At 70.6% G+C, this 57,671-nt stretch carries 49 protein-coding genes and 4 pseudogenes (1 of these 53 running past the window's edge); 24 read left to right on the top strand and 29 right to left on the bottom strand.

The features are described 5' to 3' along the window. The 5 genes from AB0A95_RS15985 to AB0A95_RS15965 all read left to right on the top strand — a co-directional run. Positions 1-527 carry the 3' end of a BTAD domain-containing putative transcriptional regulator gene (locus AB0A95_RS15985; RefSeq protein ID WP_357556550.1) on the top strand. It extends 2,302 nt beyond the left edge of the window, so the window shows 527 of its 2,829 coding nt (coding positions 2,303-2,829); its start codon lies off the left edge, out of view; its stop codon occupies positions 525-527. 110 nt (positions 528-637) lie between these two features. Further along, positions 638-1,846, top strand: coding sequence for an alcohol dehydrogenase catalytic domain-containing protein (locus AB0A95_RS15980; protein ID WP_357556473.1), 1,209 nt, complete (start codon positions 638-640; stop codon positions 1,844-1,846). Positions 1,847-1,913: 67 nt separating this feature from the next. Beyond that, the gene (locus AB0A95_RS15975) at positions 1,914-2,297 is read left to right on the top strand and encodes a hypothetical protein (protein WP_357556472.1); all 384 of its coding nucleotides are present in this window, start codon (positions 1,914-1,916) and stop codon (positions 2,295-2,297) included. Positions 2,298-2,379: 82 nt separating this feature from the next. Further along, positions 2,380-5,259, top strand: a complete 2,880-nt coding sequence (locus AB0A95_RS15970) for a BTAD domain-containing putative transcriptional regulator (protein WP_357556471.1) — start codon at positions 2,380-2,382, stop codon at positions 5,257-5,259. Positions 5,260-5,379: 120 nt separating this feature from the next. Beyond that, positions 5,380-5,649 carry a hypothetical protein gene (locus tag AB0A95_RS15965; RefSeq protein WP_357556552.1) on the top strand — a complete coding sequence of 90 codons (270 nt, stop codon included), beginning with the start codon at positions 5,380-5,382 and terminating at the stop codon, positions 5,647-5,649. A 36-nt stretch (positions 5,650-5,685) separates the two neighbouring features. On the opposite strand, the pseudogene AB0A95_RS15960 reads toward AB0A95_RS15965, so the two are convergent. From AB0A95_RS15960 to AB0A95_RS15945, 4 genes and pseudogenes are all read right to left on the bottom strand, one after another. Continuing rightward, positions 5,686-5,730 (bottom strand): annotated as a pseudogene (locus tag AB0A95_RS15960) (hypothetical protein); the annotation flags it as partial. Between the two features lie 26 nt (positions 5,731-5,756). Beyond that, positions 5,757-6,629, bottom strand: coding sequence for a hypothetical protein (locus tag AB0A95_RS15955; protein ID WP_357556470.1), 873 nt, complete (start codon positions 6,627-6,629; stop codon positions 5,757-5,759). Between the two features lie 90 nt (positions 6,630-6,719). Further along, positions 6,720-6,941: a WXG100 family type VII secretion target gene (locus AB0A95_RS15950; RefSeq protein ID WP_357556469.1), complete on the bottom strand. Its 222-nt coding sequence runs from the start codon at positions 6,939-6,941 to the stop codon at positions 6,720-6,722. Between the two features lie 15 nt (positions 6,942-6,956). Continuing rightward, complete coding sequence (locus tag AB0A95_RS15945) at positions 6,957-8,237, bottom strand: MFS transporter (protein ID WP_357556468.1); 1,281 nt, start codon at positions 8,235-8,237, stop codon at positions 6,957-6,959. Between the two features lie 403 nt (positions 8,238-8,640). Between AB0A95_RS15945 and AB0A95_RS15940 the strand changes: the two genes are divergently transcribed. Next, on the top strand, positions 8,641-11,616 hold the full coding sequence (locus tag AB0A95_RS15940) for a BTAD domain-containing putative transcriptional regulator (protein WP_357556467.1): 2,976 nt from the start codon (positions 8,641-8,643) through the stop codon (positions 11,614-11,616). 53 nt (positions 11,617-11,669) lie between these two features. Here the strand turns inward: AB0A95_RS15940 and AB0A95_RS15935 are convergent, their stop codons facing one another. From AB0A95_RS15935 to AB0A95_RS15910, 6 genes are all read right to left on the bottom strand, one after another. Next, entirely contained in the window at positions 11,670-13,061 is a 1,392-nt protein-coding gene (locus AB0A95_RS15935; RefSeq protein WP_357556466.1) for a nitrate/nitrite transporter, read from the bottom strand. A gap of 52 nt (positions 13,062-13,113) precedes the next feature. Beyond that, positions 13,114-13,443 carry a Rieske (2Fe-2S) protein gene (locus tag AB0A95_RS15930; protein ID WP_357556465.1) on the bottom strand — a complete coding sequence of 110 codons (330 nt, stop codon included), beginning with the start codon at positions 13,441-13,443 and terminating at the stop codon, positions 13,114-13,116. After that, positions 13,443-16,016, bottom strand: coding sequence for a nitrite reductase large subunit NirB (gene nirB, locus AB0A95_RS15925; RefSeq protein WP_357556464.1), 2,574 nt, complete (start codon positions 16,014-16,016; stop codon positions 13,443-13,445). The genes AB0A95_RS15930 and nirB overlap by 1 nt, the downstream gene beginning before the upstream one ends. Further along, entirely contained in the window at positions 16,016-16,363 is a 348-nt protein-coding gene (locus AB0A95_RS15920; RefSeq protein ID WP_357556463.1) for a molybdopterin oxidoreductase, read from the bottom strand. The genes nirB and AB0A95_RS15920 overlap by 1 nt, the downstream gene beginning before the upstream one ends. A gap of 16 nt (positions 16,364-16,379) precedes the next feature. Then, positions 16,380-18,506, bottom strand: a complete 2,127-nt coding sequence (locus tag AB0A95_RS15915) for a molybdopterin oxidoreductase family protein (RefSeq protein ID WP_357556549.1) — start codon at positions 18,504-18,506, stop codon at positions 16,380-16,382. Positions 18,507-18,602: 96 nt separating this feature from the next. Next, positions 18,603-20,021: an NAD(P)-binding domain-containing protein gene (locus AB0A95_RS15910; RefSeq protein ID WP_357556462.1), complete on the bottom strand. Its 1,419-nt coding sequence runs from the start codon at positions 20,019-20,021 to the stop codon at positions 18,603-18,605. A gap of 146 nt (positions 20,022-20,167) precedes the next feature. On the opposite strand from AB0A95_RS15910, the gene AB0A95_RS15905 reads away from it, so the two are divergent. The 4 genes and pseudogenes from AB0A95_RS15905 to AB0A95_RS15890 form a co-directional block, all read left to right on the top strand. Then, positions 20,168-20,545: a metalloregulator ArsR/SmtB family transcription factor gene (locus AB0A95_RS15905; RefSeq protein ID WP_357556461.1), complete on the top strand. Its 378-nt coding sequence runs from the start codon at positions 20,168-20,170 to the stop codon at positions 20,543-20,545. A 106-nt stretch (positions 20,546-20,651) separates the two neighbouring features. Beyond that, positions 20,652-20,972 (top strand): annotated as a pseudogene (locus AB0A95_RS15900) (arsenical-resistance protein); the annotation flags it as partial. 17 nt (positions 20,973-20,989) lie between these two features. Then, complete coding sequence (locus AB0A95_RS15895) at positions 20,990-21,397, top strand: arsenate reductase ArsC (RefSeq protein WP_357556460.1); 408 nt, start codon at positions 20,990-20,992, stop codon at positions 21,395-21,397. A gap of 815 nt (positions 21,398-22,212) precedes the next feature. Beyond that, positions 22,213-22,413 (top strand): annotated as a pseudogene (locus tag AB0A95_RS15890) (glutathione-dependent formaldehyde dehydrogenase); the annotation flags it as partial. A 49-nt stretch (positions 22,414-22,462) separates the two neighbouring features. Here the strand turns inward: AB0A95_RS15890 and AB0A95_RS15885 are convergent. From AB0A95_RS15885 to AB0A95_RS15875, 3 genes are all read right to left on the bottom strand, one after another. Further along, the gene (locus tag AB0A95_RS15885) at positions 22,463-23,572 is read right to left on the bottom strand and encodes a hypothetical protein (protein WP_357556459.1); all 1,110 of its coding nucleotides are present in this window, start codon (positions 23,570-23,572) and stop codon (positions 22,463-22,465) included. 131 nt (positions 23,573-23,703) lie between these two features. Beyond that, entirely contained in the window at positions 23,704-24,291 is a 588-nt protein-coding gene (locus tag AB0A95_RS15880) for a VanZ family protein (protein ID WP_357556458.1), read from the bottom strand. A 54-nt stretch (positions 24,292-24,345) separates the two neighbouring features. Next, a complete protein-coding gene (locus tag AB0A95_RS15875) occupies positions 24,346-25,161 on the bottom strand; it encodes a serine hydrolase domain-containing protein (RefSeq protein WP_357556457.1) in 816 nt (271 codons plus the stop codon). A gap of 231 nt (positions 25,162-25,392) precedes the next feature. Between AB0A95_RS15875 and AB0A95_RS15870 the strand changes: the two genes are divergently transcribed. Further along, positions 25,393-26,049: a response regulator transcription factor gene (locus AB0A95_RS15870; protein ID WP_357556456.1), complete on the top strand. Its 657-nt coding sequence runs from the start codon at positions 25,393-25,395 to the stop codon at positions 26,047-26,049. After that, positions 26,046-27,155: a HAMP domain-containing sensor histidine kinase gene (locus tag AB0A95_RS15865; RefSeq protein ID WP_357556455.1), complete on the top strand. Its 1,110-nt coding sequence runs from the start codon at positions 26,046-26,048 to the stop codon at positions 27,153-27,155. The genes AB0A95_RS15870 and AB0A95_RS15865 overlap by 4 nt, the downstream gene beginning before the upstream one ends. A 349-nt stretch (positions 27,156-27,504) precedes the next feature. Here the strand turns inward: AB0A95_RS15865 and AB0A95_RS15860 are convergent, their stop codons facing one another. The 7 genes from AB0A95_RS15860 to AB0A95_RS15830 all read right to left on the bottom strand — a co-directional run bounded on the left by AB0A95_RS15860 (position 27,505) and on the right by AB0A95_RS15830 (position 35,823). Beyond that, a complete protein-coding gene (locus tag AB0A95_RS15860; protein ID WP_357556454.1) occupies positions 27,505-28,722 on the bottom strand; it encodes an iron-containing alcohol dehydrogenase in 1,218 nt (405 codons plus the stop codon). Positions 28,723-28,809: 87 nt separating this feature from the next. Continuing rightward, entirely contained in the window at positions 28,810-30,270 is a 1,461-nt protein-coding gene (locus tag AB0A95_RS15855) for an NAD-dependent succinate-semialdehyde dehydrogenase (RefSeq protein WP_357556453.1), read from the bottom strand. A 169-nt stretch (positions 30,271-30,439) separates the two neighbouring features. After that, positions 30,440-31,516, bottom strand: coding sequence for an ABC transporter ATP-binding protein (locus AB0A95_RS15850; RefSeq protein WP_357556452.1), 1,077 nt, complete (start codon positions 31,514-31,516; stop codon positions 30,440-30,442). After that, entirely contained in the window at positions 31,516-32,583 is a 1,068-nt protein-coding gene (locus AB0A95_RS15845; protein ID WP_357556451.1) for an ATP-binding cassette domain-containing protein, read from the bottom strand. The genes AB0A95_RS15850 and AB0A95_RS15845 overlap by 1 nt, the downstream gene beginning before the upstream one ends. Then, complete coding sequence (locus AB0A95_RS15840) at positions 32,583-33,494, bottom strand: carbohydrate ABC transporter permease (RefSeq protein WP_357556450.1); 912 nt, start codon at positions 33,492-33,494, stop codon at positions 32,583-32,585. Before AB0A95_RS15840 ends, AB0A95_RS15845 begins: the two co-directional genes overlap by 1 nt. Continuing rightward, positions 33,494-34,441 carry a sugar ABC transporter permease gene (locus tag AB0A95_RS15835; protein WP_357556449.1) on the bottom strand — a complete coding sequence of 316 codons (948 nt, stop codon included), beginning with the start codon at positions 34,439-34,441 and terminating at the stop codon, positions 33,494-33,496. The genes AB0A95_RS15840 and AB0A95_RS15835 overlap by 1 nt, the downstream gene beginning before the upstream one ends. Next, positions 34,438-35,823: an extracellular solute-binding protein gene (locus AB0A95_RS15830; protein ID WP_357556448.1), complete on the bottom strand. Its 1,386-nt coding sequence runs from the start codon at positions 35,821-35,823 to the stop codon at positions 34,438-34,440. The genes AB0A95_RS15835 and AB0A95_RS15830 overlap by 4 nt, the downstream gene beginning before the upstream one ends. Positions 35,824-36,131: 308 nt before the next feature. Between AB0A95_RS15830 and AB0A95_RS15825 the strand changes: the two genes are divergently transcribed. From AB0A95_RS15825 to AB0A95_RS15810, 4 genes are all read left to right on the top strand, one after another. Further along, the gene (locus AB0A95_RS15825; protein ID WP_357556447.1) at positions 36,132-36,875 is read left to right on the top strand and encodes a GntR family transcriptional regulator; all 744 of its coding nucleotides are present in this window, start codon (positions 36,132-36,134) and stop codon (positions 36,873-36,875) included. 91 nt (positions 36,876-36,966) lie between these two features. After that, positions 36,967-37,536 carry a DJ-1/PfpI family protein gene (locus tag AB0A95_RS15820; RefSeq protein ID WP_357556446.1) on the top strand — a complete coding sequence of 190 codons (570 nt, stop codon included), beginning with the start codon at positions 36,967-36,969 and terminating at the stop codon, positions 37,534-37,536. 19 nt (positions 37,537-37,555) lie between these two features. Then, positions 37,556-38,377 (top strand): alpha/beta hydrolase, encoded by an 822-nt coding sequence (locus AB0A95_RS15815; protein ID WP_357556445.1) that lies wholly within the window; start codon positions 37,556-37,558, stop codon positions 38,375-38,377. A 50-nt stretch (positions 38,378-38,427) separates the two neighbouring features. Next, entirely contained in the window at positions 38,428-38,712 is a 285-nt protein-coding gene (locus AB0A95_RS15810) for an SDR family oxidoreductase (protein WP_357556444.1), read from the top strand. Positions 38,713-39,096: 384 nt separating this feature from the next. On the opposite strand, the gene AB0A95_RS15805 is transcribed toward AB0A95_RS15810, so the two are convergent. Beyond that, on the bottom strand, positions 39,097-39,843 hold the full coding sequence (locus AB0A95_RS15805; RefSeq protein ID WP_357556443.1) for a hypothetical protein: 747 nt from the start codon (positions 39,841-39,843) through the stop codon (positions 39,097-39,099). A gap of 689 nt (positions 39,844-40,532) precedes the next feature. Here AB0A95_RS15805 and AB0A95_RS15800 point away from each other — a divergent pair. The 3 genes from AB0A95_RS15800 to AB0A95_RS15790 all read left to right on the top strand — a co-directional run bounded on the left by AB0A95_RS15800 (position 40,533) and on the right by AB0A95_RS15790 (position 42,192). Beyond that, positions 40,533-41,294: an ABC transporter permease gene (locus tag AB0A95_RS15800; RefSeq protein ID WP_357556442.1), complete on the top strand. Its 762-nt coding sequence runs from the start codon at positions 40,533-40,535 to the stop codon at positions 41,292-41,294. A 125-nt stretch (positions 41,295-41,419) separates the two neighbouring features. Further along, positions 41,420-41,962 (top strand): hypothetical protein, encoded by a 543-nt coding sequence (locus AB0A95_RS15795; RefSeq protein ID WP_357556441.1) that lies wholly within the window; start codon positions 41,420-41,422, stop codon positions 41,960-41,962. Continuing rightward, entirely contained in the window at positions 41,959-42,192 is a 234-nt protein-coding gene (locus tag AB0A95_RS15790) for a hypothetical protein (RefSeq protein WP_357556440.1), read from the top strand. Before AB0A95_RS15795 ends, AB0A95_RS15790 begins: the two co-directional genes overlap by 4 nt. Here the strand turns inward: AB0A95_RS15790 and AB0A95_RS15785 are convergent. From AB0A95_RS15785 to AB0A95_RS15770, 4 genes are all read right to left on the bottom strand, one after another. After that, positions 42,186-43,391 carry an esterase-like activity of phytase family protein gene (locus tag AB0A95_RS15785; protein ID WP_357556439.1) on the bottom strand — a complete coding sequence of 402 codons (1,206 nt, stop codon included), beginning with the start codon at positions 43,389-43,391 and terminating at the stop codon, positions 42,186-42,188. The genes AB0A95_RS15790 and AB0A95_RS15785 overlap by 7 nt on opposite strands. 190 nt (positions 43,392-43,581) lie before the next feature. Then, positions 43,582-44,925 (bottom strand): M1 family metallopeptidase, encoded by a 1,344-nt coding sequence (locus AB0A95_RS15780; RefSeq protein ID WP_357556438.1) that lies wholly within the window; start codon positions 44,923-44,925, stop codon positions 43,582-43,584. Next, positions 44,922-48,830, bottom strand: coding sequence for a Pls/PosA family non-ribosomal peptide synthetase (locus tag AB0A95_RS15775; RefSeq protein ID WP_357556548.1), 3,909 nt, complete (start codon positions 48,828-48,830; stop codon positions 44,922-44,924). The genes AB0A95_RS15780 and AB0A95_RS15775 overlap by 4 nt, the downstream gene beginning before the upstream one ends. A 211-nt stretch (positions 48,831-49,041) precedes the next feature. Continuing rightward, on the bottom strand, positions 49,042-49,857 hold the full coding sequence (locus AB0A95_RS15770; protein WP_357556437.1) for an alpha/beta fold hydrolase: 816 nt from the start codon (positions 49,855-49,857) through the stop codon (positions 49,042-49,044). A gap of 54 nt (positions 49,858-49,911) precedes the next feature. On the opposite strand from AB0A95_RS15770, the gene AB0A95_RS15765 reads away from it, so the two are divergent. Then, complete coding sequence (locus AB0A95_RS15765) at positions 49,912-50,316, top strand: helix-turn-helix domain-containing protein (protein ID WP_357556436.1); 405 nt, start codon at positions 49,912-49,914, stop codon at positions 50,314-50,316. A 14-nt stretch (positions 50,317-50,330) separates the two neighbouring features. Here AB0A95_RS15765 and AB0A95_RS15760 read toward each other — a convergent pair whose 3' ends face one another. Next, positions 50,331-51,041 (bottom strand): siderophore-interacting protein, encoded by a 711-nt coding sequence (locus AB0A95_RS15760; protein WP_357556435.1) that lies wholly within the window; start codon positions 51,039-51,041, stop codon positions 50,331-50,333. A gap of 510 nt (positions 51,042-51,551) precedes the next feature. Here AB0A95_RS15760 and AB0A95_RS15755 point away from each other — a divergent pair. Continuing rightward, the gene (locus AB0A95_RS15755; RefSeq protein ID WP_357556434.1) at positions 51,552-52,085 is read left to right on the top strand and encodes a hypothetical protein; all 534 of its coding nucleotides are present in this window, start codon (positions 51,552-51,554) and stop codon (positions 52,083-52,085) included. A gap of 164 nt (positions 52,086-52,249) precedes the next feature. Here AB0A95_RS15755 and AB0A95_RS15750 read toward each other — a convergent pair whose 3' ends face one another. Continuing rightward, positions 52,250-53,818 (bottom strand): mucoidy inhibitor MuiA family protein, encoded by a 1,569-nt coding sequence (locus AB0A95_RS15750; RefSeq protein ID WP_357556433.1) that lies wholly within the window; start codon positions 53,816-53,818, stop codon positions 52,250-52,252. A gap of 338 nt (positions 53,819-54,156) precedes the next feature. On the opposite strand from AB0A95_RS15750, the gene AB0A95_RS15745 reads away from it, so the two are divergent. Further along, positions 54,157-54,822 (top strand): GAD-like domain-containing protein, encoded by a 666-nt coding sequence (locus tag AB0A95_RS15745; RefSeq protein ID WP_357556432.1) that lies wholly within the window; start codon positions 54,157-54,159, stop codon positions 54,820-54,822. Positions 54,823-54,938: 116 nt separating this feature from the next. Then, on the top strand, positions 54,939-55,208 hold the full coding sequence (locus AB0A95_RS15740) for a hypothetical protein (protein ID WP_357556431.1): 270 nt from the start codon (positions 54,939-54,941) through the stop codon (positions 55,206-55,208). Between the two features lie 131 nt (positions 55,209-55,339). Here the strand turns inward: AB0A95_RS15740 and AB0A95_RS15735 are convergent, their stop codons facing one another. Further along, complete coding sequence (locus tag AB0A95_RS15735; RefSeq protein WP_357556430.1) at positions 55,340-56,251, bottom strand: GNAT family N-acetyltransferase; 912 nt, start codon at positions 56,249-56,251, stop codon at positions 55,340-55,342. 127 nt (positions 56,252-56,378) lie between these two features. Between AB0A95_RS15735 and AB0A95_RS15730 the strand changes: the two genes are divergently transcribed. Then, positions 56,379-57,215: a TIGR02452 family protein gene (locus AB0A95_RS15730; protein ID WP_357556429.1), complete on the top strand. Its 837-nt coding sequence runs from the start codon at positions 56,379-56,381 to the stop codon at positions 57,213-57,215. A gap of 333 nt (positions 57,216-57,548) precedes the next feature. Here AB0A95_RS15730 and AB0A95_RS15725 read toward each other — a convergent pair. Continuing rightward, positions 57,549-57,671 (bottom strand): annotated as a pseudogene (locus tag AB0A95_RS15725) (transcriptional regulator); the annotation flags it as partial.

Genomic DNA, 57,671 nt, shown 5'->3' with positions numbered 1-57,671 from the left:
TTGTGCACAACAACTTCCACCAGGTGTTCAGCGCGCTGAGCCGGCACGACCTCGCCCTCGACCACAGTACGAAGGCGCTGTCGCTGTCCCGACTCCTGGAGAATCGTCGGGCCGAGGTCGTCAGTCTCCTGTTCAGCGGCACGTCGTTCGCCGCCCTGGGTCGGGTCGAGGAATCAGCTCGGGCGTTGAACGAGGCCCTCGAACTCAACAAGCGGATCGGACGCGGCCGTGAGGAGAGCGAGATCCGGGCCGCCATCGCCCGCAACCTGGCCGCATCCGGACGTGTCGCGGAGGCGGTCGAGCAGTTGGAGCTCTCGGCGGAGACGGCGTACCGCGTCGGGGACCGACCGTCGCAGTTCGACGCCCTGCGGCAGATGGCCGACGTTCTGATCACGGCGCACGACGTCCCCGGAGCCGAGCGGGTGCTCGACCGGGCCCGCGCGGTTCTCGCGCAGTTGCAGGGCGGCGGCACCGACAGCATGCGTGCCGCTCTGATCCGTCTCGCCGAGCTGCTGCCCTCGACCTGACCATCTCGGGCGGGTTTGCGGTGCTGTGTCCCGGGTAGCCCGGAATTTCGTCAGCTGGTCGGCGCGTGCTGGCTCGAACGCCGGTTCACAGTGTGGGAGAGGAGCGCCCAATGAAGGCTGTCGTGTGGCACGGCATAGGCGATATCCGCGTCGACGAGGTGCCCGAGCCCCGCATCGAGGCGCCGACGGACGCCATCGTCCGGATCACGACGGCGGCGATCTGCGGCACGGACCTGCACTTCGTGCGGGGCACGATGCCCGGGATGAAGCCGGGCAAGATCCTCGGCCACGAGGGCGTCGGGGTCGTCGAGGAGGTGGGACCGCAGATCCGCAACCTCAAGCCCGGAGACCGGGTGGTGATCTCGGCGGTGCTGGGCTGTGGATCCTGCGCCTACTGCCGCCGAGGGCTCTTCGCGCAGTGCGACGACGTCAACCCGTACGGGCCGCGCTCCGGCACGGGCTCGCCCGGCTCACCCGAGATGCAGGGCCCGTTCAACGGCTTGCAGGCGGAGTACGCGCGGATCCCGTTCGCGCACACCAACCTGATCCGGCTGCCGGAGAACGTCACCGAGGCGCAGGCCATCACGCTGTCCGACATCTACCCCACCGGCTACTTCGGCGCGGTCCTGGCCGACGCCAGCGACGGCAACATCGTCACCGTCTGGGGTTGTGGCCCGGTGGGGCAGTTCGCCGTGCTCTCCGCCTACCAGCGCGGCGCGTCGCGGGTGATCGCGATCGACGGACACGCCGACCGGCTGGAACACGCCCGCCGGCGAGGGGCCGAGGTGATCAACTTCAACGAGACCGGCCCGGTCGAGGCGATCATGGAGTTGACGAACGGAATCGGGGCCGACTGCGCCATCGACGCGGTCGGAGTGGACGGCGAGAGCCCGAAGTCGGGGCCCGCCGCGGGCAAGGACGACGAGCGCAACCGCGAGGATCAGCGCAAGATCTCCCCGAACCTCGACAGTGGGGGAGTGGACGGGCACTGGAAGCCGGGAGACGCGCCCAGCCAGGCGCAGACCTGGGCGGTGGAGAGCCTCGCGAAGGTGGGCACCCTGGGGATCGTGGGGGTCTACCCGCCCGCCGACCGGTACTTCCCGATCGGCACGGCCATGGCTCGTAACCTCACCGTCCGGGCCGGCAACGGCAATCACCCCAGGTACATCCCGAAACTCGCGGCGATGGTCGCGTCCGGCCAGGTGCATCCCGAGGACGTGGTGACGGAACACGAGCCGCTCACCGACGCGGTCGGCGCGTACCGCGAGTTCGACGTGCGCAGCCCCGGCTGGCTGAAGGTCGCCCTGCGGCCCACGTGACCGCCGTTCGGCGCCGAATCAAGTGGTGGTCCATCGCGCGTGCAGTGGGTCGGTGGATGCTGATCGGGTGCGCAGACACGTCACTGTGACCCTGGCCGCCCTGAGTAACGCCGTTCTCGGGCTGCTCGCCGTCCCGCCGCTCGCGGTCCTCATGTCGTTGCTGGCGTACGCCGCGCACAGCCCCACCTCGTCGCTGACGAACCACACGTACGCGACGATCGCGGGACGGCCGCCGCCCATCGAGATCGACGGCGACGAGGCCGGCGTGGCGCTGGTCCTTCTGGTCGTCGCCGCGGCGCTGTTGGGCGGAGCCTTCGTCGCGACGAACACGTGGCTTCTGGGCCGCCTGCCGGGCGCCCGGCGTGCCGGCTGGGTCGCCGCGGCGATGCTCACGCTGCTGCCGTTCGCCTGCTTCGTGGGCTACTGGTGGCTCCGATCCGCACCGCGGTGACGGCCGGTCCAGTCGACGTCAACAAATGATCCACTGACTGTGACTACGTTTCGAGAGTCATTCGACCTCGAAGGAACAACGGTTGGCCCAATCGAACGCGCTACGCCTGCAGATCATGGGCCCGCTCCGGATCTGGCGGGATGACGTCGAACTCGACGCCGGCCCGCGGCAGCAACGCTGCCTGCTGGCCCTCCTGATCGCGCACCAGGGCCGCAGGATCGCCATGGCCGAGTTGATCGACCTGGTGTGGGGACCGAGTCCGCCGTCAAGCGCGGTGAACGTCATCCACAAGTACATCGGCGCCATCCGCCGGCTCCTCGAACCCGGCCTGTCGCCGCGGGCCGCTGGCTCGTATCTGACCAGGCACGACACGGGTTACCGCTTCGCCGCGGGCTCAGCGACGCTGGACCTCGTGGCGTTCCGCGGGCTCGTCGCGCAGGCGGCGGAGAGCGCGCGCGGTGACCGGCTGGAGGAGGCGCTGGCCCGCTACCTGGAGGCCCTGCGACTCTGCCACGGACCGGCCGGTGAGACCCTGGCCGACACCGTGGGGGCCACAGCGACCTTCTCCGGTGTGGACGGTGAGTTCTTCGACGCCGCCGTCGACGCCGCCGAGATCGCCACCCGTGTCGGCCAACCGGCGCGGGTCCTGCCGGCGCTGCGACTCGCCGCGCAGATGGGACGGCTGCACGAACCGGTGCACGCCAGCCTGGTGAGGACACTCGGGGCGGCCGGACACCAGGCCGAGGCGCTGGAGGCGTATCGGAGCATCCGCGTTCGGCTCGCCGACGAGTTGGGCATCGACCCGGGGCGGGACCTGCGCGACGCCCAGCACCGGGTGCTGACCCAGGCGGCCACACCGGACGTGGAGTCCGGCGCGGCGGTGCTCCCGGCGCCGCTGGTGCGTCCGGCGCAGCTGCCACCGGACCAGCCCATGTTCGTGGGACGGACGTCCGAGCTGACGGTGCTGCGCGACCTGGTCCTGGGCATGCGCGAGGGCCAGCGCACCAGCCCGATGGTCGTCGCGGTGGACGGAATGGGTGGCGTGGGCAAGTCGACGCTCGTCACCCACTTCGCGCACTCGGTGGCGGACGAGTTCACCGACGGCCAGCTCCACCTCGACCTGGGCGGCAACGCGGGGGAGGACGGCACCGTCTCGGCGGTGGACGCGTTGCGCTCGCTGCTGTACGCCCTCGGTGTGCGCGCGTCGGAGGTGCCCGACACGTTCGACGCGCTGGTGGGCACGTACCGGAGCCTGACCGTCGGCAAGCGGATACTCGTCCTGCTCGACGACGCCCGCGACGCCTCGCAGGTGCGTCCGCTGCTCCCGAACTCGGCCGAGAGCCTGGTCCTGGTCACCAGCCGGCGCCCGCTCGTCGGTCTCTCGGCCTCCGACGGCGCACGCCTCTACCGCGCGTACGTCCCCGACCTGCCCGACGCCCGGAAGATGCTGTCGACCCGGCTCTCCGTCCTGCCGAGCCGTGCGGCCGAGGGCATCGACGCCGACGTCCTCGACGAGATCATCGAACTGTGCGGCCGGCTGCCGCTCGCGCTGTCGATTCTGGCCGCCCGGCTGAGCGTACGGCCCCAGCTCTCGCTGGCCTCGGTGGCCGCCGAGTTGCGCGACGGCGCCCGACGGCTCGCCGCGTTCCCGGGCGGCGTGGGCGTCATTGATCCGCGCACCGCGTTCTCCTGGTCGTACCGGCAGCTGAGCCCCGGCGCGGCACGGCTCTTCCGGCTGCTGTCGGTGGCGCTGACCCCGGGCATCACCCTCGGCGCCTGCGTCAGCCTGTCCGGACGGGACCCGGAGCGGACCCGGGCCGAGCTGGAGGAACTGACCGAGGCGGCGCTGGTGTCGGAGCACGACAAGGGCTGCTACACCTCGCACGTGCTGGTCCGGGCGTACGCGGAGGAGTTGCTCCGCACCACCGATCCGATCGACGAGCAGCGAGCCGCCGTCACCCGGCTGCTCCAGTACTACCTGCACAGCAGCTTCAACGCGCAGGTCATGCTGCATCCGAACCGCCCACCGATTCCACCCGCCCCGCCCCAGCCGGGTGTGTGGGCGGAGCAGCCGACGTCGTACGAGGAAGCCACCAGGTGGTTCGCCGACCGGCGCGAGGTGCTCCGGGAAGCGGTCCGGGTCGCTGCCGAACTGGGCTACAGCACCGTCTCCTGGCAGTTGGCGATCACGATGCAGCAGTACCTCGAGTGGGCCGGCTACTTCCAGGACTGGGAGGACGTCATGCGGCTCGCCCTGCAAGCCGCGCGCGACCACCGGGACGTGGTCGGCGAGGCGCACGTGCTGCGCAGCCTGGCCGGCGCGCGGTGGTTTCTGGGAGCCGACCAGGAGGCTCTTGATCTGTTGTCGGCCGCGCTGACGGTGTTCGTGGCGAACGGGATGCTGCTGGAGCAGGCACTCACCCAGATCAACATGCACGCGGTCTGCACCAGCCTCGGCGAGCACGAGCGAGCCCTGGAGTACGCGGAGACGGCGGTGTCCCTCTGCCGTGCGGCAGGCAACGAGACGGCCGAGATGCGCGGCCTCTACTCCAGGGGCAGGTCGCTCACCCGCCTGGGCCAGTACGAGCACGCGGCCCAGGTGCTGCAGGAGGCGTTGGACCTCAACCGCCGGGTCGGGCACCCGCACGAGGAGGCGATGAACAAGGACTTCGTCGCGGACAACCTGGTCAAGCTCGGTCGCGCCGAGGACGCCGTCAAGGAGCTTGAGGCGGCCGTCGAGTCGACGCGCCTGTTCGGCGAGGGGCCGTACCATTTCCAGGCGTTCGTGAGCCTGTCCGAGCTACTGATCTCGATGGGTGACGTGGACGCGGCGCGCACGGCGTTGGCGGGCGCCCGGGAGGTGCTGGACTCGTTCCAGGGTGGCGGCCCCCTCCGCATGTGGGCCACGCTGCGTCATCTGGCGGCAGAGCTGGACCGTGTGGCTCACCCGCCACCGCACTGACAACAGCCGCGTGACGCCCGACGGCCGGTGCGGACCTGAACCGATCGCGGGCCTGCTCCGTGTGGATGTCGATCGGCTTCCGGACCTCCTGGAAGCCGCTTGACCGCCGGAGAATCCCAGATGACACGCAACCACCTGACCCCCATCCTCGCCGTGCTGGCCGTCGGCGCGGCGACGCTCACCGCGTGCGGCCCGTCCCAGGTGCCGCCCGGCCCGGCCCGGGCCGTCGACCTGGGCAGCAGCCAGCCGGCAGCCCCGAGCGGTGGGGCCGGCCCCGCGCTCCTGTCCGGCACCGCCAAGTCCAACAACTCGGCGGAGGGCACCGGTGACTGGGCGGTGCGCAACGGCGGGGTCGCGACCGGGAGCCCGGAGTGCGTAGTAGGTGCGTGACTTGACGGTGCCTGCCGGGATGCCGAGCACCTGGGCGGCTTCCGCGACTGTACTCCCGAGCAGATAGACCTGCTCAAGCACCTGCCGGTGCTCCCGGGAGAGGTGCCTCAGCTCTTCTTCTCGTACTCGGCGAGCCGGGAGCGGTACGTGGCCCGGCCCTGCCGACGGGCGCCGACCTGGCCGGCGATCAGCACCAGGGGTGACAGGATCGCGAAGAGCAGCGTGAGCGGGTTGCGGGTGATGAGGAACGCGGCGCCGGAGAGCACGACCGGCGCGAGCACGGTGATCAACGTGAGGGGCCGTCGTTCGGGCGGCGTGGGCGGCCCGGGGAGGGTGAACTGGGTGGTCCGCGCCGGGGGCAGCAGCCGCGGCGGGCGGTTGTAGTCCAGGCCGGTGCGATCCTCCGAGATCTGGAGCGCGGCTTCCTCTCCGACCGGTCGGCGCAGCTCCAGCAGGGACGATCCGGCGGCGAGTTGCGCGCCGGGAGCCCAGACCTGCTCGTCCTCGATCTCCACCCGATCGAGGAGCAACCCGGGCTCGGCCGGACGCAGCCAGCACTCACCGTCCTCGGTCACCCGGACCCGCGCGATCACGGGAGCGAGCGAGGCGTCGGTCAGGCGTACGTCATTGTCGTCGGCGGCGCCGATGGTGTGCTCACCGATGTCGAGCTGGTGCAGGCCGCCGGCGCCCAGGCCACTGACCACCCGGATCTCCAGCGGGCCCGGCGGACGTGGGGGCGACTCGGGCGCGGGGCGGTCCAGTTCGAGCACGCTGCCCTGCCACAGCGGCGCGTCGGCGAGGGTGAGCCCCGGGTCCAACGGCGCACCGGCGACGAAGACTGTCGGCGGTCGGGTGTCAGAGTCCGGACGGCGCTCCGCAAGCGCCTCGGCAAGCTCCGCGACTGTCGAGTCGAGGGCGGCCTCGACCTGGTAGTCGGTGGCAGAGGTGGTGTGGTCCGTGACGGTGAGCAACAGGCGCACGGGTATCTCCTGGTCGGATGATCCGTCGGGAATACGGCTGGGGCCGCGTGGTGAGTGCGCACCACGCGGCCCCGACCGGTCGTTCGTTCGTCAGCGGCTGAGGCTGGCAGCGGTCTGCGTGTCGGTCTCGGAGAAGGCGTCGCTGACCTGCGTGAGGTACTGGCTGATGCCTTCCATGCCGTGCAGGGTCTGGTCGACGCTGCCCTTGTACTCCTCGAAGTACGGACCGAACTGCTGCTGGGCGCCCGGGGTGTTGTAGCCACCCTGGATCAGAGTGTCGATCTTGCTCTTCGCCTGGGTCATCCCGTCCAACAGGGAGGTGCGGCATCACTCGGGCGTGACGGTTGCGCTCCTCCGGCCCAGAGTGGTGAGGAAGAGAATCAGACCTGCGGTGGTGAGGACGAATCCCGCCCACACCGTGGAGAGGGTTCCCCACCCGACGCTGAGGGTGACGGCGCCACCGATCGCGCCCAGCGAGTTGGCGAGATTGAGGGCGGCCAGATTGAGGGCGCCCATCAGGGTGGGTGCGTCCGGCGCGAATTCGGTCAGCCGTACCTGGATGGTGGGGATGGCGAACATCATCGTCGCTCCGACGCCGAACAGTGCCGGCACGAGGATCAGGATCTCACCGCCGAGGAGACCAATGGCCGCGAGCAGCACCAGCACATAGCCGAAGCCGTAGATCAGCGGTCGGTTGCCGTACCTGTCGGCGGCCCGGCCGCCGAAGTAGTTCCCGAATGCCATGCCGAGACCGAAGACGGCGAGGGCGACGGGGATGAGCGCCGGGCTCTCGCCCGCCGCGTCGGTCACGAACGGTCCGATGAATGTGTAGACGGCGAAGATGCTGGAGATGCCGAGCGCCGCGACCGTGACCATGAGCCAGACGTCGAGTCGCCGAAGGGCGCCGAGTTCGCGTGCCACGGAGCTGCCGTGCAGGTCGTCGGTGCGCGGCAGCCACGCCAGCAGCGCCGCGCCGGCCAGCAGACCCACGCCGATGACGGTCCAGTAGGTAGCGCGCCAACCGGCGTGCTGGCCGACGAGGGTGCCGAGCGGTGAGCCGAGGACGGTGGCCACGGTCAGACCGCCCATCACCGTCGCGAAAGCCCGTCCGCCCTTGCCCGGACCGTAGACGTACGCGGCGACGACCGCGCCGGCGCCGAAGTACGCGCCCTGGACGCTCCCCGTGACGAAGCGGAAGACGACGAGGGACGCGATGTTCGGGGCCAGTGCGGAGAGGACGTTGCCGACGAGGAAGAGCGCGATCAGGCCCAGCAGGAGGGTACGGCGGTTGGCCCGGGCCGCGAGAAGTGTGATCGCCGGCGAACCGATCATGACGCCGAACGCGTAGGCGCTGATCGCGTACGTCGCGACCGGGATGGACGCGTCCAGGTCGGAGGCGAAGAGTTGGATGATCCCGTTGCTGCCGAACTCGCCGGTGCCGATGGCGAAGGCGCCCAGGGCCAACGCGAACAGGGTCAGCCCCTTCCTGCGGCCCGGTTCCGCAGCGGTACTCCGCTTCGCCTCCGGGGAGCGCCGGGACTCGTACGGCTTGTTGAGTACAGCGGGTCGGTCCGGGTCGGTCCGAATGTTGCTTGCTGACGCGGTCATGGAGCCCTGTCCTTGCCGAGGAATACCTTCCGGCAGATGATGACGACAGGTAGTTGACAACTTCTGAGTGAGTTTCTGGAGCAGCGCGGGATGTCGCTGTCCACGGGCGAGCCGAGACGACCGGCGAACCGGCCAGATCCACACGGCAGGCCCGAACGCGACCACGCCCCCCGAACCACTCAATCCGGTCGGGAACCTCCGCCCGCGGGGGACAGGGCCCTCATCCGGGACGGACCGGATGGTGGGCGCTGGCACCGGCAGAGGTGATGATCCCGCTAGGTCGCCGTCGGGGATTTCAGCCCTGCCGCGTCGCCATCCCACGGGTGTCCGTTGAAGAGCTCGTTCGCCGGGCCGGACGTAGACTTGTCGGCACCGCGAGCAGCGGAAGTTCACGATCCGTCAAGTGGAACAGGAGATCGAATTGTCGAAATCGGCCGGTGCCCGTCACGCCGACGACGGACCACGGCCGGTCAGCGGCAGCCTGCGGTTCCAGATTCTGGGCCCCCTGCGGATCTGGCGCGACGACGTCGAGCTGAGCGCCGGGCCCCGACAGCAGGGGCACCTGCTGGCCCTGCTGCTGGCGCGAGCAGGGCGGCCGATCAGCGTGAGCAACCTGATCGAGCTTCTCTGGGGCGAGGACGCGCCAACCAGCGCCACGAACGTCATCCACAAGTACGTCGGCACCCTGCGACGCCTGATGGAACCCTCGCTGCCGCTACGCGCGACCGGGTCGTACCTGCGCCGGCATGGTGGTGGTTACCTGTTCGCGCCAGGTCCTGGCACCCTCGACCTGGTCCGCTTCCGCGAGCTGACCAGCGCGGCCCGGGCGAGTCTCGCGCTGCGGGACCGAGACAGGGCGCTCGACAGCTACGTCGAGGCACTGGAGCTGTGGCGCGGGCCGGCAGGCGACACGTACGCCTCCGGGTCGGCCGCGACGTCGATCTTCGCCGCGCTCGACCGTGAGTTCCTCGACGTCTGCGTATCCGCGACCGAACTCGCGGTGTCGCTGAACCGCTCGGGACGCGTGTTGCAACCCCTGCGCCTGGCCGCCTCGATGGCCGCACTGAACGAACCGGTGCAGGCGAGTCTCATCTCCGCGCTGGGCGCGGCCGGTCACCAGGCCGAGGCACTCAAGGTGTTCCGGACGGTGCGCTCTCGCCTTCGCGAAGATCTGGGTATCGATCCCGGGAAGACGCTTGAGGCGGCGCACCGGCACGTGCTCACCCAGGCGACGGCGGAGGCCGACGCCGGCCAGGGGCAGACAGTCGACCGCCTCCCGCCGGAGCCGCTGGTGCGACCGGCGCAGCTGCCACCCGACCTGCCCACGTTCGTCGGGCGTACCGAAGAGCTCGCGACGCTCAGCGCTCTGCGCAGCGGCCTGGGTGGCACCGGTCGGACCGGCCCCCTGATCGTCGCTCTGGACGGGATGGGCGGGGTCGGCAAGTCCACGCTGGCCGCGCATTTCGCACACCTGGTTTCCGGCGATTTCACCGACGGGCAGCTGTACCTGGACCTGCGCGGCGACCAGACCTCGGACGAGAGCGTGTCCGCCGGGGACGCGGTGGGGTCGCTGCTGTCATCGCAGGGTGTCCACGTGTCCAGCATTCCGGAGACGCTCGCTGCGCGGGTCGGCACGTTCCGCAGCCTCACGGCCAGCAAGAGCATCCTGGTGCTCCTCGACAACGCGAGCGACTGCGCGCAGGTGCGCTCGCTGCTGCCGAACTCGCCGGAGAGCCTGGTCCTCGTGACGAGCCGCAAGCCGCTCGTCGAGCTTGCCGCCATCGACGGAGCCCACCTGCTGCACCTTGACCCTCCGGACATGCGGACAGCCCGTGAGCTGGTTCGGCGCCGGCTCGTGAGCGCACCGAACCGCGCCATGGCGGGCTTCTCCTCGCCGGCCGACATCCTGGACGAGATCATCGAGCTGTGCGGCCGCCTGCCGCTGGCGCTGGCGATCCTGGCCGGGCGACTGAGTGCTCGGCCGCGACTCGCCCTCGCGGACGTGGCAGCGGAGCTGCGCGACGGCACGCAGCGGCTCGCCGCCTTCTCCAGCAGCCACAGCGTTCGGGATCCGCGGGCCGCCTTCGCCTGGTCGTACCGCCAGCTCAGCCCGGATGCCGCCCGCCTGTTCCGCCTGTCCTCCGCCGCCATGGCGCCCGGCCTGTCGGCAGCGGCCTCCGCCAGCCTGTCCGAGCAGTCGCCGGGGGTCGCGCGCGCGTCCCTGCGGGAGCTTGCCGACGCGGCGCTGCTGGACGAGGACGACAAGGGGCGATTCACGTCGCATGTGCTGGTCAAGGCATACGCGCAGGAGCTTTTTCTGACGCACGAGCCGGCCGCGGACAGGGCAGCGGCGACCACCCGGCTTCTGCAGCACTATCTGCACAGTGCTTATCGGGCGGCGATCGTGCTGGCACCGGAACGCCCGATTGTCGCGCCGTCTCCGGCGCCGGCCGGCGTCGCGCCGGAGCAGCCCACAGCCTACGACGAGGCGATGCGCTGGTTCGAGGAGCACCGCGAGGTGTTGCCGGAGGCGGTGCGGCGTGCCGCCGAGGGTGACTTCGGCATCGCCGGGTGGCAGCTGGCGCTCAGCATGCAGCAGTGGTTGCGGCGCAGCGGGCGGTTTCACGACTGGCAGGACGTCATGCACGTCGCGCTGGCGTCGGCCAGCGACAGGGGAGACCAGGTCGGCGCGGCGCACGTCATGTGCAGCCTGGCCGACTCCTCTTCCCACCTCGGGGCGCACGAGGAGGCCCTCGACCTGATCTCGAGCGCGCAACAGATCTTTGCCGAGCACGGCCTGCTGGCCGAGCAGGGCGTCGTGCACTCCACACTGCACCGGATCCACACCCAGCTCGGCCAGCACCGGCGTGCGCTGGAGGAGAACGAGAGAGCGCTGGCCCTAAACCGTGCCGCAGGCATCGAGCACTGTGAGATCTGGGCATCGGCCGCCCAGGGCCGCTCACTCGTCCGGCTCGGCGCTCTCGACGCGGCCATGTCGTGTCTGGAGGAGGCGCTCACTCGCAGCGAGAAGAGCGAATCGACGACGGACGAGGCCGACATCCGCATCTCGATGGCCGAGTGTCTCAGTGCGATGGGCGATCAGCACCGAGCCGTGGAGCACCTGGAACGGGCGGTCGACATGGCCGCCGAGGCGCAGGACCGGATCGGCGTGTTCGAGGCATCGATCCTGCTCTGCGAAGCACACCTGTGCCTCGACGAGGTGCCGGGCGCCTGCCGGGCGTGGCGGCAGGCGTGCGACGCGATGCACGCCATGCAGAACGGCGGGACCCGAAACATGCGGGACAAGGTCTGCGACATGGGCGACAAGCTGACCGAGGTCACCGAGTTCTGCCCACGATCTGAGGACACGCAGAGGTGAGACCCCGGTGCCAGCGGGGCCGGTGACGCCGACCCGGGCGCGGCTGCTGGTTGTCAGACGCCGTCGAGCCTCCCGGGCGACGGGCGCAGGTACACGAACCAGGTGATGACGAAGCAGATCGCGTAGAAGGCGATGAAGGCGATGTAGGCCGCATCCGCGGTCTTGTAGACCAGGAACGACTGCCGGAAGGCGAGGTTGACGAGGACTCCGCCGAACGCGCCGATGGCACCGGCGACGCCGATGAGCGCGCCGGAGAGGCGCCGGGCCTCGTGCTCCGCCGCCCGGTCGGGCGGGTCGACCGCGCCGTCGGCGGTCAACCGCACACCGCACTTCGCCCGGAAGATCGCCGGGATCATCTTGTACGTCGAGCCGTTGCCGATGCCGCTGAACACGAACAGCGCGATGAAGCCGACAAGGTACAACGGCAGCGAGCGTTGCTGGGAGGCGAGCAGGACGATCGACGCGCCGGCCGCCATCGCCACGAAGTTCACGAAGGTGACCCGGGCCCCGCCGAGCCGGTCGGCCAGGACACCGCCCACGGGGCGGATGAGCGAGCCGAGCAGTGGCCCGAGGAAGGTCAGGTACGCGGCCTTCACCGGAGTGTCGAAGGTGTCGGCGAACTGCACCTGAAGCACCTGGCCGAAGGCGAACCCGAAGCCGATGAACGACCCGAACGTGCCGATGTAGAGCAGGGACATGATCCAGGTGTGCGGTTCGCGGGTGACGTCGCGCATGGCCCGTTTCTCGTTGCGGGCATGGCTGAGGTTGTCCATGAACATCGCGGACGCGAGTGCGGCAAGCACGATCGCCGGCAGGTAGATGCCGGCGACGATGCCGGGACTGGCCGTCCCCAGGACCGCCAGCACGAACAGGCCGACGAGTTGGACCGCGGCGACGCCGAGGTTGCCGCCGCCGGCGTTGATGCCGAGCGCCCAGCCCTTGAGCCGGTCGGGATAGTACGCGTTGATGTTCGCCATCGAGGAGGCGAAGTTGCCGCCGCCGACGCCGGCCAGCGCGGCGATGAGCACCAGCGTCGCGTACGAGACGCCGGGGCGGATCAGGAGGGCGCCGAGCAGGCTCGGGACCAGCAGCAGCGACGCGCTGATGATCGTCCAGTTGCGGCCGCCGAACCGGGCCACGGCAAGGGTGTACGGGATCCGCAGCACCGACCCGACAAGTGCGGGCACGGCGGTGAGCAGGAATTTCCCGGCCGGATCGATGCCGTACCGCGGCCCGAGGAACAGCACCAGTACCGACCACATCGTCCAGATGGAGAAGCCGATGTGTTCGGAGTAGATGGAGAAGATCAGGTTGCGCCGGGCAATGCGGGCTCCCCGGCGTTCCCAGAAGATGGGGTCCTCGGGCCGCCAGTCGTCGATCCAGTGTCCGCGAAGGGTCAGGCTGCGCCTGTCCTGCTCGATGCTGCCGGGCACGGCCGTGGTCATGGTTCCTCCCAGGTGGTCCTCGGTCCGCTCGACACCGTGACTGGTTCGCTCCTCAGGCCGGCGGCAGACCCACCACCAGGCGTCCGTCGTCGTCGACACGGACCGGGTACACGGTGAGTGGGGGCTGTCCGGTGGTCGAACAGCCGGTCGCCAACTCGAAGGTGTTCTGGTGCAGGGGGCAGACGACGACAGTCATGTCCACCAGGCCGTCCGCGAGCGGCCCGCCGGCGTGCGGGCAGACCGCCGACACCGCGCGCAGGCCGCCGTCACGCAGCCGGAAGATGGCGATCATGTCGTCACCCACGGCGTAGGCACGCCCCTCCCCGACGGGGATCTCGTCGACCGGCCCGAGCCGGTGTTCCACGGCGACGAGCCTGGCCATCACGCCCGCCTCGCGGACGCCGGACCGGCACCGTTCCCGTTGCCGGCCGAGCCGCCCGTCACCGAGCCCGGACCCGGGACGGAGGCCGGTACGGCTTCGCGGACCGGCACCTGGGGCAGGACAGTCAACGGCAGTGAGGTGCGGAACTGCCCCGGCGTGACCGGGTCGCGCCGTTCCAGCCACGGGTCCCGGTACGCGGCCACGGAGGCAGCCATGGCCGCGTCCAGCCGCGCCGCGATGCCGTCGCTGTCGTCGACGACCACCGCCCGGATGTGGTCGATGCCGAGCCGGGGCACCCACGCGTACGTGCGTTCCAACCAGTTCGCGCTCTCCCGGTAGTACTGGAGGAACCGGCCGGTCAGCGTGATGACCTCGTCGGGCGAGTCGACGACGGCGAGGAGGTCCCCCTTGCGGACGTGGGCGCCGGCGGCCCCGCCGACGTAGATCTCCCACCTGCCGCCGTCGATGGCGACCACACCAAGATCCTTCACGTACGCCTCGGCGCAGTTGCGGGGGCAGCCGGTGACGGCGAGCTTCATCTTGCCGGGGCCCTCGATGGCCTTGAACCGGTCCTCGATCGCGATGCCGAGAGCTGTGGAGTCGCCGACGCCGAAGCGGCAGAAGTCGGAGCCGACGCAGGTCTTCACCGTACGGAAGCTCTTGCCGTACGCGTACCCGGACGGCATGTCGAGGTCCGCCCACACCTTCGGCAGGTCTTCCTTGCGGATGCCGAGCAGGTCGATGCGCTGGCCGCCGGTGATCTTCACCAGTGGCACTGAGTACTTCTCGGCCACCTCGGCGATCCGCTTGAGCTGCGCCGGTGTGGTCACGCCGCCCTTGATCTGGGGAACGACAGAGAAGGTGCCGTCGCGCTGGATGTTGGCGTGCACCCGGTCGTTGATGAAGCGGGCGTCGCGTTCGTCGACGTACTCGTCGCCCCACATCATCCGCAGCAGCGAGGCCAGGCCCATCTTGCTCCTCGCGTCCTCCTCGCCGCCGGGCACGAGGGTGGCGAACACCGCGGAGACGGATTTCAGGCCGCGTTCGCGGATCACCGCCATCAGCTCCGCCTTGGGCATCGGCACACCGGGGACGTACCAGCTCGCGGCCGGGTCGTCCTCGACCTTGCCGTCAGCGGCCCACTCGACGATCTGGGCGACCAGGCCCTTGCACGACCCGCAGCCCTTGCCGGCACGGGTGGCGTCCATGACACCGGTGAGCGTCTTCACGCCGCCCCGCACGGTGCCGACAAGCGCCCGCTTGGTGACGCCGTTGCAGTTGCACACCTGCACGTCGTCGCCGAGCTCCGCGGCACTCACGTCGGCCGACGGCGCGCCGAGGTCGAACAGCATCTCGACCCGCTCCTTCGGCAGGGCTAGCCCACGGTCGAAGGCCTGCATGAGGAACGCGACCTTCCGCACGTCGCCGAGGAGGGTCGCGCCGACAAGCCGGTCGTCGCGGATGACGAGGCTCTTGTAGACGCCCTTGCGCGGCTCGGCGAAGACGATCGTCTCGTCGTCGTCGCGTTCCGCCTCCTTCAGTCCCATCGAAGCGACGTCCACACCCGCCACCTTGAGCTTGGTGGCCAGCCGAGAGCCGTGGTACGCCGCGAACGGGTTCGTCCCGGTGATGTGGTCGGCGAGCACCCGCGCCTGCTCCCACAGCGGAGCCACCAGGCCGTACGTCTCGCCGCGGTGCTGGGCGCACTCGCCGACCGAGTAGATGTCGACCTCGTCCTGCACGCGCATCTGGTCGTCGACGACGATGCCCCGCTCCACCGGCAGCCCGCTCGTCGCGGCCATCTCGGCGTTCGCCCGGATGCCGGCGGCCACGACGACGACGTCGCAGGCCACGGTCCGACCGTCCTTGAGCTTGACCCCCGTCACGGCGTGCTTGCCGAGCACCTCGGTGGTGTGCGCGCCGAGGACGACCTCGATGCCGAGTCGTTCGATGCTGCGCCGCAGGATCGCGCCCGCCTGAGCGTCGAGCTGAGCGTTCATCAGATGGCCGGCGGCGTGCACGAGGGTCACGTGGGCCAGGTGGTTCTGGAGGCCGCGGGCGGCCTCCAGACCGAGCAGGCCGCCGCCGATCACCACGGCGCGCTCGTGCTCGCGGGCGTACCGGATCATGTTGCGGGTGTCGTCGATGGTGCGGAACGCGAACACGCCCTGGTGGTAGCCGCGCCCGGGGCGGTGCAGGCCGGGAATCGGCGGGACGAACGCCCGGCTGCCGGTGGCGATGATCAGCTTGTCGTACGGCGTCTCGGTGCCGTCGTCGGCGTAGATCCGTCGCGCGAAGCGGTCGATGCGGGTGACCCGGGTGCCGGCGTGCAGGGTGATGCCGTTGTCGGCGTACCACGACATGTCGTTGAGGAAGATGCCCGCCTCGTCGTCGACCCCGGAGAGCACGTTGGAGAGCAGGATGCGGTTGTAGTTGCCGTACGGCTCCTCGCCGAACATCGTGATGGCGAACTGGTCGCCCCCGCCGCGTTCGAGGATCTCCTCGACGGTGCGGGCGCCGGCCATCCCGTTGCCCACCACGACGAGGCGCCGGCGCTTGTCGGCGGCGTCCATCAGACCTCGACCAGCCCCAGGTCGACGATCACGGTGCCGGACACCCCGGCAGGCGCCGCCACGTGCACCTCGAGACCGGTGCCGGAGTCGAGGTCCTCGACCACCCGCAGCGGCACGTGGACGTCGGACTTGGCGCCGATCGGGAAGTACCGCATCGGCTGGCCGTCACGCACGAGCAGGACACAGATCAGCTCGTCACTGGCGTTGCCGCCCCGGAAGTAGACAGGCTGGGCGACGACGCCGCCCGGCACCACGTAGCTGAGCGTGCCGTCGACGAGGCCGGGCCGGTCGAGACCCTTGCCCTCGAAGCTGTAGACGCCTTGCAAGAAACGGGGAGTGGTGTGCACAGCGACGCTCCCTTGCTCAGTGAGATGTGGGATTGGGTGGTGGGTTGGTCAACAGGTCGGTGTCGTCCGGGCCGCCCGCGCGCGCGATCGACACCGCGCAGGCCTTGAAGGCCGGCATCCGCGAATGGCGGTCCAGCGCCGGGTCGGTCAGCGCGTTCACGGCGGAGCTGCCGGCCCAGTGAAACGGCGCGAAGATGGTGTCCCGGCGGATGCCGCTGGTGAGGCGCGCCCGGAAGAGCGCCCGCCCGCGTCGGCTGCGCAGTTCCACCACGTCGTTGTCGGCGATGCCGTGTCGGCGGGCGAGGTCCGGGTGCAACTCCGCCCGGGCGTCCGGCAGCGCCATCGTCAGGGCGCCGACCCGGCGGGTCTGGTTGCCGCTCTGGTACTGCTGCATGTTGCGGCCGGTGGTCAGCACGTACGGGTAGTCGGCGTCGGGCAGTTCCGCCGGATCGCGGTGCTCCACCCGGAAGAACCTCGCCCGCCCGTCGGCGGTCGGGAACCGGTCGATGAACAACCGCGGCGTACCGGGATGGTCCTCGCTCGGGCACGGCCAGAAGACCCCCTGCTCCGCCTCGATGCGCTCGTACGTGATTCCGGCGTAGTCGGCTGTCCCGCCGGCGCTGGCCCGGCGCAGCTCGTCGAAGACGCGGCGCGGATCGTCGTCGAAGTAGCGGCCGCGCCCGAGCCGGCCGGCCAGGTCGGCGAGCATCCGCAGGTCGGTGCGGACCTGCGGAGGCGGCGACAGGGCCCGTTTACGGCGGATGACACGCCCCTCCAGATTCGTCATCGTGCCCTCCTCCTCGGCCCACTGGGCCGTGGGCAGCACCACGTCGGCCACGGCTGCGGTCTCGGAGAGGAAGATGTCGGAGACGACAAGCAGGTCCAGCGCCCGCAGCCGGTCCATCACCCGGTTGGCGTGCGGGGCCGACACGGCGATGTTGCTGGCGAGCACGAGCAGCACGCGTACTCCGTCGTCGGTGCCGAGCCGGTCGAGCATCTCCCAGGCCGACCGGCCCGGCCGGGGCAGCTCGTCCGGGTCGATGCCCCAGACGGCCGCGACGTGCGCACGCGCCGCGGGGTCGTCCAGGCGTCGGTAGCCGGGCAGCTGATCGGCCTTCTGACCGTGCTCGCGGCCACCCTGCCCGTTGCCCTGCCCGGTGATCGTGCCGTAGCCGGAGAAGGGCCGTCCGGGCAGACCCAGGGCAAGGGCCAGATTGAGGTACGCCTGCGCGGTGTCGGTGCCGTTGCTGTGCTGCTCGGCGCCGCGAGCGGTGAGCACCATCGCCGATGTCGCGGTCGCCAGCAGCCGTACCGTCTCCCGCAGGTCCCGTTCCGGTACGCCGGTCATCCGCTCCACCCGGTCCGGCCAGTACGCCGCGACGGTGGCCCGGACCGCGTCGAAGCCGCTCGTGCGGTCGCGCACGTAGGTCTCGTCGACCAGACCCTCGCGGATCGCGACGTGCAGCAGCCCGTTCGCCAGGGCGAGGTCCGTGCCCGGCAGCGGTTGCAGGTGGAGGTGGGCGCCAGCCGCGGTGGTCGTCCGGCGGGGGTCCACGACGACGTGCCGCGCGCCGGCGGCCCGTCCGGCGTCGAAGTACTGCATGGACGGCGGTAGCGCGTCCGCCGGATTCGCGCCGACCAGCAGCACGGCCTGCGCCTGGGCGATGTCGGCCAGGGGGAACGGCAGGCCGCGGTCGATCCCGAGGGAGCGGTTCGAGGCGGTCGCCGCGGACGACATGCAGAACCGGCCGTTGTAGTCGATCGACGCCGACCGCAGCGCCACCCGGACGAACTTGCCCAGCGTGTACGCCTTCTCGTTGGTCAGCCCGCCGCCACCGAAGGCTCCGACGCTGTCCGGGCCGTACCGGTCCTGGCTGGCACGGATCGCGTCGACGACGCGGTCGAGGGCCTCGTCCCAGCTCGCTGGCCGCAACGGGCTGGTGCGGTCGGCGGGATCCTTGCGGACCAGCGGGCTCAGCAGCCGGTCACCGTGGTCGAGAAGGTCGGCAGCCGTCCAACCCTTGGCGCACAGGCCGCCCCTGTTGACCGGGAACTCGGTGGGCGCCAACCGGGGCGGCCCGTCGCCGACCGTCAGGGATATCCCGCACTGCATGGCGCAGTAGGGGCAGTGCGTATCGATCATGGACGATGCGCTCACCCGTCCGATGCTTGCCGGACACTGTTTCCGATCCATACCGAGGTCGTAACGCTCTGCGACCCTCGGGCTGGGTGGTGGGCATCAGCTGGCGCAGCAGTTGCCGGCCTGCGTGTCGGCGGGTGCGGCATCGAGGCTGACCAGGGTCAGCGGCGCGGCCCGCAATCCACCGGAGATGCCGGTGGCCAGTCCGCGTCCCGCCGGCTCGACCGATGGTGCGGGCCCGCAGCAGCTGTCGCCGGTCGCCGACTCGTCCGGGTTGCTGTTGCACACGCCGGTCTCGGGTAGGTCGAGTTGGACGTCGCGGGCGGCGCTCCAGTCGCCGGCCAGGGCGGCGACAACGGAGCGGACCTGCTCGTAGCCGGTGGCCATCAGGAAGGTCGGCGCCCGCCCGTAGGACTTCATGCCGACGGCGTAGTAACCCGTCTCAGGGTGGGTGAGCTGGGTGACCCCGTGTGGGGGCACGGTGCCGCAGGAGTGCTCGTTCGGGTCGATCAGCGGGGCCAGGGCGCGGGTGGCGCCCATGACCGGGTCAAGGTCGAGGCGTAGCTCGGCGGCGATCGAGTGGTCGGGGCGGAAGCCGGTCGCCGCGACGATCCGGTCCACAGTGGTCTGCTCTTCGCTGCCGTCGGCGTGGCGCACGACCACGCTGACCCGACCGTCGGTGGGGGTGAGGGCGTGCACGGCGAAACCGGTGAGCAGGCGGATCCGGCCGGCCTCGACGTGCGCGCGTAGCCGGGAGCCGAGCGCGCCGCGGGCGGGCAGCGCGTCGGCGTCGCCGCCGCCGAAGGTACGCGCCGGTGAGGTGGTGCGGATCGCCCAGGTCACTGTGGTGTCCGGGGCGGATTCGGCCAGTTCGGCGAGGGAGAGCAGGGTGTTGGCGGCGGAGTGGCCGGCGCCGACGACGAGGGTGTGCCGGCCGGCGAAGCGGTCCCGGTCGGCGCCGAGGACGTCGGGCAGCGCGTGGTCGAGGTGCGCCGCGACGTCGGCCTCGCCTCGGGCGGGCAGCCCGGAGGAGCCGAGGACGTTCGGGGTGCCCCAGGTGCCCGAGGCGTCGATGACAGCGCGGGCGTGGACCTCCTCGCCGTCGGCGAGGCGTACGAGGAATGGCGTGGTGTCGCGGCCGGTGGTGCGCAGGCGGTCCAGGCCGAGGCGGCTGATCGCCTCGACGCGGGCGCCGTAGCGCAGGTGCGGCTTGAGCTGCGGCACCTGCGCCAAGGGCTGGAGGTAGGCGTCGGCCAACTCGGCGCCGGTGGGCAGGTCTTCCAGGTCGGGGGCGATCCACCCGGCGTCGTCGAGCAGGCGGCGGGCGGCGGGGTCGATGTTGTAGCGCCAGGGGGAGAAGACCCGGACGTGCCCCCACTGCCGTACTGCGGCGGCGGGGGTGTCGCCGGCCTCCAGGACGAGGAACGGTAGGTCACGCTCGTGCAGGTGCGCGGCGGCGGCCAGGCCGACCGGGCCGGCGCCGATCACCACGACGGGCAGGTCATCCAGGGCGTTCATCAGGTGTCTCCTCTGTCTGGAGAGCTGTCGAATCAAAGTAGGGCGGCGGCCCGTGCGTCGACCTGACGGCTCCGCCACGACGTCTGTCTCGACGTTCGTCAAATCAGAGAGTTGCACGCTGTTTAGACACCTGTCAACCTAGAGGCATGTCTAAGCAAGCCGGGTTGCTTCCCGTCATCGACCTCACCGCCGACGCACAGTGCTGCCCGCCGCTGGCGCAGAGCCGGGTGCCGGCGCAGACCGCCGCGGTGCTCGCGCCGGCGTTCAAGGCGCTCGGCGACCCGGTGCGGCTACAGCTGATGTCGATGATCGCCTCCGCGGAGGGCGGGGAGGCGTGCGTCTGCGAACTGACCCCGGCCTTCGACCTGACCGGGCCGACGATCTCGCACCACCTCAGGACGCTGCGCGAGGCCGGCCTCGTCGATGCCGAACGCCGCGGCACCTGGGTGTACTACCGGGCCCGGCCGGCCATCCTGCGCCAGCTCGCCGGACTGCTCAGCGTCGAACCGGCAGCCGTGGCCTGAGGCCTGACCGCGGGTCCACCCCCGGGCCGTCGCCGTGGCCCACCGACACGGTCTGGACCTCGACCACCTCACCAGCGACCGAGAGCCGACGGGAGTGCCCGTGAGCACCAGCCAACCGCTGGACGTCGTCCGCATCGCCCTGCCCCTGCTGGTGTACTTCGCGCTCGTGTGGGCCGGCTCCCACACCCTCGGCCGGGCCATCGGCCTCGGCTACGAACGCACCACCACCCTCGCGTTCACCGCCGCCGGCAACAACTTCGAACTCGCCATCGCCGTCGCGATCGGCACCTTCGGCGTCGCCTCCGGCCAAGCCCTCGCCGGAGTCGTCGGCCCCCTGATCGAGGTACCCGTCCTCGTCGGGCTCGTCTACGTCTCCCTGTGGGCACGCCGCCGCTTCTTCACCCCCACCAACTCCGCAACCGCGTAACCCGGAAGGCACCCGTCGTGAGTGACAAGCCCAGCGTCCTGTTCGTCTGCGTCCACAATGCCGGCCGGTCCCAGATGGCCGCCGGCTGGCTGCGCCACCTCGCCGGCGACGCCGTCGAGGTCCGCTCCGCCGGCTCCGCCCCGGCCGACACCGTCAACCCCGCCGCCGTCCAGGCCATGCGGGAGATCGGCATCGACATCACCGACCAGACCCCCAAACCTCTGGAGTACGCGACAGCGGAGTCCTCCGACGTCATCGTGACCATGGGCTGCGGCGACGCCTGCCCCGTCTTCCCCGGGAAACGCTACGAAGACTGGAAGCTTGACGACCCCGCCGGCCAGGGCGTCGAGGCCGTCCGTCCGATCCGTGACGAGATCCGCACCCGGGTTCAGGCGCTCCTCGCCGACCTCATCCCCGTCCCCTGAGTCTGCGCAAAGAGGTTGATCTGGAAGCGATGGCCTGACGGACTCCTGTACCGCCACCCTGGTGGCGCGCTTCCGTGTCAGGTGAGCGGCCCCGTGAGCACAATCGCCCGATCTGCGTCCAACAGGGCGTCGCGCACTGCCCGCCCCGGCTGATGATGTGGACGGTGCCCGGCGGCGGCTCGGTCACCACTCGGTTCGCGCTCGACGATGCCGAGGACACCCGGGTGACCGGGTGTACGACGACGCCCACGAGCATGCGACTTTCCACGTCCTCTCGGCCGTCGACGTCATCTGACGTGACCACTGCGCAAGTACTCTACGGACCACCGGCACGGGCACCTCACCACTGGCGCAGATGGGTCCCGCCGACGGCGCGGGCGAACGCGTTTGGCGAGCGGAGGGGCTGCGGACGCTACAGTCCACAGCAGCTACGCGGGAGGCGGTCGCGAGGCCCGGAAGAGGAGCCGGGGTGAGACGATCGCGCGGTGACCCGGGATGGGCCGGCGTCGGCCCAGAGTGGTCGCTGACCTGCGCGAGCATCATCCGCAGTGGTTGCCCCGCACTCGCGGTCAGTATCAGCCAAGAATTGGTCTGTGCCTGGCCCGCTCACCGATCTCGGCTACCCAGGGTCGTTTGCGGCAAACAGCTGAGCACTCCCCACTTCACCTTGTGCGCGTCCTTTGCTCTGCACGCGCGGAGGCGACGCTCACGGTCCGTAGCTGGTGCCTCCGCGGGTGCAGAGCAAAGGACGCGGAACCGCCGACCGTCGCCGGGGCCGCGCGGGGCCGGCCCGGCCGGACGGGGCAAGGATGAACAAGGGGCTGACGCTGCGCGGCGCACAGCAGCACGGACAGCGCTACATTCCCATGCTGCTGGAGCGAATGGCCCGCGGTGAGCTGGTCACCGAACATCTCGCGACGCACACCATGCGGTTCGACGACGCACCGCGCGGCTACGAGATGTTCAAACAGAAAATCGACGGTTGCGTTCGAGCCGTCTTCAAGCCCACCAGCTAGCTGACCGTCGCGACTCGGGACATGTGCCCGCTTACCCGCCGTGGTGGGACTACCCGCCCTTCTCGTCCCGCCAGCCGTCGGGTTGCGGATGGTAGCCGTACGCGGCAGTCCGGACCGTCTTCTCGTTTTCCAGCCCGGAGCCGATCGCGCCCCCGACGGTGGCCAGCGAGCTGGTGATCCAGGCGAGCGTCAGATAGTCGGTGAAGTCGACAGGTCGTTGCAGGGTTTGTGCCAGCACTGAGGTGTCGATCAGCAGCGCCCCGACGAGCACCGTTCCCACGAACAACACCACGTAGGACACTGCCGTGGCCAGCGCGAGGGTGAGGATCGTACCCAGGTTGAACAGCCGTGCCAGCTCAGTCGGTGTCTCGCGGCCCGGCTTCTCCCAGAGGTCGTGCGCGACGATCAGCCAGGCCACCAACGCGGCCAGCCCGAGCACCATGATCACGGTGAGCCGGAGTCCGCCGAGGGCATCGCCCATCTGCCAGATGGTGTCCGTGGTGAGCGCGAACGCGGCAGTGCCGAACGCGCCGACCAGCAGCTTGGACAGGCCCAGCAGGGCGCGCCCCGGGCGGTTGGCGCGGACCATGCCGGTCAACAGCCGCGCCCGGCCGATCAGCCCCGAGGCGACGTAGCGCCGCTCGCCGGCATCGGCCTCGCCGACCTCTCGGTGAACGGCGGGCATCCGGCGTGCCGTCTCGGCCGGTGCCTGGCCGGCCGGCGTCACCCGCTGGTCGGGAGCATCGGTCAGCAGCCTGCTCACCAGATCCGGGATGGCCGTGCGGGCCGCTCGCAGCTGGTGCAGCCCCAGCGCGGGCAGGGACACCACCGCGACTCGACGCCGAGCGGAGGTCTGCGCGACCAGCGGCACCCCCTCGGCATGCAGCGGCAGGTCGGTCAGACAGATCGCGACGTCCCACCGGTCGTCGGCACGCCGCTGGGCAAGATCGTCGAGCAGCGCCTCAACGCCGTGGTCGCGGCGCGGCGCCACGTCGCCCCAGCCATCCCGGACGATCCACCGTACGTCTGCGTCGACCCGCTCGGCGAGCACACCGGCCAGCTCGGCGGTGAGCCGTGCGGCCACCCGGGCGGGGTGGTCCGGCGGGGTTGCCACCAGCCCGACGACGATCTCCGGGCGATGGCGTTCGCTGTGGGTCATCGGTGCTCCTCACCGGTACGCGGGCCCGGCCGCAGGCGGTGAACGCAGCCTAAGAGACCACCCCGATGGTTGCGGTGGATTCAGAGCAAGGTGCTCTCGCTCACTCGGGGCCTCGGGCATGCCGACGTTGGTCAGGACTCCCGTGGCCCTGCGCCCTCTGTCGGTCTGCGCGCGTGGTCCCGGGCCGTGGCACGCCACCAGCGACGCGACGCCAGCGCGGCCAGCCCGGCGCCGGCGGCGTTGAGCAGTACGTCGTCCACCGACGACACCCGATCCAGCGGCAGGACGTACTGCGCGGTCTCGACCAGGACCGAGCAGCCCGCCGCGAGCGTCACGATCCGCGGCACCGACGCCAGCGCCGCGAACCGCAGCGGGGCGAAGAAGCCCAGTGCCGCGAATACCAGCAGGTTGCCGACGACCTGACCGAACAGCGTCACCGGCCCCCGGTCGGCGAGGATCGTGAGCAGATCCCGCAGCGGCACCAGGGTCGTCCCGGCCCGAGTGCCCGGCAACAGGATCATCCATACCAACGGCACCGTCCCGTAGACGATGCCGACCTCGGCCAGCGACATCCGCCATGCCCGGGCGGGCGTGGTGCCGGCGGCGATGCGGCGGCGTGCCAGAACCGACACCGCCAGCGCGGCCAAGGGCAGTGCGGCCACCGTGGTGTGGACCACGCCGGTGAACGTACCGACCCAGTAGTGCCAGTCTCTGCGCATGCCAACTCCGCTTCTCGGCGGTCACCCACCCACGACAATGTCCGGAGATCGGCGTCAGCCGCCCCCACCCGGTCCGCCGCCGGGCGAGCCCCCGGTGACGGCCCGCATCTCCTGCTGGCTCATCTCCTTAAGCGGCACGCCGTCGCTGTTGCTGAGGATGACGCCGACCCAGCCGGTGTACGGGTAGATGCTCCAGCTGGCGCCCACACCCGGGTTGCCGTCGGCACGTGCGAACATCCACTGACCGTTGACGATGCGTACCGGGATCGTGTAGGACCCGAACGACGCCGGCCCGTGCGGGAGCTTGGCGGCGGTGAGCAGGTCGGCCCAGGGCCGGTTCAACACCGTGCCGTCGCCCGGCGCGTGCGCGAACCGGACCAGATCCGGCGCGGTGGCGAAGCCGCCGTCCCCGGGGGCGTCGATGAAGGCACGGCCCGGGTTCTTGCCGGCCAGGTACGGGCTGCTCTTGTCCAGGTTGCGGACGGCGTCGACCCGGCTGCCGCCGGCCAGCATCATGTACGGGTGCGCGATGTGCCTGTCGGTGAGCCACTGGGGCCTGGTGGAGAACGCCGTGCCGGTCATGCCGCAGCGCCGGAAGATGTTCTCCTGGACGTAGTCCTCGGCCGGGGTGTTCATCCCGGAGTTGCCGGCCAGCATGTGGTGGATGGTCACCTGCTCGGCGATGTCCCTGGTGAATCCGGTCAGGTACCTGCCCACCGGGTCTGTCAGCTGCACCCTGCGCTGCTGCGCCAGCTGCAACATGGCCACCGCGTGGAACGGCTTGCCCGCCGAACTGAGACTGAACGCGCTCCCCTCGTGGTTGCGGATCCCCTTCTCCCTGTCGGCCATGCCGTAACTGCGGGACAGCACAGTCCGACCCCGGCGCCCAGCAGCGGCACTCCGGCCACCGCGCCGACGGCGGCCAAACCGCCCCAGCTGACCAGCCGCCGCCGGTCGATACCACCTGCCGAAGCCGATTCCATGAGCACGGTCCTTTCCCGATCGACACACGGACCGTTGCAGGTCTACCGACGACCGCGTGTCGGCAACCGATCGCCGACCCATACGCCACTCATATGCGCTGCTGGGGATACTGGGCGGATGCGGGTGCTGCTGGTCGAGGACGAACAACCCCTGGCCACGTACATCGCGGCCGGGCTGACCAAGCATGGCTGCGCCGTGGACGTGGCACACGACGGTCAGCGGGCACTGGACAAGTGCGACATCGTCCCGTACGACGTGGTGGTCCTGGACCGGGACCTTCCCGTGGTGCACGGTGACACAGTGTGCCGGCTGTTGGCGCAGCGCGGCGCCGCCCGGGTGCTGATGCTGACCGCGTCCGGTGCCGTGTCCGACCGGGTGGACGGGCTGGCCCTGGGCGCCGACGACTACCTGGCCAAGCCGTTCGCGTTCGCCGAGTTGGTCGCCCGGGTGCGTGCGCTGGCCCGGCGCAGCACGCCGGCCCGCCCGCCGGTGCTGCACGCGGGGGATGTGGAACTCGATCCGTCCCGGCGTACCGCCGAACGGGCTGGCCGGCTGCTGTCGCTGACCCCGAAGGAGTTCGGGGTGCTGGAACGGCTGCTCGCCGCCGACGGCGCCGTGGTGAGCGCGGAGACGCTGCTGGACAAGGTGTGGGACGAGCACGCCGACCCGTTCACCAACGCCGTGCGGATCACCGTCAGCACCCTGCGGCGCAAGCTCGGTGATCCGCAGCTGATCGAGACCGTTACGGGTGCCGGGTACCGGATCGCCGCGTGATCCGGCGACTGACCGCCCGCAGCCGGCTCACGCTTGTGTACACCGGCCTGGTGCTGGCCGCCGGGTTCCTGCTCTTGGCACTGACGTACGTGCTGCTGGTGCGGGGCGACCTGCGGCTGCCCTCCCCGGGGCCGGACGGCGACCTCGGTGGGCGGCTGCGGGAGGAGGTGATCGTCGATCTGGTGGCTCGGGCCGTATTGGCCCTGCTGGTGGTGACCGCGCTGGCCGGGGTGACCGGCTGGCTGGTGGCCGGGCGGATACTGCGGCCGATCCGGACGATGTCCGGCACCGCGAACCGGTTGTCCGTGGAGAGCCTGTCCGAACGGATACCCGTCCACCAACCCGCCGACGAACTCGCCACGCTGGCCGCCACCATCAACGGCATGCTGGACCGCATCCAGCACGGCATCACCGAACGCGACCGGGTTCTCAACAGCCAACGCCTGTTCGTCGCCAACGCCGCGCACGAACTACGCACCCCGCTCACGACCATGCGCACCGCCATCGACGTCACCCTCGACGGCGAACCCGACCGAACCGAACTCGTCGCGATGGCCAGCGACATCGCCACCGCCGTCGAAACCAGCCAGCGCACCCTCGACGGACTTCTGGTCCTGGCCCGCAGTCAGGCCGGTCCGTCCCGCCGTACGCCAGTGGACCTGGCCGACGTCGCCGCGACCGCCGCCGTCGCAGCCGACCGGTCGGCGAACGACGCCGTCACGCTCCGTACCGACCTGCGGCCGGCGCCGGCCAGCGGCGAGCCGGTGCTGCTGGAACGGATGGTCGGCAACCTGCTGGAGAACGCGCTGCGCTACAACCACGCCGGCGGGCAGGTCACTGTGACCTCCGGTATCGCGAACGGGTACGCGTTCCTGCGGGTGGTCAACACCGGCCCGCTTGTCACGCCGGAGGAGGAGCGGCGGTTGTTCGAGCCGTTCGTCAGGGGCGCCGGCAACGGCACCCGCGGGGCCGGGCTCGGCCTGTCCATCGTCCGGGCGGTCGTCACCGCGCACGACGGAGAGATCTCCAGCGCCGCACGGCCGACCGGCGGTCTGGACATCGCCGTACACCTGCCGTCGGCCCTGGAGGCCCCTCCTTCCGGATGAGGCCTCGGCGCGGCATGTCCGCGACGGACCCTGGGGGTTACGGGCGGCGGCTACGGCGACGGTTGCCAGGTCTTCGCCCGAGAAGCCGGCGCGGTTCACCGAGATCCGAAAAAATCTCCTCGGTGGCAAACGGGTAGCAGCCGTGCCGCACCGCTGACATTCGGGGTACGCCGAAAATCGGCGAGCAACAGGTGAGCCCACACGTCGAGCAGATCCTCGGCCGTCCGCCCCGCACCTTCGCCGGATGGGCCGTCCGCAATGCCACGGCCTTCAAATAGTCGATCGAGCCCCGGGTCGGCCGCGGTGAGCGGGCACCCACCGCGGCCGGGCCGATCAGTCCTGCTCGCCGTCAGGACTTCCGGGTCCGGTCCCCAGCCCAGGCCGCTTCGAGGATCGCGGTCAGGCTGGCGGTGTCGGTCGGGCCCGGATGGTTCTGGATCAGGCGGGTGACGCCACTGGCCATCTCCGCGAAGCGCGGGAGGTCCGCGCGTGCCACGCCGATGTCCGCCAGGGTGGGAGGGATGCCGATGTCGGCGAGGAGCCCGTCGAGCCAGGTGAGGAAGGTGTCCGCGGCCTCGGCATCCGAGGCGTCCGTGACGTCGAGTCCGCACACCCCGGCGAGGACGGCCAACCGGTCGGCGACGGCGTCCCTGGCCGCGTCCAGCGCATAGGGCAGGAGCAGCCCGACGCCCAGGCCGTGCGGCGTGTGCGTGGCCGCGCCGATGGGGTACTGGAGAGCGTGCGGGGCCGCGTTGCCCGCGTGGGAGAAGGCGAGGCCGGCGAGCATCGACCCGTAGGACATGTCGGCGCGCGCGTCCGTGTCGCCGCCGTCCCGGACCGCGCGACGCAGGCTACGGGCGATCCGCGCCGCGGCCCGGAGCGCGTAGTGGTCGGTGATCGGGTTGCGGCCGAGGAACACCTGCTCCACCGGGTCGCGCGGTCCGTGGGCCCGGGGTCGCGCGGTGTAGCTCTCCACCGCGTGGCAGAACGCGTCGATGCCGGAGTGGGCGGTGACTGTCGCAGGGCAGCTGTAGGTGAGCTCGGGGTCGACGATGGCGAAGTCGGGCACGATGTGGACGCTGGAAACCCCCACCTTCAGCTCGCGGTCCGGGTCGGTCAACACCGAGACGGGGGTGAGCTCGGAGCCGGTGCCGGACGTCGTCGGGACGGCGACGAGGGGCATCGTCGGCCCCGGCACCTTCGACTCGCCGTAGAAGTCGCGCGGCGTCCCACCGTGGCGTCGGATGACGCCGACGATTTTGGCGAGGTCGATCACCGTGCCACCCCCGATGGCGAGGATCACGTCGGCGTCCACCTCGGCGGCGACCGAGACGGCCAGGGCGACATCGGTGAGTGGCACGTCCGGCGTCGCGTCGGAGAACACCTCGACGGCCTGGACCTTCTCCCGCACGGCGGCCACGATCTCGGCCACGCCCGGCTGCCCCAGCAGAACCTTGTCGGTAACGATGAGGACCCGCGAACCACTCTCGGCCACCACTCGTGGGATGTTCTGCGCGACCCCTTCGCCCACTATCAGCTGGCGTGGTCCACGGACGGTCTCAAGCATGTCGGTGCCTCTCCGGAACGTCGGCGGCGATTTGCTGGACGCACAGGGCGCGGTGCTCCTCGGCGGGCGCCCGGAGCAGCAGGCCGGTCACGGTAGGTCGATCGCCGCGTAGGTGAGGTCGAGGTACTCGAGGATGCCCTCGTGCGACCCCTCCTTGCCGATCCCGGACTGCTTCACGCCGCCGAACGGAGCTGACGGGTCCGAGATCAGACCACGGTTGATGCCGACCATCCCCGTGTCCAGCCCTTCGGCGAACCGGAGTGCCCGCTGGAGGTCACTGGTGAAGACGTACCCGACCAGGCCGTACTCGGTGTCGTTGGCCTTCGCCAGCACCTCGTCGTCGGACGTGAACGAGATGATCGGCGCCACCGGGCCGAAGATCTCCGCCTCCAGCATCCGCGCATCGTCGGGCACGTCGACGAGGACGGTGGGCGGGTAGAAGTGGCCCGGCCCATCCGGCCGCTCGCCGCCCACCAGGACCCGGGCGCCGCGCTCGACCGCGTCGGCGACGAGCTCGTCGATCTTCGTGACCGAGGCCTCGTCGATCAACGCCCCGACGTGCACGCCGTCGTCGAGCCCGTGGCCCACCGAGAGCGCGCCCATCCGTTCGGCGAAGCGCGCCGTGAACTCCTCGCGCACCGGCTCCTCGACGTAGATCCGGTTGGCCGCGATGCACGACTCCCCGATGTTGCGCATCTTGGCCACCATGGCGCCGTCGACAGCGACGTCCAGGTCGGCGTCCGCACACACGATCAGGGCCGCGTTGCCGCCCAGTTCCATCGAGGTACGCAGCACGTTGTCCGCGGCCTGGCGCAGCAGCACGCGCCCGACCTCGGTCGACCCGGTGAACGAGAGCTTGCGGGTCCGACTGTCGGCCAGCAGTGCGGAGACCACAGTGCCGGAACGCTTGGTGGTCACCACGTTGACGACGCCCGGGGGAACGCCGACCTCCTCCATGATGCGGGCCAGCAGCAGCATGGTGAGTGGCGTCTGGCCGGCCGGCTTGGTGATCGTGGTGCAACCAGCGGCCAACGCGGGAGCGATCTTGCGGGCACCCATGGCCAACGGGAAGTTCCAGGGCGTCACGAAGACGCACGGTCCGACCGGCTTCGGCACGGTGAGGACGCGATATCCACCGGAGGGAGCGGTGCTGTAACGCCCCTCGACGCGTACCGCCTCCTCGGCGAACCACCGGAAGAACTCGGCACCGTAGGCCACCTCGCCCCGAGCCTCGGCGAGCGGCTTGCCCATCTCGAGCGTTATCAGCCGGGCGACCTCCTCGGATCGCTCGGTCAGTGCCCGGTACGTCGCGGTCAACAACTCGGACCGTTTCCGCGGTGGGGTCGCCGCCCACTGCGCCATCGCCTTGCTCGCCGCGTCCAGTGCGGCGAGCCCGTCCACGACGTCGGCGTCCGCCACCTCGGCGATGGTCTTGCCGGTGGCCGGGTCCTCGACGGCAAATGTGGCTCCGCTCGCGGCGTCGCGCCAGGCGTCGCCGATCCGGAGCCGCCGGTGCTCGGGCGCCAGGACGTTCATCGGGTCACTCACTGCGTCGCCTCCTGTGATCTTCTTGGTGCTGTCCGGCGTGCCTCGACGATCGCGACGCCGGCGCCACCGATCGCCCTGTCGGAGCACGGCCGTCTCCGTGTCGACAGGCCGTGCGCACCGGTGCCGGCCGGTGTCACCTGCGGGCGCATGTCGCCGTCGCCGCCAGGCCCTAGCGCCCGACCTCGGACAGCGACAGCCCGGTGCCCGCGTCGAACAGGTGCGCACGGTCCAGGTCGATGGTGACGTGCAGCCGTTCGCCTGGCGAACCGGTGACTGTGGGTCGTGCCTTGACCTTGAGGATCTCCGTCCCCACGAGGACATCGACCACCGTTCGGTCACCGAGCGGCTCGAGCCCGTAGAGTTCCCCCGACAACGACGCGTCCCCACGCTGCTCGACGGACAGGTCCTCCGCGCGCACGCCCAGCAGAAGGGCACGACCGTCCTCGGCCGTGGTCCAGCGGGGCCGCGGCAGTGTCCAACCCTGCGCACCGACCAGACGATCTCCCTCGGCGCGGCAGGCGAGCAGGCTGATCGGCGGGCTTCCGACGAATCCGGCCACCCACTTGTTGGCGGGACGTTCGTACACCTCGGTCGGCGTCCCGACCTGCTGCACCGTCCCCTCCTTGAGGACCGCGACCTGGTCGGCCATGGACAGGGCCTCGACCTGGTCGTTCGTCACGTAGACGAATGTCGCTCCGAGGCTGCGGTGGATGCGGGTGAGCTCGGTGCGCATCTCGACACGGAGCTTGAGGTCGAGGTTCGTCAGCGGCTCGTCCATGAGGAACGCGCGCGGGCGACGGACCAGCGCCCGGGCCAGGGCGACACGCTGCATCTCACCGCCCGACAACTGCGCGGGACGACGTTGCAGCAGGCGTTCGATGTGCAGCAGGTTCGACATCTGCTCGACGGCGGCGGCGATCTCACTCGACGATCGGCGGCGGGCCCGCAGCGGCGAGGCGATGTTCTCGTACACGGTGTGCCGCGGGTAGAGGGCGTAGCTCTGGAAGACCATGGCCAGGTCGCGTGCGGCAGGGGCGTCAGCGGTCGCGTCCCTGCCGTCCAGATGCACCGACCCGGCGTCAAGTTTCTCCAGGCCGGCGATCGCCCGCAGGGTCGTCGTCTTTCCTGCCCCGGAGGGCCCGAGCACGACGAAGAACGACCCGTCCGGTACGTCCAGCGTCACCCCGTCCAGGGCCTGGACCTTACCGAAGGACTTGCACAGCCCTTGCACTGCAACGGTTCCCATCAGGCCACCAGCTCTTCCGTGCTCACGTCGTAGACCGCCGGGGTCCCACCGGTGTGCCGTAGCCCGACCTTCGCGTCAGCGGCGAAACGGACAGTCGGCGGCATCCGCACCCGTACGTCGCGCTGACCGCTGTGGTCGACCACGTAGATGATTTCGTCGCCCAGCCACTCCGCCGAGACCACGCGGGCCGGGACCGAGCCCTCCGCCCCCGGTTCGGTGACTTCCAGCGCCTCCGGTCGGACACCCGCGACCAGGCGACGGTCGCGCGACAGACCCGGCGGTGGCGTGAGGGCCAGTCCGCCCTGACTGCGCAGCTTCCCGTCGGCCACCTCCACCTCGATGAGGTTCATCGGCGGGGAGCCGATGAACGCGGCGCAGAAGAGACTCGCCGGACGGTCGTAGACCTCCAGCGGCGTGCCGATCTGCTCGACGCGGCCCTTGTTGAGAATGGCGATCCGGTGACCGAGCGACATCGCCTCGACCTGGTCGTGGGTGACGTAGACCATCGTCGCCCCGAGTTCGCCCTGTAGGTGCTTGATCTCCGTGCGCATGTCCGCTCTCAACTCGGCGTCCAGATTGGTGAGCGGTTCGTCCATGAGGAATGCGCGCGGTCGTCGTACCAGGGCGCGAGCCAGCGCGACGCGCTGCTGCTCCCCGCCGGACAGCTGGCGCGGTCGCCGGTCCAGGAGCGGACCAAGCCGCATCAGCCGGGCGGCCTCCTCGACCCGCCTGTGCACCTCGGCCTTCGGAAGGCCCTCGGCCCGCAGCGGGAAGGCGAGGTTGTCGCGGGTTCGCAGATGGGGGTATAGGGCGTAGAACTGGAACACCATGGCGATGTCGCGCTCGGCGGGCGGCAGGTCGTTGACGAGCGTGTTGCCGATGCGGATGTCGCCAGTGGTCTGCCTCTCCAGGCCGGCGATGGCCCGCAGTGTGGTCGTCTTGCCGCAACCCGACGGGCCGAGCATCACGAACAGCTCGCCGTCGCCGATGGACAGGTCCACGTGCTCGACCGCGACAGTCCCGTCCGGGTAGCGCTTGTGCAGCGCGGTCACCTCGATGCCCGCCATCAGCGTCGCACCGCCCCGAGCGTCACGCCGGCGATGAGGTGCCTGCGCACCAGGTAGGCGAAGACGAGCACCGGCAGGGCGAACACCACGGAGGCGGCGGCCACCAGGCCCCAGTCCACTGTGGTGCCCCCGATGAGACCGGCGATGGCCGGTGGTGCCGTCCGTACGCTGTCGCTGGAGGTGAGGAAGATGGCGAAGACGAACTCGTTCCACGAGAAGATGAGTGCGAAGACCGCCGTCGCGGCGATGCCGGGCACGAGCAGGGGGAGGGTATATCGCCAGAACGCCTGCAATCGGGTGTAGCCGTCGAGCATTGCGGCATCCTCGTACTCCGCGGGCACCTCGTCGACGAACCCCTTCATCATCCAGATCGTGAACGGGACGTTGAACGCGGCGTAGATGAGGATCAGGCCCAGCTTGTTGTCGATGAGCCCGACCTGGCGGTACATGAGGAAGATCGGGACCACGACCACCACGGGCGGCATGAAGCGGGTGGACAGGATGAAGAACAGTTGGTCCTTCTTGGCCTTCACGGCGAAGCGCGAGTAGGCCCAGGCCGCCGGCACCCCCAGCACCGTGGCCAGCAGCGTGGAGACCCCGGCGACCACGACGGAGTTGAGGAACGCGACGGACAGGGCCGAGCGACCGCCGTCGGGGGCGACGAACACGTCCTTGTAGTGCTCCATCGTGACCTTGAAGTCGAAGAACTTGGCCGGGATGGCGTAGACGTCCCGGTTCTCCTTGATGGACGTCTCGATCATCCACAGCACCGGAAAGAGCATCACGACGGCCAGCACGGTCAGCAGCGTGACCTCCACCAGGGAACGGCCCCGGCTGCCGAGACGACGCGCGGGCGGCCTGTGATCCGGGGCAGGACCTGTGGAGACGGCCTCGTCGACGGAGACGGCCATCAGTCCTCCTTGAGCTTGTTCAGATAGCGCAGGTAGAGCTGCGTGAGGACGATGACGACGAGGACCATGAGGATTCCGTACGCCGAGGCGGTTCCGGTGTTGAAGCCCAGGAACGCGACCTTGTAGACGTGGAACGACAACGTCTCGGTGGAGACACCCGGGCCTCCGCTGGTGAGGATGTAGACGAGGTCGAAAAGCCGGAACGCCTCGATGGCCCGGAACAGCACGGCGATGAGGAGCAGCGGCCACACCAGCGGAAGGGTGATGGTGCGGAACCGGAACCACTCGGACGCCCGGTCGATCGAGGCGGCCTCGTACAGGTACTTGGGAACCGCGGTGAGGCCCGCGAGTGCGATGAGCATGATGAACGGCGTCCACTGCCAGGTGTCGACCACGATCAGGGAGACCAGCGCCGTTCGCTGCCGGGTGAGCCACTCCACCTGCCCCACGCCGACGGAGCCGAGCATGCTGTTGATCACGCCGAACTGCGCGTCGAGCATGAATCGCCAGAACAGCCCGACCACGACCGGCGACAGCATCATCGGCACCAGGAACAGGGTGGTCAGCAGCCCTCGCCCGTGCGTGCGTCGGGAGATCAGGTAGGCGATGGAGAAACCGAGCACGGTCTGTAGGCCGACCGCGCCGATCACGTAGATCAACGTCGTCAGGGCCCTCTGGTGGACCTGCGCCGACGTCAGGATGGCTGTGTAGTTCCCGAACCAGATGAAGTTGGCGGGCCCGCCGCGGGTGGCCGAGTAGTCGGTGAAGGACAGGTACAACGCCCACAGCAACGGGAACACCGACATGGCGAGCAACAGCAGCAGCGCGGGGGAGATGAAGGTGACGGCGAGCCCGCGGTCGCTCAGCCGCCGGGACCGACCCGGTGCAGGTGGCGTCGCGGACGCCACCTGCCCGGGGTCGGTCGTCAGAGGGACGGAGTCACTCACAGTCCGCCGCCACCCTTGCGGCTGCTGGAGTCGAGGACGCCCTGCTGCTCCTTGGCGATGTCGTCGAGCGCGTCCTTCGGCTTCTTCGCACCGTTGAGCGCCGCGTTCACGTTGGTGTTCTCGATGTTGACGAGACGCGCGTACTCGGGCACGTTCCACATGTCCCGCATGCGCGGAACCGAGTCGGCGTACACCTGGTTGAACGGGCCCGCGTTGAGGAACTCGGGCGACTCCAGGGCGTCCGTACGCGATGGCACGCCACCAGCCGCGGCCCACTTCTTCTGGATGTCAGCCCGCTCGAACCACTCCATGAAGTTCAGGGCCTCGGCCTGGTTCGCCTTGGCGGAGTAGGCCGACACGTGCATCCCCATGCCGCCGAGGGGGACCAGGTTCGTCTTCTGGCTGGGCAGGGTGGCAAAGCCCAGCTTGTCGAGAATCTGCTGCCGCGTGGTGCCGAGCGTCGACTGCTTGGGATCGAGCAGGCCGCCGCTCGCGGCGATCCAGTTGAACGCGATGCATGCCTTGCCCTGGGCGACCGCCGCGTTCACCTCGTCGATGAACCAGTTGCCGGAGCCCTTGGCGGTCAGCGGCTTCATCTTGTTGACCAGGACGTCCATCGCCTCCTGGCCCGCGGCGTCGTTGAGGACGCCCTCGATCTTGCGCGTCTTGGCGTCCCAGAGGTTGCCGCCGTAGACGCCGTTGACCGTGTTGTAGGTGACGGCCGCGGCGTCGGAGCCGTTGGCCTGGTGGAAGGCCAGCCCGCTGACGCCGGGGTTCTCCGCCTGGCACTTCTCGGCGGCTGCGATCATCTGGTCCCACGTCTGCGGTGGCTTGTCGCCGATCAGGTCCTTGCGGTAGATCATCGTCCAGGTGTCGCCGAGCAGCGGCAGTCCGTACAGGCTGGCGTTCTCGTCGCGCTTGCCGGTCTCCGCCTGGGGGTACTGCCCGTAGGCCGCCAGGAGGTACGGGTTGTAGGCAGTGACGTCGATGTTCTTCTTGACGAAGTCGGTGAGGTCGAGGATGTTGCCGTTCGTCACGGCCTCACCGATGTGCTGCGAGTCCAGGATCGCGATGTCGAAGTCGGTCTTGTGCGCGGCGAACTGGGTGAACATCGCGTCGTGCCAGTTCGCGTTCGGCACGGTGTTGACCTTGATGGTCGCGTTCGGCCGCTCCTTCTTGTACTCCGCGTTCGCGAAGTCCTCCAGCGCGTGGGCGGGCGGCCAGTCGAACCAGATGAAGCTGAGGGTCAGCGGGTCCTTGGTGAGCTCCGGGATCGCCGCCGGTGCCTTGGGGGCGCTCGCCTTCGTGCCGTCGTCCTTGCCGTCGCCGCAGGCCGTCACGGTCGTGGCCACCAGCAGCAGGGCCGCCGTCGCCAACTGCACCCTTCGCCGGGGAACTGATGTTCGTCCTATTCGCTTCATCTTCTCGCCTGCTTTCTGAGTGGGGACTTCTAGAGCCTCGCTATGTGCTTCGCCGAGCAGGTGCTGGGTTGTTCAGGCGTGTTGCCGGGCTGTCGCGGGGGAGCGCCGGGTGATCGAGGTGGAGCGATGGCGGGGCGGTTCCGCGATGGTGCAGGATGGCGGGCGTCCGGCACTTTTCCTATACGATCCCGTGGGGGCGTCAGCATCCCGCAGCGTTGTGACTGATGTCAACAGGTTCCCGAAGGCGCAAGAAAGGACCTCACGTCACGATGGACGAGGAAGCGATGAGCGCGCGGGGCCGCAGGGCCGTGGCGGGCGGAACGCCGCAGGGAAGATCTGGTGGCAGGCTTGCCGACGAGGTGTACGACACGCTGCTCGGACAGCTGATGTCGCTCAGGATCGAGCCGGGCTCCCGTGTCACGATCGACGTCCTGGCGCGAGAGCTGGGGGTCTCGCAGACGCCGATCCGCGACGCTCTGAACCGGATGGAGGCCGAGGGCCTGGTCGTGCGCGTGCCCCATGCCGGTTACCGCATTCCTCCCCAGATCACCCGTCACCGATTCGAGGACATGCTCGAGGTCCGCCTGCTCCTCGAGCCGGCGGCGGCGCGGAGATCCGCCGAACGCGCATCCGCGGAGCAGGTGGGCGGTCTGCGGCGAATGCTGGCGGAGATGGCGGAGTTGGAGGGAGGCAGCGGGCCCACCGCCTATGGCGCCTTCGGCCTACGCGACGCCGCATTCCACGATCTCGTCGCCCTGAGCGCGGAGAACCAGGTCATCCGCGAGGCGCTCGCTCGCCTGCACAGCCACGTGCACCTCTTCCGGCTGCACCACGACATCCAGGTCACCCACCTGGCCATGGCCGAGCACGAGGAAGTGGTGGCCGCGATCGCCGCGCGCGACCCCGACGCCGCCGCCTATGCGATGCGTCGGCACATCCTGCGATCCGGCGAGCGTTTCCGACGATTGTTCGACGAGGTCAAGCGCGCGGACGGAATGGCGGCAGAGGCTTGACGGGCGGGCTGGGCCGAGGAATGCTATCAATCGATCGGATCGGATTGGATCCACCTCACCCTGTCCCGTCCCCAGACGCGAGGAGAAGCAGGTGCCCAGAGCGCTGCTCCTGACCGGCGACGCCGCCGAGGAGCTCGACACCATGTATCCCTACTATCGCGTGCAGGAGGGCGGCTGGGACGTTGACGTCTCGTCACGGACGTTGCGTGACGTGCAACTGGTCATCCACGAGTTCGACCCCAACTCCGACGCCTATGTGGAGAAGGACGGCCGCAAGCTGCCGGTCGACGTGCCGTGGGCCGAGGTCGACGTCGAGCGCTATGACGCCCTCATCATCCCCGGTGGACGTGCCCCCGAGTGGATCCGGGTCGACGCCGATGTCAGGCGCATCACCGAGCACTTCTTCGCGCGCAACCTCCCCGTCGCGCTGGTCTGCCACGGCGCGCAGGTGCCGGCGGTGTACGGGCTGCTGAAGGGTCGAAAGACCGCGTGCTTCCCGCCCATCACCGGTGACATGGAGAACGCGGGCGCGACGGTCATCGACGCTCCCGACGTCGTGGACGGCAACCTCGTCTCCTGCCGGGGGTGGCCCGACATGCCGCAGTTCGGCAGGGCGATGATGGAACTCTTCTCGAAGTCCGTCAACTCCGCATCGGCATGAGCGCACCCGGCCTGCCCCGGTGACGACACTTCGGACCGTCGCAGTCGACGGTTCCCCTGTCCACGTTCTGGAGAGCGGCACCGGCCCCGCGGTACTGATGCTGCACGGCTCCGGACCCGGCACGACCGGGTCCGGAGCCTGGGCAACGACGGCGCAGGCGCTGGGCACGTCCTGGCACCTGGTGGCCCCTGACCAGGCCGGGTTCGGCCGCACACCCGTCCCGGCGGGCGCCCGGGGCGGGCTGCGGCTGTGGACCGAGCAGGCCGCGGGCCTGATGGACGCTCTCGGTGTCGAGCACTACGCGGTGGTGGGCCACTCCATGGGCGGCGCCGTGGCGCTGGCGTTGGCGGCCGCACGTCCTGAGCGGGTCACCCGCGTCGTGGCGGTCTCGACGATGGGCGCCCCCGGGGCACCGCTGTCCGCCGATCTCGACGCGCTCTGGGCCGCACCCGCCGGCCGGCCCGGGGCACGGGACATGCTGAGTCGCCTCGTCCTCGACCAGGCGCTCGTGACCGATTCGGCAGTCGATGCCCGTGCGGCCGCGATGCGAGCGGGGGAGGCCGCGTTCGCGTCGTTGTTTCCTCCACCCAGGGCACGATGGGTCGACGATCTCACCCTCTCGGCGCAGACGCTGGCGGCGGTACGCGTGCCAGTGCTGCTCGTCCACGGGGCCGAGGACCGGGTCACCCCGCTCGGGACGGCGGCGCAGCCCCTGCTCGAACACCTCGCCGATGTCCGTCTGCACGTGTTCGGCCGATGCGGGCACGTGCCGGCGATCGAGCACCCGCACGAGTTCAGGCAACTGCTGTCGTGCTTCCTCCACCAGGACCGAGGTCACTAGTCCGGCGTGCGGTGGTCAGGTCGTCCTCCTCGCTGAATCCCTTCGTCGGTGTGTCCGAAAAACTTGCCCTCGCCACCGAGCTCGCGCCTGCCGGAATCCGCGTCAACACGATCATCCCCGGCAACGTGCTCACCCCGGGCGCCGACGCGATCCGCCAACACTTCGCCGACGCGATGAACGTTCCGCTCGCCGCCACCACAGCGAGCATCCCCATGGGGCGTCCCGGAGACCCACGCGACATCGCCGAGGCCGTCGCCTACCTCGCATCGGCCCGGGCCCAGTGGGTCACCGGGATCAGCCTGACGGTCGACGGTGGGGAAATCCCCGTCATCTAGTAGCAACGCCGTTGCGTGAGGTGGAACGGCTGTTCGTCAACCAGCACTGCCTCGCCGATCATGGAGTTGTGGTGGGTACCAGAACGCCCGTAAAGCCCTCAAAGTCGGCACCACAACTCCATGATCGTCAAGTCGGGCCCAATCCGCTCCCCGATCGGGCACTTCCTGTCCCGGGTTGACCCGCCGGCTACAGCCCTGACGCAACGGTGGTGCATCTAGTAGTGCTTTGTTGCGAAAGTCAGCCCTGGCCGGCCGCGCCACCTCGTCGTGGACGCCACGAGCGAGGTCGCCCCACTCGGCCGCTCACCACCAGGACGCAGCCGGCGGCAAATTCACAGTGTGTTTTGCCGCCGGCCGGTGCCGGGAGGAGGAACGACCGGGTGCCTACTTCTTGAGACGCCGGCTTCCGGCGTGCCAGTCCTCGACCTTGCCCGTCTCCTGCGCGGTGACTCCGTACGACGGCAGTTGTGGCTGCTCGCGCAGGCTGCGCTTGAGTTCGGCGAATCCGGGGAACTGGGCGAGGCCGACGACGTGGTCCCACAGCTGTGCGGCTTGCTTCTCGTCGGGCAGCCGGCTGATCACCGGCCCGAAGAACGCCGCGCCGTCCGGCGGCTGGAAGTGCACGATCGGCGTGCCGACGTCCTTACCCGTCAGCGCCAGCGCCTCGTCCGACTCCGCCTGGATCTCCGCGTCACGGGACGTGTCGTCGAGGAACTCGACAAGCGAGGTCGGCAGGCCGGCCTCGACGAGCGCGGCGGTGGCGAGGTCGGGAGCACCCTGCCAGCCCGGCTCCCGGCCGTCGTCGGGGCCCACCTCCAGGATGCGGGCGCCGTACGCGGTGTACAGGGGGCCGACTGCCTCGCGGCCGTGCTTCTCACGCACCGCCGAGGCCACCCGCAGCAGCCGCAGCCCCGCGGTGTGCTGGGCTTCGTACTCTGGCGGGAAGTGGGTGTCGTAGTCGATGTGCGAGTTGATCAGGCGCAGCGAGATGAACCGCCAGTCGACGGTGTAGTCCCGTTGTGCCTGCACGATCCTGATCCACTTGCTTGTCATCCACGCGAACGGGCAGATCGGATCGAAGTAGAAGTTGATGTCAGCGGGCCCGGCCGAGCCCTCGCTTCGAGAAGTCATGTGTATGACCTTTCCACTCGTTCATAACGACATGCGGCCCGTCGCGCCCCAACGGTCGAGGAGCCCCTGTGAATCCCATCGCCCACAGGTGCCTCAGCGCCGCATCGACCGAATCGGTCCACTGCCCAACCGGACGACGAACGGTCTCGCCGACACGCACCACCTCGGTCGTGGTGTTCCCGCCAACGGCTCCTCGTCGCTACCCACCAGAAGATCATGACTCAGTCCGCCGCGGACGCCAATCCGCCAGCAGTGACCTTGATCGGACCGACGGGCTCTTGTACGGCAACCGCCGTTCGTGAGCACCGAGGACGTGGCCGAGCGCGTGTTCGCACGGGTACGAGCGGAATGGTCTTCCTCTCCGGATCGGACAGTGGGTTCGTCACGAACGCCGCCGCCAGTCGGGGTTTACGCTGTGGTCCGCGGCACCGCACGATCTCCGGTCAGGGCCACGACCGCCGATGATCGACGGTTGCCGTCTATCGAGGCGAGGGCGATGTGGGCACCTTCGGAAGCGGTCCGTTCAGTAGTGACGGGGCACTGGACGTCCTTGACGAACCGCTGCACGTCGTGGCCGGTCCGGGCGGGCCATGGCAGCAAGGATGGACGACCGAGACCGACCAGGCCGAGGCGCAGCAAACCGTCGACGTTCTCACCGCCACCCGCCGTCCGGCGAACTCGTAATCCGCATGTCCTCGACGATGCTCGTGGTTGGCCCGAAGCTCGGTGTCGCGCTGGTTGTCCTGACCCTTGTGGCGGCGGCCGTCGTGACCCTCGGAAAGCTGGGTCACGGTCGGCAGGTCGTGGTCGCCGCCGTCCGTGCTGCGATCCAACTGGGAGCCGTGTCGCTGCTGATCGTGGGCATCGTGGTGTCGCTGTGGGCCACTGCCGCGTTTGTCGTCCTGATGTGCGTGGTGGCGACGGTCACGTCCGGCCGGCGCGTCACGGGCGGCAGCCGGGGATGGTGGGCGGGCGCGCCGATCGTCGCGGGCAGCATGCTGGTGGTGGCGGGGCTGCTGTCGGCTGGCCTGGTGCCGATGCGCGGTATCGCGATCATCCCGGTCGCGGGAATCCTGATCGGCGGGGCGATGACCGCGACGTCGCTGGCGGGTCGTCGCGCGCTCGACGAGTTGACCAGCCGGCATGGTGAGGTGCAGGCCGGCCTCGCCCTGGGCCTGCTACCTCGCGACGCTGTGCTGCTGGTGTGCCGTCCGGCAGCGGGGCAGGCGTTGGTCCCGGCGCTCGACCAGACCCGGACGGTGGGCCTGGTGACGCTGCCCGGCGCCTTCGTCGGGGTGCTGCTCGGTGGCGGGAGTCCTCTCGTCGCGGGGGTGACGCAGTTGGTCGTCCTCGTCGGGCTCCTTGCCGTGGAGGCTGTCGCCGTCGTCCTCACCGTCGAGTTGGTGGCCCGCGGCCGTCTCCGGCCCGCCGGATCGCGGGCGGGTCACTGACCCTCGCCCCGCTCGCCGCTGAGGTGTGTGCTCCGGGCGCACGGCGACATCGCGGCTCCGACCAGAGTTCCGCTCATCGGCGTGCGCGGCTGCCGGGTGCGGTGCCGAGCGGGTATTTTCCAGACGTGACCGAGTACGCCGCTCTGCTGCACGCCTACGGCCTCGCCGCGGACACCCCCGGCCATCTGGCGGCGCTCGCCGGCGACGACCCGGCCGCCCGCGCGAGGGCGATCACGCATCTACGGTCGGCGATCGTCCACCAGGGAACGCCGTGGACCGCGACCCCGCCTGCCGCGCTCGACGTGGCCGCGCTGCTCGCCGACCCGCGGGTGACCGATCCCGGCCTGCGCGCCGAATTGCTCACCTTCCTGGCCGCGGTGGCCGAGGCGGGCAGCAGCACGGACAGGGACCTGCCCGAGCCGGACTTCGACGTGGACGCCGCTCTGGCCGATGCGCTTCGCGACGGCGGCGAGGAGGGGATCTGGGAGGACGGGCGGCTACAGGGCGCCCTCTACGTCCGGGCCGTACTCGGTTGCCGGCAGATCCTGCCGACGTTGCTGGCCACGGCCACCGCGGCGTTGTCCGATCCGTCCCCGCAGGTCCAGGCCGCGGCCGCGCGCACGATCGACGCCTGCGGTGGGGTGAGGCCTCTCGCCCGGGAAAGGTGACCCGGGCCGCACGGACGGCCGCCGTGGTCCTGGCCACCGGCGACCTCGGCGCCGCCTGCAAGATCCTGACCCGGCGGTACGCCTGCGCCGCTCTCACCCCCGCTCGGGGCGGGTGTGCGGCGGTGCCGGTGGTGCTGACCGAGCCCCTTCGGGCGGATGCGCTGGCCGGTGTCCCGGTACGGGGTGGGCGGCGGGACAGGCCACCCACCCCGGAGTATCCGGGTCAGTAGCGACGCAGGACGCGCTTGTCGGCGTCCAGGCCGCGGTCCAGCTTGATCACGATGAACTCGTTGTTGTCCGCCTGGCCGGCCGTGCGGCCCGAGGAGGACGGGAAGTTGTTGTCGTTGAGGACGGCGATCGTGCGGTCGTCGAGGATCACCACGTCCTCGATGGTCTGGAAGGGGAACGTGAAGGTGCTGCCGAACCCGCCGACGTGTCGCGGGTTGGCGATGTTCATCAGGTCGGCGACAAGGGTCTTGTCGAGGCGCCCGTCCCGGTTCCGGTCGCGTTTGTCGGCCAGGTAGATCCGTTTCACCTTCGCCGTCTCACCCTGGCCGTTGTCCCGTTCGATGATCAGGAAGCGGTCACGGTCCACCATGATCGCGTCACCGATCGCGTGGTCGGCGGCGTCGAGCGCGTAGGTCCAGTGTCGACCGGTGTAGGCGTTGGTCCGGACGTCGAACTCGTTGAGCCGGAGCGTGCCCGTCGGGTCGCCCGCCACGGTCCCCTCAAGCAGCGGGTAGAGCGTGCCGCCGTCCGGTGACTGCGCCATGCCCTCGAAGCCCTTGCTGCTGGAGAGGTTGGCCGGGGTCGTACCGCGGGTCGGGTTCTCCGGCGCGAACACGCCGGGCAGTTGCACCGGCGCCTGTAGGAGGCGGCCCGCCCGGTCGAAGTGCAGCAGGTACGGACCGAACTCGTCACCGATCCAGTACGTGCCGTCGGCCGTCCGAGTGATCGACTCGACGTCGAAATCGGCACCGGTGAGAACGCGGTCGGCGCGGGTGAGAGCGAACGGAACGTTGCCGTACGGGTCGGTCAGGTTGATGCCGCCGACCACGTCGACGGTGCCGCCGGCGAAGCCGGGCGCGACCCGCTGGACCCGCAGCAGGAAGTCGGCGCTGTTGGCCTTGTTGCCGAAACCGTTGTCGGACAACACGTCGAAGGTGCCGTCGGTGTTGCGAAGGACGCCGCTGAACCCCTGGATCGGTTGGTCGGCGAACGGCGGGATGATGCCGTTGATCGGGGCCGTGCCCAGCGACGAGCCGGACGGTTCACTACCGGGAACGAACGTCGCCGCCGGCAACATGGCGAACTTGATCAACTCGGCCCGGTACCGCGTGCTCTGCTCGGCTGCGGACGCCGCGCCCGGCAGCGTCAGGATCAGCGCGGCCACCGCGGCACCCAGGCCGACCCGCTTGCTTACTGCCATCAATCCTCATCTCGTCGGGAACGAAGGACCATGGTGATCCGATGGCAAGGTAGAGAGACGCGGTGAATTCGGACTGGCCACCGGGAATCCGCGCCCGAACCGGGTGGTGACCCTTCGAGGCGACCCGCGACAGGTGCCGTCCGGGCAGCTCCTGCGGGTTACGGCGGCCGGGGCGAACGCGCGCCAGTGGTCAGCGGGGCAGCGGGGGCAGCGTCGGGCTGTCGAGCCAGGCGGCGAACAGGTCGGCCAGGGGCTCACGGGCGAAGCGCTGGGCGTGCAGCCGGAACTGCTCGGTCGTGACTGTCGCGTGTCGGTGCTCGGCGACCCAGGCTCGCAGGAGAGCGAAGAACGACTCGTCGCCGACCCTCTTGCGCAGGGCGTGCACAGTGAGCGCGCCACGCTTGTAGACGAGCGGGTCGAACATCCGGTCGACACCGGGATCGGCGACGATGACGTTCCGCGGGCGATCCGCGACCCACGCGTACCACCGCGCGGCCAGGGCGTCTGTCGGCAGCTCGCCGCAGACGCCGGACCACAACCATTCGGCGTACGTGGCGAAGCCCTCGTTGAGCCAGATGTGCCGCCAGTCCGCCACCGTGACGCTGTTGCCGAACCACTGGTGGGCCAGCTCGTGCACCACGAGCCGCTCGTGCGTGCGCCGCCCGTCGACGTGGTTGCGACCGAAGACCGCCATGCCCTGCGCCTCGACCGGATCGTCGAGGTCGTCGTCGGCGACCACGACGACATACTCCCGGAAGGGGTACGGCCCGAAGAGCCGCTGTAGCGCCGACATGATCTGACCATGCCGGCCGAAGTCGTGAGCGGCGTTCCGGCGCAGCGCCGGCGGGATCGCGGCGCGCTGCACCACCGCACCGACCGCCAGGTCCACCAGCTCGTAGCGGCCGATCTGGACGCTCATCAGGTACGGCGACGTGGGCTCGCGCCGCTCGTACACCCACGTCGTGCCGCCCGCGCCCCGACGTTGACGCACGGGATCACCTGTCACCAGCACCGTGTACGGGGTGGCGGTGGTGACCGCCACCCGGAAGGTGGCCTTGGCGCCGGGCTGGTCGTCGCACGGGAACCACGACGGCGACCCGTTCGGCTGGCTGGCCACGAGCGCCCCGTCGGTGAGTTCCTCCCACCCGAGGCTGCCCCAGCGGCCGGCGATGGGCACCGGCTTGCCCGCGTACCGGATCTCCACCCGGAAGGTGTCCCCGGCGCCGATCGGCCGCTCGGGTTTGATCTGTAGCTTGTCCGGGCGGTGCAGGTACTTCGCCGGGCGCCCGTCCACCCGGACGTCCTGGACGCGCAGCCGACCGAGGTCGAGGGTGAACCGCGACAACGACTGCACGGCCACCGCGGTGATGTCCGCCCGGCCGGCGAGGCGGTTGGTCACGACCCGGTAGTCGAGGTCGAGGTCGTAGTGCCGCACCCGGTAGCCGCCGTTGCCGTGCTCTGGCAGGTAGGAGTCGCCGGATCGACCGGCGCCGGGCGTCGCGCCGCTCGATGCCGACGCCGCCTTCGGATTCACGCCGACCGTGCCGCTGGCGCCGGCCAGGTGGTGATCGGGTTACCCAACCAACGGCTGTCGCACGGCACGGCGTCGCCGCGGGTCACCAGCGAACCGGGCCCGACGGTGGTCCGCGCCCCGATGCTCGCGCCCGGCAGAACGATGCCGTGCGGGCCCAGCGCGGCTCCCGCGCCAAGTGTCACCTCGTCCATGCTCATCACACGATCATGGAACAGGTGGGTCTGCACCACACAACCGCGGTTCACCGTGGCGCCGTCGCCGAGGCGCACCAGGTCGTACTCGGGCAGCCAGTAGGTCTCCAGCCAGACGCCCCGGCCGATCTTCGCGCCGAGCGTGCGCAGCCACGCCGTGAGTAGTGGCGTGCCGGTCGCGAAGCGGACCAGCCACGGCGCGGCGAGGACCTCGACGAACGTGTCCGCGAGCTCGTTGCGCCAGACGAAGGAGGTCCACAGCGCGCGCTCGGTGACCCGGAAGCGCCCGACCAGCAGCCACTTCGCGGCCGTCGCGGTGGCGGCGGCGGTGATCGCCGCGCCGAGCAGCACCGGCCCGGCGGCCAGCGCGGCCACCCACCACCCGCCGGCCCGCCAGGTGGTCGCGAGTACGGCCAGGACGCCGACCGCCAGAGCGGCGGCACACATCACCGGGACGATCCGGCACAGCTCGATCGCGGCCCGGGCCAGCTTGAGGCGGAGCGGCGGGTCGAAGGTGCGGCTGGTGTCTGCCGCTTCCACCGTCCGGCGCAGCGGCATCGGTGGTGCGCCGAGCCACGACGAGCCCTTCTTCGCCTTGAACGGCGCCGACGACAACACGCCGACAAGCCCGCGCTTGGGCACCGAACGCCCGGGGGCCGCCATTCCCGAGTTGCCGAGGAACGCCTGCTTCCCGATGCGGGCCGGGGCGACCCGCAGCCAGCCGTGGCTCAGCTCGTAGGTCGCGACCATTGTGTCGTCGGCCAGGAAGGCCCCGTCGGCGACGGTGGTCATCGCCGGCACCGCGAGCACTGTGGAAGCCTCCACCCCGCGCCCCACCTTGGCGCCCAACAGCCGCAACCACACGGGCGTGAAGAGACTGGCGTAGAGCGGGAACAGCCCGACCCGCGCCAACCCCATCAGCCGCTCGGTCGTCCACACCTGCCACGCCACCCGCCCCTGCACCTGGTGGTACCCGGTGCGCAGGCCGATGCTGAGCGCCCGCACCGCCCCGAGCACCAGCAGCGCGTAGCCCACCAGGTAGACGACAGTCGCCACCGCGACGGCGGCCAGCACCGCGCCGACAGTGGGCCGGACGGCGAGCGTCCAGCCGAGCAGGGCGAGCGCCGGCAGGGCGGCCACGACAGGCACCAGCCCCAACAGTTGGGCGGTCAGCGCGTACGCGATCGGCCACCCGCGAGACCGCAGTCGCGTTCGTGGGGGCCGCTGACCGGGCCATTCGGCGGGATCCTTGGCAGCGGGGGTGGCAGGTGAGCCGGCCCAGCGCTGATTCGCCGGTACGGCGCCTGTCACTGTCGAGCCGGCGGCGATGCGCGCCCCCTTGCCGATGCGGGCGCCGGGCATCAGGGTGCTGCGGGAACCCACCCGGGCACCCGCGCCGACGCGGACCCTGCCGACATGGACGACATCGCCGTCCACCCAGTGGCCGGCCAGATCGACCTCTGGCTCGATCGCCGCGCCGCGGCCCAGTTTCAGCAGACCGGTGACCGGCGGCGCGGAGTGCAGGTCGACGTCGGAGGCGATGGACGCGCCGAGCGCCCGGGCATAGGTGATCATCCAGGATGCCCCGGCGACGCTCGTGGCGCCGGTCAGCTCGGCGAGGCGTTCGGCGGCCCACAGCCGCAGGTGCACGCCGCCGCCGCGCGGGTAGCTGCCGGGGCGTACCCCGCGCAGCAGCAGTCGCGCTCCCGCGGCGGCCAGGGCGATCCGGCCCAGCGGGCTGAACAGCAGAAGCCAGCCCAGCGCCACCCACCACCAGGACACGACAGGCGCCCAGGGTGCCGGTGTGAGCAGGGTGAGCACGTTGCCGAGGGCGGCCAGGACAGTCAGCCAGCGCAGCCCGACCAGCGCGAGCATCGGCACCATCAGCGCGGCCTGGATCAGCCCGGCGCGCCTCGGCGTCGGCCGGACCTCCCGGCGTGTCGCCGCTGTGCTGTCGAGCGCGTCGAGCATCGTCGCGAGCCGCGACAGTTTCGGGTGGAGGTAGATGTCCGCCACCGAGACCCGGGGGTGCCGGCGACGGATCCAGGCCACCAGTTGCGCCGCGTTCAGGCTGCCGCCGCCGTGGGTGAAGAAGTCCGCGTCCGCCTCGGTGGGGCGTACGCCGAGGATTTCCGCCCAACCGCCGGCGAGCCACTCCTCGGTCGCGGTCAGCTCGCCCGCGGTGTCCTGCCCGGTGGCCAGCGGCCAGGGCAGCGCGGCCCGATCCACCTTGCCGGACGTCCGGGTCGGCAACTCGTCCACCACGGCCAGCAGCGGCACGAGCGCGGCCGGCAACTGCTCGCGGATCCGCAGCGCCGCCGCCGCGGCATCGAAGGTGACGCCGTCGTGCGCAACGACGTACCCCACAAGCAGTTGGTTGCCCGCGGCGGTGCGCCGCACGGCCGCGGCGGCACCGGCGACGCCGGGCAGCGCCTGTAACGCGGCGTCGATCTCACCCAGCTCGATCCGGCGTCCGCCGAGCTTCACCTGTTCGTCACCGCGGCCGACGAACAGGAGCCCTTCCGGCTCCGCCCGGACGATGTCACCGCTGCGGTACGCCCGCTGCCAGCCGAGCGCGGGCAGCGCCGCGAACTTCTCGGCGTCCTTGCCCGCGTCCAGGTAGCGGGCGAGACCCACCCCGCCGATCACCAGCTCGCCGGTCTCACCCATCGCGACCGGATCGCCCGAGGCGTCGACCACCGCGAGGTCCCAGCCGGCCAGCGGCAGCCCGATCCGGACCGGCCCCTCGCCGGTCATCCGCGCGGCGCAGGCCACCACTGTCGCCTCGGTCGGTCCGTAGGTGTTCCAGACCTCGCGTCCCTCGACGGCCAGGCGCTGCGCCAGTTCCGGTGGGCAGGCCTCGCCACCGAAGATCAGCAGCCGGACGTCCTCCAGCGCCTCGACCGGCCACAGCGCGGCGAGCGTCGGCACCGTCGACACCACCGAGATGCGCTGCTCGGCCAGCCACGGACCGAGGTCGACGCCGCTGCGCACGAGCGACCGCGCGGCCGGCACCAGACAGGCACCGTGCCGCCACGCCAGCCACATCTCCTCGCAGGACGCGTCGAACGCCACCGACAACCCGGCCAGGACCCGGTCCTGCGGGCCGATCGCCTCGCTGGCCTCGTCGGCGAGGAACAACAGCGCCTCGGCGTCCACGAAAGCCGCCGCCGCGCCGTGGCTGACCGCCACCCCCTTCGGGGTGCCCGTCGAGCCGGAGGTGAAGATGATCCAGGCGTCGTCGTCCGGGCCGGGCCGGGCGATCCGACCCACTGGGGTACGCCGCACCGACACCGCCAGCCCGTCCCCGAGCACCGCCGCGACGCCCGCCTCGGCGAAGACCAGCTCGACGCGCTCCTCCGGATCGTCCGCGTCCACCGGTACGTAGGCCGCGCCGGCCGCGAGAACGCCGAGGATCGCCAGGTACAGCTCGGCCGTACCGGAGGAGATCCGGATGCCCACGCGGTCGCCGACACCGATGCCGTGCCCGGCCAGCGACTGCCGGACGGCCGCTACCTCGTCGGCCAGGTCGCGGTACGTCAAGGCCGTGGCACCGTTGTCGAGTGCGAGAGCCTCGGCGTGCGCGCGCACGGAGTCGTCGAGAATGTCGACGAGCGTGCGGCGGGTCGGGGCCGGGGAGGATCGGAACACCGCGGGGGTCCTCGGTGCGGCAGCTGTCGGCGGTGGCGTAACCACCACGAGTTCACTTGTCACGGGCACCCGGCGTTCACCATCTTCGTCTCGCGGATCGGCGTCAACCAGGCATGCGGCATGCGGACCCGCCCTGGGCAGCCCTCAACGCTACGTCGCCCCCGGCCGGAAAAGGCGGCGAAGTAACGGCTTCGTGGCCACCACCACAACGATCCCTCCCCCGAACACCGAACGGCACATCGTCTACGGCGGACGCCCGGATGTTGCCGCTCGGCTATCGGGACGTGGCGGAGTCGACGCGGAGCAACCGCGCGACGGCGTCCGGGCGGTCCAGTGCCACGATGTGGCCGCTGCGGGGGATCAGCTCACCGGAAAGGTCGTCGGCGATGGGAGCGAGCTGCCGGTAGAGCAGGTCGCCGACGGTGTTGCCGCCGACGGCCAGGGTGGGCGTGGTCAGCCGGCCCGCCGTGGAGATCGCTGCCGCGTTCTGCTCGGCGGCGCGGTAGTAGCCGAAGCCGCAGCGCAGCGCCTCGCGACCGGTGTACGCGCCGACGAACGCGTCGCGGATCTGCGGGGGCACCCCCCGACGTTCGAAGGTGCCGGCCAGGAGGAACCAGTCGAGGTATTCGGCCTCGTGGCCTTCGAGCACCGTCTCGGCCAGTCCAGGGGCCGTGTGGAAGCCGAACCACCACGGTGGTGCCGGGAAGCCACCGGGCAGGCCGGGCAGCGTCGCCTCCATCAGCACCAGGCGGCGTACCCGGGCCGGGTGTTGGGCGCCGAGCAGGAAAGCGGCGGGCACGCCCGCGTCCAGGGCCACGACCTCGGCCTGCTCGACCCCCAGCGCGTCGAGCAGGCCGAGCATGTCAGCGGCGCCGGTCGCCGCGTCGAACCCGTCCGCCGCGCGGGCGCTGTCGCCCAGCCCGCGTAGGTCTGGTGCGATGACGCGGCGCCGCCCATCCAGCAACGGCAGCACCTCGCGCCAGACCTGCCAGGTGTGCGGCCAGCCGTGCATCAGCAGCACCGGTGGGCCCTCGCCGTCCAGGGCGACGTTCAACTCGGTGTTGTTTGTCCGGATCCTGCGCAATTCCATGTCTGGCCTCCTGGCGGTTACCATTGGTTACCTGCATACCATGGGAGATGCCTGATGACCTGGCAAGAGGGCACTCTTGCGCCACCCGGTGAGCCCGGGGTAACCGGGGATCTCTTCAGCCCGGACTGCCCGACCCGACAACTGCTCGACCGGATCGGCGACAAGTGGACGTCGATGCTGATCAAGGTGCTGGCGGAGAACCATCCGGCAGAACTCGGGTTCGCGGAGCTACGTCGCCGCGCCCCCGGAGTGTCGAACAAGATGCTGTCGCAGACGTTGCAGAGCCTGTGCCGCGACGGCCTGGTCACCCGCCGCGTCGAGACGAGCGTTCCGCCGCGCGTCCATTACGCGCTCACCAGCCTTGGTCTCTCCTTGGACACCCCGCTGGCGGTGGTCCGGGCCTGGGCCGAGCAGCACATCTCCACAATCGAGGAACACCGTCGCAGCCCTGGCCGGTAGTGGCGCTGCGCGGCTCAGTCGAGGCCGGTGCGGCCCTCGGCCCAATATGCCTTGCCCATGACCTGCCGGGGTTTGCGCTCCCACCCACGACTGTCCCGCCGTACGGCGTGCACCGTCGCCGCGTCGCCGGTCACGACGAGGGTGTACGACGCCTGGACGGCCGCCGCGCGGCAGCGCTGGAGAAGCTCGACCCGGTCGGCGTCCTTGGGGACGACCGCCACTCGTTCGGTGATCCCCAGTTGGGCGAGTACGTCGGTGAGCGCGAGGGGATCGTGTGCCTCGAAGACGTGCGACGTCTCGGCGGGGACGGTGCGCAACGCGAGGGCGAGCGCCACGCTGGTCTCGTCCCCGACGAAGAGCACGGGACCGGTGGCCCCGCGCAGGTCGATGGAGCGCCGTGGCCCGAAGACCGCACAGCTCTGGCCTTCCGCCACCCGCTCGAACCACTGCCCCGCCGGACCGTCTCCGTGCGTGTAGGCGACCAGCTCCGTCACACCCCGGGCGGCGTCCCAACTCGTCGGTGTGTAGGTGCGCAGACTCATCGAGCCGCGCCGCGGACGGAGCTGGAGTTTCGCTCCGGGCACCCAGGTCGCCTTTCGGAACGCCTCGGCCGACAGCGTCATCCGAATGAACTCGGGGGAGAGGTGGCTGAGGCCGGCGACGTGGGCGTTGTCCAGCATCACGCCACTGGCGAGGTCGGCCAGGCGTTCCGCGAGTCCGGGCATTGGTCCTCAATTCAGGCGTGGTGCTGGTGCGGCCAGCTGCTTCTGCGCTGGGTCATCCCGTAAGTCGTACCCGATCGGCTTGTCGCTCTGGAACCCGAGGTGGCGCGGGAACTGCCCGTTGCCCCGATCGGCCGAGGTGGACACATCGATCGGGCCCGCTCCACGCGACGCTCGACCGACCCATGTCCCGAGCGCGCTCCCCGAGAGAACCGGATCGTCCCACCACCTCAGGCCATCCCGCCCACCGGGCGACGCGCGTCGATCCACCAATGCGTGATTCGGCTGATGCCGCTTCCGGCAATGGGTGACGTCGCCCACCGATCGAGGGCGTGCCGAGATCCGGTCGACCGGCAGGGGCAGGGCCGACGACCTCCGATGCGCGAACAAGGGACAGTCTGCCGCGTCGTAACGCGCAATGCCTTTCGCGCTCCCCAAAACCGTGGCCATACTCTACGCGTCCAACCGAACGCCCTGAGTGACATGCCCGGGCGTCTGCTGACAGGAGATGACGTGCTTAGACGCGCTTCCACGCTGGGGGTCGCCCTGCTGGCCTGCTTCGCGTTCGTCGGCGTGAACGCCTTGCCGGCGCGGGCGTGGGTCCCCGAGTGCCCCGTCGACTCGGAGTGTGGCGGTGGCGGCGGCGGTGAGGGTGGTGGTGGTGGCGGCACCCCACCCGCCCCGACCTACAACCTGCAGGGCGTCATCCAACTAGAAGACACCGGCCACGAAGGAAGCTGGCCACTGCGTGTGGGTGGCATCAAGGTCCGCGGCTACTCCCGGCTCGCCACCCGGGGCAACGACCGGGTGGACGCCAACTACATAAACGTCAGGTGCTCCGCCACAGTGCTCAGCTACGCCACCCACGACTACGACTCCGAGAACAACGGCGCCCTCGTCGACGTGACCTTCTGGTCTCCGACCGTCCCGGTCACCGGCGTCCCCGTCCAGTCCCGCACGGTCACTGTCAACTGCACCCACCACGCCGAGAAGAACGGCGTCAACTACGACACCACAAGCACCGCCCAGTTCGTCATTTCCGAGTGATTCCCGGCGGGGGCGGTCCAGACCGGACCGTCCCCGCAACCGGACCAACCTCACCACCGGGGCGGTGACAGCATGCTCCGTCGGCTCCAGGGGCGGGGCTACGTGCTGGCCGAGCCCGATCCGAGCGGACCGGCGGGGGTGATCGTGACCCTGCGATGAGGTGCCTACTCCCGCCAGCCGGTCAGTTCCACCCCCTTGGCCAACTCCACCCGGAAGCCGACGGTGATCTCACCGCTCTCGCCCGGCGCGAGCGACAGCCGCCAGGCCAGCTCTCCCAGCTCCGTACGCTCCGTCGGGGCCGGCGCCAGGGTCGTCTCCCGCACCACCACCGCCTCGTCGCGCGACACCGGCAGTTGGTCGCGTACCTCGACCGTCGCCGACCGTGGCGTGTGGTTGGCGACGGTGATCCGGTAGTCCACCTCCCGCCGCCGCGTCGATCCGAGCGCGGCCTTGGTCTCCGAGCGCCGGTGCAGCTTCCGCTCCACCCGCAACCGGTCGTCGACTCCGAGCCCCAGCTCGATCTCCTCGCCCGGCGCCCACATCGGCAGCCCGGTGGCCGCGACGAAATCGGCGCCGTGGAAGACCGCCGCCGGACCGGGCAGCATCGTGTGGTCCGACGTGTTGCGTACCGTGGCACGCAGGTGCGCCTCGGCGGCGCGAACCGGCACCGTCACGTGGTCCAGTTGGGCCGGCAGCTCCAGCACGGCGATGGTGGCTCGGTGGGCGCTGCCGTCGGCCGGCACCGCTGCCGGCCGGGCCGGCCGGTAGGTGGCCGCGCTGACGCCCTGCTCCACCTGGGCGACGCTCTCCTGCAACCGGGCCCGGGACGCCGCGGGCGGAGCCGGTGCCCCACCCGGTGCCGGGGGCGGCATCCCGACCGGCACGGCCGCCGCCGCGCCCGCGACCGGCATCGGCCGGGACCGGTCGAGATACCAGGGCGACAATTCGGGTACGACTGTCGTCGCCGCGGGCCGGGCGGTCGAGAGCCGGAGTTCGCACTCCGGCCAGTCCTCTCCGGTGCTCTGGCTGACCAACCCGAACCAGGTGACGGTCATCGTGTCGTCGACCAGCCGCAGGTCATAGGAGGGCCGCCACACCGCGCCGTCGACCAGATAGGTCAGCTCCAGCTCCACCTCCGCACCCTCGTCCGCCACCGAGACCGTCACCTCGGCGGCCAACCGGTCCGGCGTCCGCTTGCCGCGTGCGGCGTTCAGGTCGCGCTCGACCGCTGCCAACTCCGCGGCCAACTCGGTGCGCCGCCGAGACAGCCCGCGCCGCCGGCCGCGTGACTCGGCGAGCTGACCGGCCACCGAGTCGGTGAAGGACGCCACGTCGGTCGGCGTCGCTTCGCCGGAGGCCAACGCCCGGGCGTACGTGCCACCGGCGCGCTCGGCCAACCGGGTGAGGAACTCCCCGCGCTGCTCCTCGACCGCGTCCGCGTCCGCGAGCTCGGCCAACTCGTCGTTCAGCTCGCGGCGTCGCTGTTCGAGACCGACGATCTGCGGGTCGGCGCTGCGGGCCTGCCGCCAGGTGGTCACATCCACACCGAGCACCGTTGCCGCGCCCCGCCCACCGACCCGGATGGAGTCGCGCCGCAGGCCGAGTGGGAGTGGCGCGACGCGTAGGCGGTGCTCGCCGGCGGTCAGCCGAGGGCTGCATCGGCGGGTGACCCGGGCCCGGTCCGGGTAGACGGTGACGCCGACGATGGGTGCGTTGATCTCGGTGCTCTCCACGGCGCGAGGGTAGTGCAAGCAGTCCACGCATGCCGCGCGAGCGAACCAGCGGCGACGAAGATCCGCACCATCACCCGTCGCACGAACGCGATCGGGCCCGTCGACGCCCGTTGCCGGCTGGCTGGACGGGCGCGGTCCTCCTCAGCAGCGCCCGGGTCGGTTGTCAAAGGAGCAGCGTCCCCGCCACAGCGGTCGCCGTGAGCGCGACGTCCCACCCATGTGTCTGTCCTCCTCCCCACGGGCCGCCACCACCCCCGATGGTGCGCAGCGCACGGCGAATAGGCTGCGGCGCGTTGGCTAAGCGGACAATTGGTGAGCGATGCGAGGGAGGCAAACCGATGGTGCATGTTGACGTAGCGGAATTGGCCGAGAACTGGGGACCGCCAACCCGTTCCGAGCCGGTCGGCGCTGATCGGCTGGCTCAGTATGCAGGGGTTGTGCCCGATCTGCTGCTGGCGTGTTGGCGAGAGTACGGATTCGCCGGCTTCGCTGACGGATCGTTCTGGTTGTGTGATCCGGACGTGTGGCAGCCGGCGGTCGACGCGTGGACAGACGGCCTCGTGTTACCGAGAGAAGATCGATGGATTGCGGTGAGCCGCAGTGCGTTCGGCGATGTGGAGGTGTGGGGGCAGCAGACGGGTTCGCGGTTGACGATCACGGCGCAGTACGGGTGGGTGGTCCCTTCCGGTCGGTCCGGCCGCGAACTGTCCGACGATGCCCGCAACGACCTGCTGTACGCGCTGTTGATGTGCCAGGACCGCCGCAGTGTCGACCTTCACGGCGCTGACCGGGAGCCGTTGTTCGAACGGATACTCGCACTGCGTGGCCCGGTGGGCCCCGACACCATCTACGGATTTGTCCCGGCGCTGGGTCTCGGCGGGGCGCTGCGCCCCGAGCGGGCCGAGATCTTCGACGGACCCGTCCATCTGGAACTGCTCGCCGAGATCTCCGAGCGTCGCGTCGTGGACGAAGAAGACCTCCTGCACATGTGGATCGGTCAGTGACCGGCCCAGGCCCTGCCGGCGACCGGACGGCAGCCGAGCACCCGCCGGGCACGGCCGCGTCGCCGCGGGTGCCCGTCGCACGGCCGACCGGACAGGCGTTGCCGGGGTGGCGGCCGGTGCGGGCCACCGAGACGGGCCTGAGTGGACGTGCCGCGCGCCTCCTGACCAGTGAGCCGACCGACGACGCGGGATGGCCGGCCGACCTGCCGACCGGGGTGCCGGACGTGGTCATCGTCGAGGACACTCCCAGCCCGACAGCCACTCTCAAGGTGCGGACCAGTGGGAACGCCGCGCCGAAGACCGCACGGGTCAGGTTTGACCAACTCGCCGTGCACGACACGTACGGAGAAGGTGACAGCCGTCGCGCGACCGGCGGAGCGGGGTGACAACGGGCGGTAGGGTGAGTTACCGATCAATATGAACTGTGGTGCCGGTGAGTCTGATCCAGGCGGGTGTCACCGCGGCGACGACGACGCTGGCGGTCCTGATCGGCGGGCGACCTCACCGGCCTACGCCGTCAGCGGACGATGACGAGGTTGGCCATCTCGACGACCGGCCGGTAGCCGAGGGTGGCGTAGATCCTGTTCGACGTCGGGTTGGCCTGGTCGGTGAACAGGCAGACCCGCGCGCCCTCGGCCTGGATCCGCCGGGACACCTCGGCGACCGCGTTGCTGGCCCAACCGCGTCCGCGCTGGGCCGGCGGCGTGTACACCGGGCCCAACCGGGCCACCCCGAACGACGGCGGGTTGGCCCCGGTGAGGTGCACCGGCTCACCGGTCTCGTCGACCCAGAACCAGTATCGTCCACTGTGGATTCGGCGCAGCAGCTCCGCGTCGTCTGGCACATCGTGTGCACTGGTGCCGCGCGGGCGGCCCGCCTGTTCGTCGGCGTCGCCCATGAACGCGGCGCACCACTCGGTGACCAGTGCCACGTCGGCCTCGGTCGCGACCACCAGGCCGCCCGGCACCGTCGGCGGCCACGCCAGCTCGCCGAGCTCGTGCAGCCGGGTGTGCTGGGTGACCTGGACTCGACCCCCGCCGAGCCGGGTCAGCTCGGCGGCGCACAGGTCAGCGGCGGGCAGGGCCCCGTTGACCCCGAGGACCTCCTCCTCGCGCCTGTGCAACTCGTGGGCCAGCGCAACGGCCGCCTCGTCGGGCATGGGCAGCAGGAATGGCGGGTAGGGGGCGTACGGCGCCGTACGCATCCCGGCACCGACCACAGTGCCGGAGTCGTCGAAGACCACCAGCCACCAGTTGCGGTCGGGCTGCGGAATCCCCTCGGCCCGTTGCGAGAGCACCCGGTGCGCGATCGTGGTCACGACCGTGCTGACGACGGGATCGGCGCCCAGGTAGGCACCCGCGGCGGCCAGGAACTCGCCCGGATCGGTGTAGAACCGCAGTCGCAGCCCGGCGGTCGAAACAGTGCTCATCCGCGTACGCTAGTCACCGCCGCGCCCCGGTGGCACCGATATTACCGGCCTGGTTGCCGGTCGCGGCGGGACTGCCTAGCGTGGTCCCTGTGACGAACGAGGGTCGCAGCGCGGACGGGTACGCCGGGTGAGCGACCGCCTCCGCGAGATTGCCCGGCAGACTGTCGCAATCGCTGATTCGGGTCGCTATCGCAACGGCGCCGGTGACGAGGTCGGCGTTGGCGAGGGTGTCCGTGCCGCGGTCGCCGGCACTCGTCTGCACCTGCCAGACGAGGTGTCCGCGGCGGGAGACACGCAGCCCGGCGGAGGCAGGGTGGAGGTGACGGGCGAGTCGACGTTGCAGGCGGCACGCCGGCTGGCGCCCGGAGCGGCCTGTCTGGTGTTCGCCTCGGCGAAGAGCCCGGGTGGTGGCTTCCTGAGCGGAGCGCAGGCGCAGGAGGAGAGCATCGCCCGCTCCTCGGCGCTGTACGCGTGCCTCAGTGCCGCCCCGGAGTTCTACGCGTTCCACCGGGAACAGCGGGACCTGCGCTACAGCGACCGCGTCATCTTCTCCCCGGACGTGCCGGTGTTCCGGGACGACGAGGGCAAGCTGCTCGACCAGCCGTACACGACGTCGTTCCTGACCGCCGCGGCGCCGAACCTGGGCGCGATCCTCCGCGAGCAGCCCGGGCACGCTGCGGACGTGCCGGCGGTGCTGGCCCGGCGCGCGCGCCGAGTGCTGGAGGTCGCGGCCGCGCACGGACGTCGGACGGTGGTGTTGGGCGCGTGGGGATGCGGTGTCTTCCGCAACGACCCGGCCACGGTCGCCGACGCCTTCGCCTCCGCGCTGCGCGCGGTCGACCGCTTCGACCACGTGGTGTTCGCCATCCGCGACAACGTGCCGGGAAGACCGGTGTACCGCACGTTCGCGGAACGCTTCCCGGGGACCGCCGCGGACCTGGCGGTGGGGAGCGGGCGTGGGTGAGCGGAGCGGGCCACCGGGGCCGACATCTGGTGGGTGGTGACCGGAGCGCGCCGGTACGGGGGACAGGTCGGTGGGGGTGGCAGCCGGGGTGTGTGGGCAGCGGGCGGCTGGCGATCCGCCGGGCGGTCGTGCGGGAGCTGCGTGTCGGCCGGTTGGAGATCGACGAGTTGGTGGTGCCACAGCCGAGGCACTGCCGAGGAATAACCGGCACCCAACCCCACCACACACCCACCGGCCCTCCGCCCCGGTGCGCGGTCATCCCGTAGGCCCGCTGGGCGGTTGTCGGTGCTGCTGGCGACGGGCCAACCGACACTAGCCGGAGTGGCGCGTTTCTCAGCAGCACCCCTCGGACTCGGCGGCGGGGCAGGCGGCCGGATCGACGGCCAGGACCAGGCCGAGGAGGTCTCCGAGGGCGTGCGCGAGTCGGGCGTCGGCCAGTTCGTAGCGGCTACGCCG

The sequence above is a fragment of the Micromonospora sp. NPDC049230 genome, assembly GCF_040647875.1.
GTDB lineage: Bacteria > Actinomycetota > Actinomycetes > Mycobacteriales > Micromonosporaceae > Micromonospora.
Note: the sequence above shows the minus strand (reverse complement) of the source record. Positions and strands in the feature narration are given on the sequence as shown.

Bases quoted from the DNA above. Each gene is read 5' to 3' on its own strand.
- AB0A95_RS15980 (WP_357556473.1), top strand. From the start codon at position 638: ATGAAGGCTGTCGTGTGGCACGGCATAGGCGATATCCGCGTCGACGAG.
- AB0A95_RS15965 (WP_357556552.1), top strand. From the start codon at position 5,380: ATGACACGCAACCACCTGACCCCCATCCTCGCCGTGCTGGCCGTCGGC.
- AB0A95_RS15945 (WP_357556468.1), bottom strand. From the start codon at position 8,237: ATGACCGCGTCAGCAAGCAACATTCGGACCGACCCGGACCGACCCGCT.
- AB0A95_RS15935 (WP_357556466.1), bottom strand. From the start codon at position 13,061: ATGACCACGGCCGTGCCCGGCAGCATCGAGCAGGACAGGCGCAGCCTG.
- AB0A95_RS15930 (WP_357556465.1), bottom strand. From the start codon at position 13,443: ATGGCCAGGCTCGTCGCCGTGGAACACCGGCTCGGGCCGGTCGACGAG.
- nirB (WP_357556464.1), bottom strand. From the start codon at position 16,016: ATGGACGCCGCCGACAAGCGCCGGCGCCTCGTCGTGGTGGGCAACGGG.
- AB0A95_RS15915 (WP_357556549.1), bottom strand. From the start codon at position 18,506: ATGATCGATACGCACTGCCCCTACTGCGCCATGCAGTGCGGGATATCC.
- AB0A95_RS15910 (WP_357556462.1), bottom strand. From the start codon at position 20,021: ATGAACGCCCTGGATGACCTGCCCGTCGTGGTGATCGGCGCCGGCCCG.
- AB0A95_RS15905 (WP_357556461.1), top strand. From the start codon at position 20,168: ATGTCTAAGCAAGCCGGGTTGCTTCCCGTCATCGACCTCACCGCCGAC.
- AB0A95_RS15885 (WP_357556459.1), bottom strand. From the start codon at position 23,572: ATGACCCACAGCGAACGCCATCGCCCGGAGATCGTCGTCGGGCTGGTG.
- AB0A95_RS15880 (WP_357556458.1), bottom strand. From the start codon at position 24,291: ATGCGCAGAGACTGGCACTACTGGGTCGGTACGTTCACCGGCGTGGTC.
- AB0A95_RS15870 (WP_357556456.1), top strand. From the start codon at position 25,393: ATGCGGGTGCTGCTGGTCGAGGACGAACAACCCCTGGCCACGTACATC.
- AB0A95_RS15860 (WP_357556454.1), bottom strand. From the start codon at position 28,722: ATGCTTGAGACCGTCCGTGGACCACGCCAGCTGATAGTGGGCGAAGGG.
- AB0A95_RS15850 (WP_357556452.1), bottom strand. From the start codon at position 31,516: ATGGGAACCGTTGCAGTGCAAGGGCTGTGCAAGTCCTTCGGTAAGGTC.
- AB0A95_RS15845 (WP_357556451.1), bottom strand. From the start codon at position 32,583: ATGGCGGGCATCGAGGTGACCGCGCTGCACAAGCGCTACCCGGACGGG.
- AB0A95_RS15840 (WP_357556450.1), bottom strand. From the start codon at position 33,494: ATGGCCGTCTCCGTCGACGAGGCCGTCTCCACAGGTCCTGCCCCGGAT.
- AB0A95_RS15825 (WP_357556447.1), top strand. From the start codon at position 36,132: ATGGACGAGGAAGCGATGAGCGCGCGGGGCCGCAGGGCCGTGGCGGGC.
- AB0A95_RS15805 (WP_357556443.1), bottom strand. From the start codon at position 39,843: ATGACTTCTCGAAGCGAGGGCTCGGCCGGGCCCGCTGACATCAACTTC.
- AB0A95_RS15800 (WP_357556442.1), top strand. From the start codon at position 40,533: ATGTCCTCGACGATGCTCGTGGTTGGCCCGAAGCTCGGTGTCGCGCTG.
- AB0A95_RS15785 (WP_357556439.1), bottom strand. From the start codon at position 43,391: ATGGCAGTAAGCAAGCGGGTCGGCCTGGGTGCCGCGGTGGCCGCGCTG.
- AB0A95_RS15770 (WP_357556437.1), bottom strand. From the start codon at position 49,857: ATGGAATTGCGCAGGATCCGGACAAACAACACCGAGTTGAACGTCGCC.
- AB0A95_RS15765 (WP_357556436.1), top strand. From the start codon at position 49,912: ATGACCTGGCAAGAGGGCACTCTTGCGCCACCCGGTGAGCCCGGGGTA.
- AB0A95_RS15760 (WP_357556435.1), bottom strand. From the start codon at position 51,041: ATGCCCGGACTCGCGGAACGCCTGGCCGACCTCGCCAGTGGCGTGATG.
- AB0A95_RS15745 (WP_357556432.1), top strand. From the start codon at position 54,157: ATGGTGCATGTTGACGTAGCGGAATTGGCCGAGAACTGGGGACCGCCA.
- AB0A95_RS15735 (WP_357556430.1), bottom strand. From the start codon at position 56,251: ATGAGCACTGTTTCGACCGCCGGGCTGCGACTGCGGTTCTACACCGAT.